We start from the raw sequence: 57671 nt of genomic DNA, 5'->3' as shown, positions 1-57671 counted from the left end.
GCCGTCCGCCACGAGGCTAAAGCCAATCATTAACAGGAAACTCAGGCAGAGGATCACGATGGTCGGGTGGCTGTTCACAAACCGGGTCAGCGCTTTACTCGCCATCACCATCAGCGTGATGGCAATGATCACCGCAGCCATCATCACCGCCAGATGGTCGACCATCCCGACGGCGGTGATCACCGAGTCCAGAGAGAAGACTGCATCCAGCACCACAATTTGCGCGACCACCGGCCAGAATTTAGCCCCGCGCCGCTGGGTGGGGTTTTCACTGTCTTTACCTTCGAGCCTCTCATTCAGTTCTACCGTGGCTTTGAACAGCAGGAACAACCCGCCGAAGAGCATGATCAGGTCACGCGCGCTAAAGCTCAGGCCGTGAACGGAGAACAGGGGCTTTGTCAGGGTCACCAGCCAGGAGATTGAGGCCAGCAGCAGCAGTCGCATCACCATCGCCAGCAGCAGGCCCGTTACGCGCGCACGGTCGCGCTGCGCCGGGGGGAGTTTTTCGGCGAGGATGGCGATAAAGACCAGATTATCAATACCGAGCACTAATTCGATGACGACCAGCGTAACCAGCCCGGCCCAGATTGATGGATCGGCAATCCATTCCATAGTAATCGCAATACCTTCTGTTATTTGAGCAATGTCACACTTCGATCATGGATAAAGCTGGGGGAAATTGCAATGCCGGGCTGAGATTTCTCTTAATACGATCCGCTTAAAAGGACGAGCTTTGCTGAAACTGTAAATAAGCTAAATACGTAGATTTAATTACAAAGAAACCATTTTAGGATATATCGCAATAAATGGTTTTTATTTTAATTTTGTCAATATAAAGAAAATCCTAAAACGTCAAAACTTTGCTCTTAATATTAATCTTAAAAACCGTTATTAGGACAGTTGTCTCCTTGCCTGCTATTAGGTTAGCTGCAATAATTCTCCCAGCATCAAATGTTAAAACTCCTTGTTGCTATTATTGTTCTGGTCTTCAGTGATGGTTATTCATTATCCGCCTTGTGTCGCAAGCGGCTGATATATTTCCAGAAGACCTTATTCAAGAGGGTGTCTATCCATAACGCATTGTTTAGTCAGTGGATTGGTAACTGAAAGCCAAGGGCGGTAGCGTGCCTGAAAGCGTGTGAATCAGCCTCGATTATTCTGTCAATAGCCAATGGATGAATAAGCTTTTTTTAGGACTGATGCCAGTTATATTTCTATTTGAACAACTGCATGCTGAAAGCCAAATCGACCCGGCTTATTTAATTGCACAGGATAATTACTCTGCCAAAGTGATAAATAATCAATGATGAAATCCAAAATGAAATTGATGCCATTATTGGTGTCTGTGACCTTGATGAGTGGTTGTACAGTCTTTCCCGGCAGCAATATGTCAACAATGGGTAAGGATGTGATCAAACAACAGGATGCTGATTTTGATCTCGACAAGATGGTGAATGTTTATCCACTGACACCACGTCTGGTCGAACAATTACGTCCACGTCCCAATGTTGCGCAGCCGAATATGTCGCTGGACCAGGAAATTGCCTCCTACCAGTATCGCGTGGGGCCTGGTGATGTCATCAACGTCACCGTCTGGGATCACCCGGAACTGACCACTCCTGCGGGCCAGTATCGCAGCTCAAGCGACACCGGTAACTGGGTCCAGTCTGATGGCACCATGTTCTATCCCTATATTGGCAAAGTTCATGTCGCGGGGAAAACCCTTGCCGAAATCCGTAGTGATATTACCGGCCGCTTAGCGCAGTACATTGCCGATCCGCAGGTGGACGTTAATATCGCCGCATTCCGCTCGCAAAAAGCCTATATCTCCGGTCAGGTGAACAAATCTGGCCAGCAGGCTATCACCAACGTGCCGCTGACCGTGCTGGATGCCATTAACGCCGCGGGCGGTTTAACCGACGGTGCCGACTGGCGCAACGTCGTTCTGACCCACAACGGTAAAGAACAACGCATTTCTCTGCAGGCGCTGATGCAAAACGGTGACCTGACCCAGAACCGTCTGCTCTATCCGGGCGACATTCTGTACGTGCCACGTAATGACGATCTGAAAGTCTTCGTGATGGGTGAAGTGAAGAAACAGAGCACCCTCAAAATGGACTTCAGCGGCATGACACTGACCGAAGCACTGGGTAATGCAGAGGGCATCGATCTCACTACCTCTAATGCCACCGGTATCTTCGTGATCCGTCCGCTGAAAGGCGAGGGCAGTGCGAAAGGCAAGATTGCCAATATTTACCAGCTGGATATGTCCGATGCGACCTCTCTGGTAATGGCAACGGAGTTCCGCCTCCAGCCATATGATGTGGTGTATGTCACCACCGCGCCGGTTGCCCGCTGGAACCGTCTGATCAATCAGTTGCTGCCAACCATCAGTGGCGTTCGCTACATGACGGATACGGCGCGCGACATTCATACCTGGTAACCCGCGATGTTTAATAAAATTCTGGTGGTATGCGTGGGGAACATTTGCCGTTCCCCAACGGCTGAGCGGTTGCTGAAACACTACCAGCCCGAACTCACCGTCGATTCTGCAGGGCTGGGTGCGCTGGTCGGTAAAGGTGCCGATGAAAGCGCCGCGAGCGTGGCCCGCGATCATAACCTTTCTCTCGACGGGCACTGCGCCCGTCAGGTCACCGGCCGCATGTGCCGGGAGTATGACCTGATCCTGACGATGGAAAAACGCCATATTCACTCGCTATGCGACATCGCACCGGAGATGCGCGGCAAAGTGATGCTGTTTGGTCACTGGGATAATGAACGCGAAATCCCCGATCCGTATCGCAAAAGCCGTGAGGCCTTTGAGGCGGTGTATACCTTACTTGACCAGTCTGCCCGTCAGTGGGCGCAGGCACTGAAAGCTCAGCAGGGATAACAATGACAGAAAAAACAAAACCTTCTGCCGCCCCGATTTCGGGCAGTGATGAAATCGATATTGGTCGCCTGGTCGGCACCGTAATAGAGGCGAAGTGGTGGGTACTTGGGATCACCGCCGTGTTTGCCGCCGCGGCGATCGTCTATACGCTGTTTGCGACACCTATCTACAGTGCCGATGCGCTGGTACAGATTGAGCAGAACACCGGCAACTCGCTGGTGCAGGATATTGGTTCTGCCCTGGCGAACAAACCGCCTGCCTCCGAGGCTGAAATTCAGCTGATCCAGTCGCGTCTGGTGCTGGGCAAAACGGTTCACGATCTGGGGCTTGATATCTCCGTCACCAAAAATACCTTCCCGATATTTGGTGCCGGCTGGGATCGCCTGACAGGGCGCAGTAACGACACGGTAAAAGTCACTGACTTTGTGCTGCCGAAAGGCAGTGCGGATCAAACCTTTACCCTGACCGTTCTGGGGCCGAAGCAGTATCAGTTGACCAGTGACGCCGGCTTCAGCGCGCGCGGTGAAGTGGGGCAGATGTTGACGAAAGATGGCGTCAGCATGATGGTGAGCGCTATTCATGCGCAGGAAGGCGGCGAGTTTACCGTCACCAAATTCTCTACCCTGGGGATGATCAACAATCTGCAAAACAACCTGACGGTCACCGAAAATGGCAAGGACACCGGTGTCCTGAGCATGACCTTTACCGGTGAAGATAAGGATCAAATCCGCGATATCCTCAACAGCATCACCCGCAACTACCTTGAGCAGAACGTCGAGCGTAAGTCGGCTGAAGCGGCGAAGAGCCTGGCCTTCCTCGCGAAACAGCTCCCGGAAGTGCGCGCACGTCTGGATGATGCAGAGAACAAACTGAACGCGTTTCGTCAGGACAAAGACTCCGTCGATCTGCCACTGGAAGCGAAATCGGTGCTGGACTCGATGGTTAACATTGATGCGCAGCTCAACGAGTTGACCTTCAAAGAGGCGGAAATTTCTAAGCTCTACACCAAACGTCATCCGGCCTATCGCACGCTGCTGGAAAAACGCCGTACCCTCGAAGAGGAGAAGGCGAAGCTCAATGACCGCGTCACCGCGATGCCAAAAACGCAGCAGGAAATTGTCCGTCTGACCCGCGACGTGGAATCCGGCCAGCAGGTCTATATGCAGCTGCTGAACAAACAGCAGGAGCTGAAAATCACCGAAGCCAGCACCGTCGGCGACGTGCGTATTGTTGACCCGGCCATTACCCAGCCTGGCGTGCTGAAGCCGAAGAAAGCGCTGATTATCCTCGGCAGCATTATCCTTGGCCTGATGCTCTCCATTGTTGGTGTGCTGCTGCGTTCGCTGTTCAACCGCGGTATCGAAAGCCCGCAGGTGCTGGAAGAGAACGGTATCAACGTCTACGCCAGTATTCCGCTGTCCGAATGGCAGAAATCGCATGACCGCGACAAAAGCGTCAAAGGCGTCAAGCGTTACAAACAGAGCCAGCTGCTGGCAGTGGGTAACCCGACTGACCTGGCAATTGAAGCGGTGCGCAGTCTGCGTACCAGTCTCCACTTCGCCATGATGCAGGCCAAAAACAACGTTCTGATGTTAACCGGTGTCAGCCCGTCGATAGGTAAGACCTTTGTCTGCGCCAACCTGGCGGCGGTGGTCAGTCAGACCAATAAACGGGTGCTGCTGATCGACTGCGATATGCGTAAGGGCTACACCCACGAGCTGCTGGGGACCAATAACGTCAACGGTCTGTCAGAAATCCTGCTCGGCAAGGGTGAGATTAGCCAGAGCGCAAAACCGACCAGCATCCCGAAATTTGACCTCATCCCACGTGGTCAGGTGCCGCCAAACCCATCCGAACTGTTGATGAGCGACCGCTTTGCTGAGCTGGTGGAGTGGGCGAGCAAAAACTACGACCTGGTGCTGATCGATACACCACCAATTCTGGCTGTGACCGATGCGGCCGTGGTCGGTCGCCTGGCGGGAACCACCCTGATGGTGGCGCGCTATGCGGTGAACACCCTGAAGGAAGTGGAAACCAGCCTGAGCCGCTTCGAGCTGAACGGCATTGAGGTGAAAGGGGTGATCCTGAACTCCATCTTCCGTCGCGCAACCGGTTATCAGGATTACGGGTATTACGAGTACGAATATAAGTCTGACAGCAAATAACAATCCCCCTCACCCTAACCCTCTCCCGAGGGGAGAGGGAACTGCCCGGTGCAGCTATTCTCCCTCTCCCTTTGGGAGATGGGCGGGGTGAGGGATCAGGGGAAGACCATGACCACACAACGCCCTTTAGTTTCTATTTATATGCCGACATGGAATCGTCAGCAGCTGGCGATCCGTGCAATCAAATCTGTGCTGCGCCAGGATTACGATAACTGGGAGCTGATCATTGTTGATGACTGTTCCTCTTCGTATGAGCAGCTGCAAAAGTTTGTCACAGACCTTAATGACCCGCGCGTCAGCTACACCCATAACGCGATCAACTCCGGGGCGTGTGCGGTGCGTAATCAGGCGATTATGCAGGCCAAAGGGCAGTATCTGACCGGCATCGATGACGATGACGAATGGACGCCAAACCGCTTGTCGATTTTCCTGTCGCACAAGGAACAACTGGTCACGCACGCTTTCCTGTATGCCAACGACTATGTCTGTCAGGGCGAGGTTTACTCTCAGCCTGCCAGCCTGCCGCTGTACCCGAAATCACCGTACTCTCGCCGCCTGTTCTACAAGCGCAACATCATTGGCAATCAGGTGTTCACCTGGGCGTGGCGCTTTAAAGAGTGCCTGTTCGATACCGAACTGAAGGCCGCGCAGGATTACGACATCTTCCTGCGGATGGTGGTGGAGTATGGCGAGCCGTGGAAAGTGGAAGAGGCCACGCAGATCCTGCACATCAACCACGGGCAGATGCAAATCACCTCCTCACCAAAAAAATTCTCGGGTTACTTCCATTTTTACCGCAAGCACAAGGATAAGTTTGACCGTGGCAGCCGGAAGTACCAGCTCTTTACCCTCTATCAGATCCGCAATAAGCGGATGACCTGGCGTACCTTGCTGACGCTGTTTTCCGTGCGCAACGGCAAGCGACTGGCTGATGGACTGCGGGGGAAATAATGTTTCTGGAAGATTGCCGCGCTAACAGCTGGAGCCTGCGCCCGTGCTGCATGGTTCTGGCGTACCGCATCGCGCATTTCTGCTCGGTGTGGCGTAAGAAAAATGTTCTGAACAACCTCTGGGCGGCACCGGTTCTGGTGCTGTACCGGATTATCACCGAATGCATTTTTGGCTATGAAATTCAGGCTGCGGCCACCATCGGCCGCCGCTTTACCATTCACCATGGCTATGCGGTGGTCATCAATAAGTTCGTGGTCGCCGGGGATGATTTCACTATTCGTCATGCGGTCACCATCGGCAACCGGGGGCCGGAGAGCCTGGCCTGTCCGGTTATCGGCAACAACGTCGAGCTGGGGGCGAACGTGGTGATCATTGGCGACATTACCATTGGTAACAACGTCACGATTGGTGCAGGCAGCGTGGTGCTGGACAGCATCCCGGATAACGCGCTGGTAGTGGGCGAAAAGCTCGCGTGAAGGTAATCAAATGAACATTCTGCAATTTAACGTCCGTCTCGCCGAAGGCGGAGCAGCCGGTGTGGCGCTGGATCTGCACCAGCGTGCGCTGCAAAAAGGACTTCAGTCTCGTTTTATCTACGGCTACGGCAAAGGCGGTAAGAAAAGCGTCAGCCACGATATCTATCCGCAGGTGCACAAGCAGACGCCACGTCTGACCTCTGTCGCCAATATCGCGCTGTTCCGTCTGTTTAACCGCGATCTGTTTGGCAACCTGAATAACCTCTATCGCACGGTCACGCGCACCACCGGCCCGGTTGTGCTCCATTTTCACGTGCTGCACAGCTACTGGCTGAATCTGCAAGAGGTGGTGACGTTTTGCCAGAAGGTACAGGCTCACAAGCCGGATACCCGTTTCATCTGGACGTTGCACGACCACTGGAGCGTGACCGGGCGCTGCGCGTTCACCGACGGCTGCGAAGGCTGGAAAAACGCCTGCCAGAAGTGTCCGACATTAACCAATTACCCGCCGGTGAAAGTGGATCGCGCTCACCAGCTGGTGGACGGAAAACGTCAGCTGTTCCGCGATATGCTGTCGCTCGGCTGCACGTTTATCTCCCCAAGCCAGCATGTGGCCGATGCTTTTAACAGTCTGTATGGGGCAGGGCGGTGTCAGATCATCAACAACGGGATCGACGTGGCGACGGAAGCGATTCTGGCCGAGTTGACCCCGGTTGCGGAAACCGCGGGTAAACCGAAAATCGCAATCGTCGCGCATGACCTGCGTTACGACGGCAAAACCAACCAGCAGCTGGTGCGCGACATGATGGCGCTGGGTGACAAAATCGAACTGCATACCTTCGGCAAATTCTCGCCGTTCGACGGCGCTAACGTGGTGAATCACGGGTTTGAAACGGACAAGCGCAAACTGATGAGCGCCCTCAACGGGATGGATGCGCTGGTGTTCAGCTCGCGCGTGGATAACTACCCGCTGATCCTCTGTGAAGCGCTCTCGATTGGCGTGCCGGTGATCGCCACCCACAGCGACGCGGCGCGTGAAGTGCTGGAAAAATCGGGCGGGAAAACGTTCGCGGAACAGGAGGTGCTGCCGCTGGTGCAACTGCCGAAGCCGCAGATTGCGCAGGCCGTATTTGGCACTGACCTGGAATCGTTCCGCAACCGCAGCCGCAAGGCCTACAGTGGACAACAGATGCTGGAGGAGTATGTCTCGTTCTATCAGAGTCTGTAGTTATCTGCTGCTGCCGCTGATCTATCTGCTGGTCAACGTCAAGATTGCCCAGCTCGGCGAAAGCTTCCCGATAACCATTGTGACCTTCTTGCCCGCTCTGCTTCTGTTGTACGTCGATAAAATCAACCTCAAGAAGCTGATGATTGCCTTAGGGATGGGTTTTGGCCTGACGCTGTTTAACTACATCTTTGGCCAGTCGCTGGATCCCAGCAAGTACGTCACCTCTACCATGCTGTTTGTTTATATTGTCATTATTATTGGCATGGTCTGGAGTATTCGTTTTAAAACTATTTCTCCGCACAATTATCGGAAAATCCTCAGGCTCTTTTATATTGCCGTTGCGTTAATTGTTATGCTTGCTGCACTGGAAATGGCGCAAATTATTCTCACCGGTGGTAGCAGCCTGATGGAGATGATTTCGAAATATCTCATTTACAGTAACAGCTATGTACTGAACTTCATTAAGTTTGGCGGTAAGCGTACAACAGCCCTCTATTTTGAACCGGCGTTTTTCGCTCTGGCGTTAATCTCAATTTGGCTCAGCATCAAACAGTTTGGTATCAAAACCCCTAAGACCGATGCTATGATTCTTGCAGGAATCGTTCTGTCTGGTTCGTTCTCAGGGGTCATGACATTTATCCTGTTTTACCTCCTGGAGTGGGCATTCCAGTACCTGAACAAAGATGCGATTAAGAAAAAACTGCCGCTGGCGATCATCTCCCTGACGGTATTTTTAGTAGGCGTGATATTTGCATTCCCGTATATCTCAGAGCGTCTTGGCGATTTGGGAACGGAAGGTTCATCGTCCTATTATCGCATTATCGGGCCGCTGGTGATGGTGGGTTATTCCTTAACCCATATCGACGGTGTAGTAAGATTCGGCTCACTTTACGAATATGTTGCATCATTCGGAATCTTTAACGGTGCGGATGTCGGTAAAACCATAGACAATGGCCTGTATCTGTTAATTATTTATTTTTCGTGGTTCGCCGTACTGTTGACGCTCTGGTATCTGTTTAAAGTTTTCAAAATGATGATTAACGCGTTTGGGGATAACCAGAACTTTCGCGTGCAGCTTTATCTGTTTACGCCCGTGTCGCTGTTTTTTACGGGGTCAATATTTAGCCCGGAATATGCGTTCTTAATTGTTTGTCCGTTTATTTTGCGTAAAGCGCTTAATATTACGAATTCATGACGAGGTGGTCTTATGTTTCTTAGCGTCATTACTGTCGCTTTTCGTAATTACGAAGGGGTGGTAAAAACCTGGCGCTCGCTGCGCAACCTGGCGCGCGATCCGAGCCTCAGTTTTGAGTGGATCGTGGTCGATGGCGGCTCGAACGATGGCACGGCGGAGTTTCTGGAAAAACTCAACGGTGAGTTCAACTTACGCTTCGTTAGCGAGAAAGATAAAGGCATCTACGATGCGATGAACAAAGGCATTAACATGGCGCAAGGCCGTTATGCCATCTTCCTTAACTCGGGCGATGTGTTCCATGACGATGTGGCGCAGTTTGCCCGTCAGCTGGCGCGCCAGAAAGATGACGCGATGTATATTGGCGATGCGCTGCTCGATTTTGGCGACGGGCATAAAATTTGCCGCAGCGCGAAACCCGGCTGGTATATCTATCACAGTTTACCGGCCAGCCATCAGGCCATTTTCTTCCCGGTAAAAGGTCTGAAAAAACAGCCTTACGATCTGCAGTATAAAGTGTCATCAGATTATGCCCTGGCCGCCAGTCTGTATAAATCAGGCTACCCGTTCCGTCGAATTAAAGGGCTGGTGTCTGAATTTTCAATGGGCGGGGTATCCACCTCGAATAATCTGGAATTGTGCCAGGATGCAAAAAACGTACAGCGTAAGATATTACGCGTGCCCGCATTCTGGGCGGAATTGTCTTATTTATTCCGCCTGCGCACCACGGGTAAAACGAAAACCTTATATAACAAAGCCTGAATATAAGGAAATGTAATGCAGGATCTTAACGGGTTCACCGTGCCGAAAGGTTTTCGGGGCGGGAACGGTATTAAAGTGCAGTTATGGTGGGCCGTTCAGGCCACCTTATTTGCCTGGTCACCGCAAATACTGTATCGCTGGCGTGCCTTTTTATTGCGTTTGTTTGGCGCAAAAATCGGAAAAAACGTAGTCATTCGTCCATCGGTAAAAATTACTTACCCCTGGAAATTAACGCTTGGCGATTACGCCTGGGTAGGGGATGACGCCGTGTTATATACCCTTGGCGATATCACGATCGGTGCAAACGCGGTGGTATCACAGAAGTGTTATTTGTGTACCGGCAGCCACGATTTTATGAGTCAGCATTTTGATATTACCGCTTCGCCAATTGTGATTGGCGAAAAATGCTGGCTGGCAACAGATGTATTTGTTGCACCTGGTGTTTCTGTTGGCGATGGCACGGTAGTCGGTGCCCGCAGCAGCGTTTTTAAATCGCTACCGGCAAATAAAATTTGCCGTGGCAACCCCGCAGTGGTGATACGCGAACGCGTTGAAACTGATTAAATTCATAAGTAGAGGAATATAAACATGTCTAAAGTCGCTCTCATCACCGGCGTTACCGGGCAGGATGGTTCTTACCTGGCAGAGTTACTGCTGGAAAAAGGTTATGAAGTTCACGGTATTAAGCGTCGTGCTTCTTCTTTCAACACGGAACGTGTGGATCATATTTACCAGGATCCGCATGCGGCCAACCCGAAATTCCATCTGCACTACGGCGACCTGACCGATACCTCCAACCTGACCCGCATCCTGCAGGAAGTACAGCCGGATGAAGTTTACAATCTGGGCGCGATGAGCCACGTTGCGGTTTCTTTCGAATCCCCGGAATACACCGCTGACGTTGACGCCATGGGTACGCTGCGTCTGCTGGAAGCGATTCGTTTCCTCGGTCTTGAGAAGAAAACCCGTTTCTACCAGGCATCGACCTCTGAACTGTATGGTCTGGTGCAGGAAATCCCGCAGAAAGAGACCACCCCGTTCTACCCACGTTCTCCTTACGCGGTAGCCAAACTGTATGCCTACTGGATCACCGTAAACTACCGTGAATCTTACGGCATGTACGCCTGTAACGGCATTCTGTTCAACCACGAATCCCCACGTCGTGGCGAAACCTTCGTGACCCGTAAAATTACCCGCGCTATCGCCAACATCGCTCAGGGTCTGGAATCCTGCCTGCACCTCGGCAACATGGACTCCCTGCGTGACTGGGGCCATGCCAAAGACTACGTGAAGATGCAGTGGATGATGCTGCAGCAGGAGCAGCCAGAAGACTTCGTGATTGCGACCGGCGTGCAGTACTCCGTCCGTCAGTTCGTGGAAATGGCTGCCGCACAGCTGGGTATCAAACTGCGCTTCGAAGGCACCGGCGTGGAAGAGAAGGGTATCGTTGTCTCTGTGACCGGCCATGACGCACCGGGCGTGAAACCGGGTGATGTGATTGTGCAGGTTGACCCGCGTTACTTCCGTCCTGCGGAAGTGGAAACCCTGCTGGGCGACCCAACCAAAGCGCACGAGAAACTGGGCTGGAAACCAGAAACCACTCTGCAGGAGATGGTCTCTGAGATGGTAGCCAAAGATCTTGAAGCAGCGAAAAAACACTCCCTGCTCAAGTCTCATGGCTACGAGGTTGCCATCGCGCTGGAGTCCTGAGAATGACAAAACAACGTATTTTTGTCGCCGGTCATCGCGGAATGGTGGGTTCCGCGATTGTTCGCCAGCTGGAGCAGCGCGGTGACGTGGAAGTGGTTGTCCGTACCCGCGACGAGCTGAATCTGCTCGATAGCCGTGCGGTACAGGACTTCTTTGCCAATGAACGTATCGATCAGGTGTATCTGGCGGCGGCAAAAGTGGGCGGCATTGTCGCCAACAACACTTATCCGGCAGATTTCATCTACGAGAACATGATGATTGAGAGCAACATCATTCACGCGGCGCATCTGCACAACGTGAACAAGCTGTTGTTCCTTGGCTCATCCTGTATCTACCCGAAAATGGCGAAACAGCCGATCGCCGAGAGCGAACTGCTGCAGGGGACGCTGGAAGCCACCAACGAGCCGTACGCCATTGCCAAAATTGCCGGGATCAAGCTGTGCGAGTCCTACAACCGTCAGTACAACCGTGACTATCGCTCGGTGATGCCGACCAACCTGTACGGGCCGCACGATAACTTCCACCCGAGCAACTCGCACGTGATCCCGGCGCTGCTGCGTCGTTTCCACGAGGCGACCGCCGAGAACGCACCGGATGTGGTGGTGTGGGGCAGCGGTACGCCGATGCGCGAATTCCTGCACGTGGATGACATGGCCGCGGCCAGCATTCACGTGATGGAGCTGGATCGCGAGGTGTGGCAGGAGAACACCGAGCCGATGCTGTCGCACATCAACGTTGGCACCGGCGTGGATTGCACCATTCGCGAGCTGGCGCAGACCATCGCTCAGGTGGTGGGCTACAAGGGCCGCGTGGTGTTTGACGCCACCAAACCGGACGGCACGCCGCGCAAACTGCTGGACGTCACCCGTCTGCATCAGCTGGGCTGGTATCACGAGGTGTCGCTGGAACAAGGGCTGGCAAGTACCTACCAGTGGTTCCTGGAAAACCAGCACCGCTTCCGGGGGTAACAATGTTTTTAAGTCAGGAAGATTTTGCCACGGTAGTGCGCTCCACTCCGCTCATCTCAATTGATTTGATCGTGGAGAACGAACGCGGCGAGTTCTTGCTGGGGAAACGAACCAATCGTCCTGCTCAGGGCTTCTGGTTCGTGCCCGGCGGGCGCGTGCAGAAGGATGAGACGCTGGCCAACGCGTTTGAGCGTCTCACTCTGGCGGAACTGGGTCTGCAACTGCCGATGGCAGCAGGCCAGTTTTACGGGGTCTGGCAGCACTTCTATGACGATAACTTTTCAGGCACCGGCTTCACCACGCACTACATCGTGCTGGGGTTCCACCTGAAGGTGAGTGAGGCAGACCTGCGTCTGCCTGAATCTCAGCACGACGACTACCGCTGGCAGACGCCAGAGGCGCTGCTGGCCAGCGACAATGTGCATGACAACAGTCGTGCCTATTTCCTGGCCGATCGTCAGTCTGAGGTGCCGGGACTATGAAGATCCTCGTATATGGAATCAACTACTCGCCGGAATTGACCGGTATCGGGAAATACACCGGCGAGATGGTCGAGTGGATGGCGAGCCAGGGACATGACGTGCGGGTCATTACCGCGCCGCCGTACTACCCGGAATGGAAAGTGGGCGAGCGCTACTCCAGCTGGCGCTATCGCCGCGAAGAGGGTGCGGCGACCGTCTGGCGTTGCCCGCTGTACGTGCCGAAGCAGCCCTCGACGCTGAAACGTTTAATTCATCTGGGCAGCTTTGCCCTGAGCAGTTTCTTTCCATTGATGGCGCAGCGTCGCTGGAAGCCGGATCGCATCATCGGCGTGGTGCCGACGCTGTTCTGCACGCCGGGCATGCGCCTGCTGGGTAAGCTCTCCGGTGCGCGCACGTTGTTGCACATTCAGGATTATGAAGTTGACGCCATGCTGGGCCTGGGGATGGCAGGTAAAGGCAAGGGCGGCAAAGTGGCGAAACTCGCCAGCGCTTTTGAGCGCAGCGGTCTGCATAACGTGGATTATGTCTCCACCATCTCGCGCTCGATGATGAACAAAGCGCAGGAGAAGGGCGTCGCGCCGGAAAAGGTAATCTTTTTCCCGAACTGGTCCGAAGTGGCCCGTTTCCGCGACGTGACAGACAGCGACGCGCAGGCGCTTCGCGCAGAGCTCGGTTTGCCTGATGACCAAAAAATCATTCTTTATTCAGGCAACATCGGCGAAAAGCAGGGGCTGGAGAACGTTATCGAGGCGGCTCAACAGCTTAGCGAACATCCGTGGATGTTTGTGATTGTTGGTCAGGGCGGCGGAAAAGCGCGGCTGGAGAAGATGGCAAGCGAACGCGGCCTGACTAACGTGAAATTCTTCCCGCTTCAGTCTTACGAGGCGCTGCCTGCGCTGCTGAAGATGGGTGACTGCCATCTGGTGGTGCAAAAACGCGGCGCGGCGGATGCGGTGCTGCCGTCCAAGCTGACCAACATTCTGGCCGTGGGCGGGAACGCCGTGATCACGGCAGAAGCCGAAACCGAATTAGGCCAGCTGTGTGACAGCTACCCGGGGATCGCCGTTTGCGTGGAGCCGGAATCGGTTCCGGCGCTGGTGACCGGAATTGAACAGGCACTCGCCATGCCAAAAGTGAACACGGTGGCACGTGAATATGCCGAACGCACGCTCGAGAAAGAGAACGTGCTGAGCCAATTTATTGCAGATATACGGGGATAAATCATGAGTCAAACCACGTTGTATCCGGTTGTGATGGCAGGTGGCTCTGGTAGCCGGTTGTGGCCGCTGTCCCGCGTGCTCTATCCAAAACAGTTCCTCTGCCTGAAAGGGGATCTCACCATGCTGCAAACGACGGTTAATCGTCTGCAGGGTGTGGAGTGTGAAAGCCCGGTGGTGATTTGTAACGAACAGCACCGCTTTATCGTTGCCGAGCAGCTGCGCCAGCTGAACAAACTCACAGAAAACATCATTCTGGAGCCTGCCGGACGAAATACCGCCCCAGCCATTGCCCTGGCGGCGCTGGCGGCAAAACGCAGCAGCCCGGATTGCGATCCGCTGATGCTGGTGCTGGCGGCAGACCACGTCATCCAGCAGGAAGAGGCGTTCCGCGACGCAGTGCGGGCGGCCATTCCTTACGCAGAAAGCGGCAAGCTGGTGACCTTCGGCATCGTGCCGGATCTGCCAGAAACCGGCTATGGCTATATCCGCCGCGGCAGCGTGACGCCGGGCGAAGGCGACAGCGTGGCGTTTGACGTGGCGCAGTTCGTTGAGAAACCGAATCTGGAAACCGCGCAGGCCTACGTTGCCAGCGGTGAATACTACTGGAACAGCGGTATGTTCCTGTTCCGCGCCGGTCGCTATCTGGAAGAACTGCAAAAGTATCGTCCGGATATCCTGAGCGCCTGCGAGAAAGCCATGAACGTGGTGGATCCGGATCTCGACTTTATTCGCGTCGACGAAGCCGCGTTCCTCGCCTGCCCGGAAGAGTCCATTGACTATGCGGTGATGGAGCGCACGGCGGATGCCGTCGTGGTGCCGATGGATGCAGGCTGGAGCGATGTTGGCTCCTGGTCATCCCTGTGGGAGATCAGCGCCCATACCCCGGAGGGTAACGTCCATCACGGTGATGTGATTAGCCACAAAACCGAGAACAGCTACGTCTACGCCGAATCCGGCCTCGTGACCACGGTGGGGGTGAAGGATCTGGTGGTCGTCCAGACCAAAGACGCCGTGCTGATTGCCGACCGTAACGCCGTGCAGGACGTTAAAAAAGTGGTGGAGAAGATCAAAGCCGATGGTCGCCACGAGCACCATATTCACCGCGAAGTGTACCGCCCGTGGGGCAAATACGACTCCATCGATGCAGGCGAACGTTACCAGGTGAAGCGCATTACCGTGAAGCCGGGCGAAGGCCTGTCGGTACAGATGCATCACCATCGCGCTGAGCACTGGGTGGTGGTGGCGGGTACCGCCAAAGTGACCATCGACGGTGAAGTCAAACTGCTGGGCGAAAACGAGTCAATTTATATTCCGCTGGGGGCGACACACTGTCTGGAAAACCCAGGGAAGATACCTCTCGATTTAATTGAAGTGCGCTCCGGCTCATATCTGGAAGAGGACGATATTGTCCGTTTCCAGGACCGCTACGGTCGGGTGTAACCGCTTCGCATCATGCCCGGTGGCGCTGTGCTTACCGGGCCTACGAATGAATAAAAAATATTTTGCCTGTTAATTGGGCGGGCCAACTGTTGCCTGAAAAAGGGGTCATGATGGAAAAGTTAACCTGTTTTAAAGCCTACGATATTCGCGGCAAGCTGGGCGAAGAGCTGAATGAAGACATTGCGTGGCGCATCGGCCGCGCGTACGGCGAATACCTGAAACCGAAAACTATCGTGCTGGGCGGTGACGTGCGTCTGACCAGCGAATCCCTGAAGCTGGCGCTGGCCAAAGGGCTGCAGGACGCGGGCGTGGACGTGCTGGATATCGGCCTTTCCGGAACCGAAGAGATCTATTTTGCCACCTTCCACCTGGGCGTGGACGGCGGGATTGAAGTCACGGCCAGCCATAACCCGATGGATTACAACGGCATGAAGCTGGTGCGCAAGGGCGCGCGCCCTATCAGCGGCGACACCGGCCTGCGTGACGTGCAGCGTCTGGCGGAAGCCAACGACTTCCCGCCGGTGAACGAGTCTGCACGCGGCAGCTACAAGCAGATCGATCTGCGTAAAGAGTACATCGACCACCTGCTGGGCTACATCAACGTGGCGAACCTTAAGCCGTTGAAGCTGGTCATCAACTCCGGTAACGGCGCGGCGGGCCCAGTGGTAGATGCCCTGGAAGCCCGTTTCAAGGCGCTGAACGTGCCGGTTACCTTCGTCAAGGTACACAACACCCCGGACGGCAACTTCCCGAACGGTATCCCGAACCCGCTGCTGCCAGAGTGCCGCGACGACACCCGCAATGCGGTGATTGAACACGGTGCGGATATGGGTATCGCCTTTGACGGCGATTTCGACCGTTGCTTCCTGTTCGATGAGAAGGGGCAGTTCATCGAAGGCTATTACATTGTCGGCCTGCTGGCGGAAGCGTTCCTCGAGAAAAATCCGGGGGCGAAGATCATTCATGACCCACGCCTTTCCTGGAACACCGTTGACGTGGTATCTGCCGCAGGCGGTACGCCGGTGATGTCCAAAACCGGTCATGCGTTTATTAAAGAGCGTATGCGCGAAGAAGACGCCATCTATGGCGGCGAGATGAGCGCCCACCACTACTTCCGTGATTTTGCCTACTGCGATAGCGGGATGATCCCGTGGCTGCTGGTGACTGAGCTGCTGTGCCTGAAAGGTCAGACGCTGGGCGAGCTGGTGCGTGACCGTATGGCAGCCTTCCCGGCAAGTGGAGAGATCAACAGCAAACTGGCGCAGCCTGCTGAGGCCATTGCCCGCGTGGAGCAGCACTTTGCTATCCACGCGCTGGAAATTGACCGTACCGACGGTATCAGCATGTCGTTCCCGCAGTGGCGCTTTAACCTGCGCTCGTCCAATACCGAGCCGGTAGTGCGCCTGAACGTGGAATCACGCGCCGACACCGCGCTGATGGAAGCCCGAACGAAGGACATTCTGGCGCTGTTGAATCAGTAATATTTGCCCCTCCCGGTGGGAGGGGAAACCGAATACAGGAACAACGATGACGAATCTAAAAAAGCGCGAACGAGCGAGAACGAATGCATCGTTAATCTCTATGGTGCAGCGTTTTTCTGATATCACCATCATGGTCGGCGGATTGTGGGCGGTGTGTTGGATCAGCGGGCAATCGTTCTTATACATGCATCTGCTGATGGCACTGATTGCGCTGGTCGTGTTTCAGATGATCGGCGGGATGACGGATTTCTATCGTTCGTGGCGTGGCGTCAAGATGACCACCGAACTGATGCTGTTGCTGCAGAACTGGACCTTAAGCCTGATCTTCAGCGCGGGCCTGGTGGCGTTCAGCCATGATTTTGATAATCGTCTGGTGACGTATCTGTGCTGGTATCTGTTGACCAGTGTCGGCATGGTGGTTTGCCGCTCGCTGATCCGCTTTGGCGCGGGCTGGCTGCGTAACCGTGGTTATAACCGCCGCTACGTCGCCGTGGCGGGCGATCTGCCGGTGGGGCAGGTGCTGCTTGATAGCTTCCGCAAAGAGCCGTGGTTAGGTTTTGAAGTGGTGGGCATCTACCACGACGCGAAACCGGGTGGCGTGCCGTCGGACTGGGCGGGCAACTACGACCAGCTGATTGACGATGCGAAAGCGGGCAAAATTCACAATGTCTACATTGCGATGCAGATGAAAGAGGAGTCCCGCATTAAGAAACTGATGCGCGACCTGGCGGACACCACCTGTTCCGTGATCCTCATTCCGGACGTCTTTACCTTCAACATCCTTCATTCCCGTATTGAAGAGGTGAACGGTGTGCCGGTGGTGCCGCTGTACGACACGCCGCTGTCGGGGATCAACCGTGTTCTCAAACGCCTGGAAGATATTGTGCTCTCTTCGCTGATCCTTCTGCTGATCTCCCCGGTGCTGTGCTGCATTGCCCTGGCGGTGAAGTTGAGCTCTCCCGGGCCGGTTATCTTCCGTCAGACGCGCTACGGCATGGACGGTAAGCCGATCATGGTGTGGAAATTCCGCTCCATGAAGGTGATGGAGAACGACAAAGTGGTGACGCAGGCAACGCAGAACGATCCGCGCGTGACCCGCGTGGGGAATTTCCTGCGCCGCACCTCGCTGGACGAGCTGCCGCAGTTTATCAACGTCTTTACTGGCGGTATGTCGATTGTCGGGCCACGTCCGCATGCGGTCGCCCATAACGAGCAGTACCGTTCGCTGATTGAAGGCTACATGCTGCGCCATAAAGTGAAGCCAGGCATTACCGGCTGGGCGCAAATTAACGGCTGGCGCGGTGAAACCGACACGCTGGAAAAAATGGAAAAACGCATTGAGTTCGACCTTGAGTACATCCGTGAGTGGAGCCTCTGGTTCGATATCAAAATCGTCTTTCTGACCATCTTCAAAGGTTTCGTGAACAAAGCGGCGTACTAAGATGAGCTTACGTGAAAAAACCATCAGCGGCGCCAAGTGGTCAGCGATGGCGACTATCGTCATCATTGGCCTGGGTCTGGTGCAGATGACCGTGCTGGCGCGCATTATCGATAACCACCAGTTCGGTCTGCTGACCGTCTCGCTGGTGATTATCGCGCTGGCCGACACGCTGTCTGACTTCGGTATCGCCAACTCGATTATCCAGCGCAAAGAGATTAGCCAGCTGGAGCTGACCACGCTCTACTGGCTGAACGTCGGGCTGGGGATTTTTGTTTTTGTGCTGGTGTTCCTGCTGAGCGATGTGATCGCCAGCGTGCTGCACAACCCGGATCTGGCCCCGCTGATGCGCACGCTGTCGTTTGCCTTTGTGGTGATCCCACACGGGCAGCAGTTCCGCGCGCTGATGCAAAAAGAGCTGGAATTCAACAAGATCGGCATGATTGAAACCAGCGCCGTGCTGGCGGGCTTTACCTTCACGGTGGTGAGCGCCCATTTCTGGCCGCTGGCCATGACCGCCATTCTGGGGTATCTGGTGAACTCTGCCGTGCGTACGCTGCTGTTCGGCTACTTTGGCCGCAAGATTTACCGCCCGGGCCTGCATTTCTCGCTGGCGTCTGTCTCCTCAAACCTGCGCTTTGGCGCCTGGCTGACGGCCGACAGCATCATCAACTACGTCAACACCAACCTTTCCACGCTGGTGCTGGCGCGCATTCTGGGGGCGAGCGTCGCGGGGGGCTATAACCTGGCCTACAACGTTGCGGTCGTCCCGCCGATGAAGCTCAACCCGATTATCACCCGCGTGCTGTTTCCGGCGTTCACCAAGATTCAGGACGACACTGAAAAGCTGCGCTTCAACTTCTACAAGCTGCTATCCGTGGTCGGCATTATTAACTTCCCGGTACTGCTGGGTCTGATGGTAGTGTCGAGTAACTTTGTGCCGCTGGTGTTTGGCGAGAAATGGAACAGCATCATCCCGATCCTGCAGTTGCTCTGCGTGGTTGGGCTGCTGCGCTCCGTGGGGAACCCGATTGGCTCCCTGCTGATGGCGAAAGCGCGCGTGGATATCAGCTTTAAGTTCAATGTGTTTAAAACCTTCCTGTTTATTCCGGCAATTATCGTCGGCGGACACATGGCGGGCGCCATTGGCGTCACGCTGGGCTTTCTGCTGGTGCAAATCATCAACACCGTGCTGAGCTACTTCATCATGATCAAGCCGGTGCTGGGCTCCAGCTACCGTCAGTACATCCTGAGCCTGTGGCTGCCGTTTTATCTCTCCTTGCCGACCCTGGTGGTGAGCTACGGTCTGGGCATGCTCCTGAAGGGCCATTTGCCCCTGGCCGCGCTGCTGGCAGTGCAGGTTGCCGCGGGCGCGCTGGCGTTTGGGGTGATGATTGTGCTGTCACGTAATGCGCTGGTGGTGGAGATGAAGCGCCAGTTTTGCCGTAACGAAAAAATGAAAACGCTGCTTCGCGCAGGCTAGTTATTTAAGAGGCCATTATGAAATTATTAATTCTTGGCAACCATACCTGCGGCAACCGTGGCGACAGCGCCATCCTGCGCGGTTTACTGGATGCAATTAACACCCTTAAGCCTGAGACAGAAGTGGACGTGATGAGCCGTTACCCGGTCAGCTCATCCTGGTTACTGAACCGCCCGGTGATGGGCGACCCGCTCTACAGCCAGATGAAACAGCATAATAACGCTGCGGGCGTGATGGGGCGCGTGAAGAAAGTGTTGCGTCGCCGCTACCAGCATCAGGTGCTGCTTTCTCGCGTAACCGACACCGGCAAACTGCGCAACATCGCCATCGCGCAGGGCTTTACCGATTTTGTGCGTTTGCTTTCCGGCTATGACGCCATCATTCAGGTGGGCGGTTCGTTCTTTGTCGATCTCTACGGCGTGCCGCAGTTTGAGCACGCCCTCTGTACCTTTATGGCGAAGAAGCCGCTGTTTATGATTGGTCACAGCGTCGGGCCATTCCAGGAACCTCAGTTCAACCAGCTGGCAAACTATGTGTTTGGCCACTGCGATGCCCTGATTTTGCGTGAGTCAGTCAGCCTCGACATGATGAAGCGCAGCGAGATCGACACCTCGAAAGTCGAGCACGGGGTGGATACTGCGTGGCTGGTGGATCACCAGGACGACAGCTTCCAGCCGAGCTACGCGGTGCAACACTGGCTGGACGTGGCGGCGAAACAGAAAACTGTCGCCATTACCCTGCGCGAGCTGGCGCCTTTTGATAAACGTTTAGGTACGACTCAGGCCGCCTACGAGAAGGCCTTTGCCGAGGTCGTTAACCGCGTGCTGGACAGCGGTTATCAGGTGCTGGCGCTCTCCACCTGTACTGGTATCGATAGCTACAATAAGGATGATCGCATGGTGGCGCTGAACCTGCGTCATCTGGTGAACGATCCGACACGGTATCACGTGGTAATGGACGAACTGAACGATCTGGAGATGGGCAAACTGCTCTCCGCCTGTGACCTGACCGTGGGCACCCGTCTGCACTCTGCCATCATCTCGATGAACTTCGGCACGCCGGCCATTGCCATTAACTATGAGCACAAATCTGCCGGGATTATGCAGCAACTGGGGATGCCGGAAATGGCCGTGGATATCCGTCATCTGCTGGATGGCTCGCTCGGCGCAATGGTGGGCGACACCCTTGGGCAACTGCCCGCCGTCAATGAGCGCCTGGCCGTGGCGGTAAAAGCCGAGCGCGAAAAGGGCATGGGGATGGTGAAATCGGTGCTTGACCGCGTGCGGGAGGGGAAATGAAGGTTGGTTTCTTCTTACTGAAATTTCCACTGTCGTCTGAAACCTTTGTACTCAATCAAGTCACCGCGTTTATCGATATGGGATATGACGTGGAAATTATCGCCCTGCAAAAGGGCGATACACAAAACACCCATGCGGCGTATACCCAGTATGGGCTGGAGGCGAAAACCCGCTGGCTGCAGGATGAGCCCTCCGGAAAAGTGAACAAACTGCGCTACCGCGCCAACCAGACCTTACGCGGGCTCCATCGCGCATCAACCTGGCGTGCGCTGAACATATCCCGCTATGGCGCGGAGTCGCGCAATCTGATCCTGTCGGCCATCTGCGGGCAAACGGCGCAGCCGTACCGTGCTGATGTGTTTATCGCCCACTTTGGCCCTGCGGGAGTGACCGCAGCCAAACTGCGCGAGCTGGGGGTCATTGACGGGAAGATCGCCACGATCTTCCACGGTATCGATATCTCCAGCCGTGAGGTGCTGAACCATTACACCCCGGAGTATCAGCAGCTGTTCCAGCGCGGCGACATGATGCTGCCCATCAGCGATCTGTGGGCCGGACGCCTCAAAAACATGGGCTGCCCGGGCGAGAAAATCACCGTCTCGCGGATGGGCGTGGATTTGGCGCGCTTTACCCGCCGTCCGGTCAAGGTGCCGGGTAAACCGCTGCAGATTATCTCCGTTGCCCGACTGACCGAGAAGAAAGGGCTGCATGTGGCGATTGAAGCCTGCCGTCAGTTAAAGGCGCGCGGCGTGGATTTCCACTATCGCATTCTGGGTATCGGCCCGTGGGAGCGACGTCTGCGTACGCTTATTGAACAATATCAGCTGGAAGCGCACGTGGAGATGCCGGGCTTTAAGCCGAGCCACGAGGTGAAGGCCATGCTCGATGAAGCCGACGTGTTTCTGCTGCCGTCCGTTACCGGTGCCGATGGCGACATGGAAGGCATTCCGGTGGCGCTGATGGAAGCGATGGCGGTGGGGATCCCGGTGGTATCGACCCTGCACAGCGGGATCCCGGAGCTGATCAAGTCTGACCATTCCGGCTGGCTGGTCCCCGAAAATAACGCCATGGCCCTGGCCGATCGGCTGGCCGCGTTTAGCGATATCGACCAGCAGACGCTGGAGCCCGTGCTGCACAATGCCCGACAAAAAGTTGAGGCAGATTTTAACCAGCAGGTGATCAATCGCCAGTTAGCGAGCCTGCTGCAAACGTTGTAACGCCGAGGTTATATGCTGAAAAAGATTACCCGACGCAGCTTTGTCTCTTCTCTGTCCGTCCTTGCGGCAATGCCGCTGCTGTCGTCCCGCGTTGCGCGGGCGGCAACCGGCAAGACGGTCTCTGTTAATCAGTACAACAACAACGACTGGATCGCCGCCTTTAAGCAAGCGTTTAGCGAAGGCGACACCGTCGTTGTCCCTGCAGGGCTCACCTGCAAAAACATCAACACGGGCATTTTCATTCCTGACGGCAAAACGCTGCTGATTCGTGGGGCGTTAACCGGCAATGGCCGGGGGCGCTTTGTCCTGCAGGAGGGCAGCAAAGTCATCGGTGAGGGCGAAGGTCGTACCGAAAATATCACCCTTGACGTTCGCGGCTCAGACTGTGTGATCAAAGGGCTGGCGATGAGCGGATTTGGCCCGGTAACGCAAATTTACATTGGCGGCAAAAAGCCCAGCGTGATGCGTAATCTGGTTATTGATAACATCCGCGTGAGCCAGGCCAATTACGCCATTCTGCGCCAGGGGTTTCATAACCAGGTGGACGGCGCCCGCATCACCAACAGCACATTCAGCCATCTGCAGGGCGATGCGATCGAGTGGAACGTGGCCATCAATGATCGAAATATCCTGATCTCCGACCATGTGATCGACAACATCAACTGTACCAACGGGAAGATTAACTGGGGGATTGGTATTGGCCTCGCGGGCAGTACCTACGACAACGACTACCCGGAAAAGCAGACCGTGAAGAACTTTGTGGTGGCCAATATCACCGGCAGCAACTGCCGTCAGTTGGTCCACGTCGAGAACGGTAAGCACTTTATTATTCGCAATATTAAGGCCAAAAATATTACGCCTGATTTCAGTAAAAAGGCGGGAATAGACAATGCCACCGTAGCAATTTATGGCTGTGATAATTTCGTTATTGATAATGTCGATATGGTCAATAGTGCCGGAATGTTAATCGGTTACGGTGTGATTAAAGGCGACTACCTCTCGATTCCGCAGAATTTCAAGCTTAACGATATTCGTCTGAATAATAGCCAGCTTGCCTATAAGTTGCGCGGCATACAAATTTCATCCGGTAATGCGACCTCGTTTGTGGCCATCACCAACGTCGAGATGCAGCGTGCGACGTTAGAGCTGCATAACAAACCTCAGCATCTTTTCTTACGCAATATCAATGTGATGCAGGAAGCGGCAATCGGGCCGGCCCTGAAGCTGAACTTCGACCTGCGTAAGGATGTACGGGGTAAATTCATGGCGAAAGACGAGACGTTGCTGTCGCTGGCAAACATCAAAGCAGTGAATGAGAAGGGGCAGAGCTCGGTGGATATTGACCGGGTGGATCAGCATGTGGTGAATACGGAACGGCTGAACTTCGCACTTCCGCACAGATAATCGTCAGCGGGCTTTTTTGCGACTATTCCTGGCATGGAATCGCATTCTATTCAGATTACAACTACTGTAATTTGTGATGCTAAGGCGTAATATCCCTTCAGGATTACGGCAAATCATGCTGGCGAAAACAGGTTTAAGAGCTATAATTCGTCAACCATTTTAAGGTGGAAGAAATAATGATTAATTTGAAAGCAGTCATTCCGGTAGCCGGACTGGGCATGCATATGCTGCCAGCCACAAAAGCCATTCCAAAAGAGATGCTACCGATCGTCGACAAGCCGATGATTCAATACATCGTCGACGAGATTGTTGCTGCAGGGATCAAAGAAATCGTTCTGGTTACGCACTCGTCCAAGAATGCGGTAGAAAACCACTTCGACACCTCTTACGAACTCGAAGCGCTGCTGGAGCAGCGTGTTAAACGTCAACTGCTGGCCGAAGTGCAGTCTATTTGTCCTCCTGGCGTGACCATCATGAACGTGCGTCAGGCGCAACCGCTGGGCCTGGGTCACTCCATCCTGTGTGCTCGTCCGGTCGTGGGCGACAACCCGTTCATCGTTGTCCTGCCGGATATCATCATCGATACCGCTTCTGCGGATCCGCTGCGCTACAACCTGGCGGCGATGGTGGCGCGTTTCAACGAAACAGGCCGCAGTCAGGTGCTGGCGAAACGCATGAAAGGCGATCTGTCCGAGTACTCTGTAATCCAGACTAAAGAAGCGCTGGAGACAGAAGGGCAGGTGAGCCGCATCGTTGAGTTCATCGAAAAACCGGATCAGCCGCAGACGCTGGATTCTGACCTGATGGCGGTTGGCCGTTATGTCCTGAACGCGGATATCTGGGCCGAGCTGGAAAAAACCGAACCAGGTGCCTGGGACCGTATCCAGTTGACCGATGCGATTGCCGAGCTGGCGAAAAAGCAGTCTGTTGACGCGATGCTGATGACCGGTGAGAGCTACGACTGTGGTAAAAAGCTGGGCTATATGCAGGCATTTGTGAACTATGGACTGCGTAACCTGAAGGAAGGGGCGAAGTTCAGAAGCCGGATTGAGAAGTTGTTAGCTAACGACTGATTTTATCTTACTTGATTTACGCAAGCGGCAGTCATCATTGGGTATGTTGCAACATAACCAAAATGATGACTGCCGTTTTTCGTTATTAATTCTAATGATAACATGGATTTATCTGATTTAAATCTGGTCAGATTTGTGACGATTTGTGCTTGTTTCTGAGGTCATTTAGGACGACAATTAACGCCAGTTTTTGTCTGAATCCAGACCAGAAAAATCATTTATTCAAACTTCGCTCAGTGCACTGGTAGCTGTTAAGCCAGGGGCGGTAGCGTGCAAAATTTCTGAAGCCGATATTAATTATCCAGCTTCAGAACGCCAATATCTCGACATATCCATTAGACGGAATAGATAACGTGAAAATTCTTGTGACGGGCGGAGCCGGCTTTATCGGCTCAGCAGTGGTGCGACATATTATTAAAAATACCCAGGATGAAGTCGTCAATGTTGATAAACTGACGTATGCTGGCAACCTTGAGTCGCTTACCGAAGTGAGTGATAGCGCCAGATATGTCTTTGAGCATGCGGACATTTGCGACAAGAGTGCCATGGATCGTATCTTTGCTGAGCATAAGCCGGATGCCGTTATGCACCTGGCGGCTGAGAGTCATGTCGATCGTTCCATTACCGGCCCGGCCGCGTTTATTGAAACCAATATTGTCGGTACCTATGTATTGCTGGAAGCGGCTCGTGCTTACTGGTCCACTTTAGATGATGCGGCGAAGAAGGCGTTTCGTTTCCATCATATCTCTACCGATGAAGTGTATGGCGATTTGCCGCACCCGGACGAGCATCCGGCTTCTACCGCTCTGCCGCTCTTTACCGAAACCACAGCTTATGCGCCAAGCAGCCCATATTCTGCGTCTAAAGCCTCCAGCGATCACCTGGTTCGCGCATGGCTGCGTACCTATGGATTCCCGACCATCGTCACTAACTGCTCCAATAACTACGGCCCGTATCATTTCCCTGAGAAACTGATCCCGCTGGTGATTTTGAATGCCCTGGACGGTAAACCGCTGCCAATTTATGGCAAAGGCGACCAGATCCGTGACTGGCTGTACGTTGAAGACCATGCGCGTGCACTTTACACCGTCGTAACTCAGGGTAAACCGGGAGAAACTTATAACATCGGTGGTCATAACGAAAAGCAGAATCTGGATGTTGTGCATACTATTTGCGATCTGCTTGATGAGATTGTGCCGAAAGAGGGTTCGTATCGCGACCAGATTACCTATGTTGCTGACCGCCCAGGGCATGACCGCCGCTACGCGATTGATGCGCATAAAATTGGCGTCGAGTTGGGATGGAAGCCGGAAGAGACGTTTGAAAGCGGTATCCGCAAGACCGTGGAATGGTATTTGAGCAACCAGGACTGGGTTAACAACGTTAAAAGCGGTGCCTATAAGACCTGGATCGAACAGAATTACGGAGAACGTCAATAATGAACATTCTTCTGTTCGGCAAGACGGGGCAGGTGGGTTGGGAACTCCAGCGCGCACTCGCACCGTTAGGGAACGTGATTGCACTTGATGTGCATTCCAAAGAGTACTGTGGGGATTTTAGCAATCCGGAAGGGATTGCTGAGACGGTTCGTGCCATCAAACCTGATGTGATCGTTAACGCAGCTGCTCACACCGCTGTTGATAAAGCAGAATCTGAGCCAGAGTTTGCGCAGTTACTGAACGCAACCAGCGTTGAAGCTATTGCGAAGGAAGCTGCAAAAATTGGGGCCTGGGTTGTTCATTATTCGACAGATTACGTTTTTCCGGGCGATGGGGATAAACCATGGCGTGAAACGGATACAACAGCGCCTTTGAATGTTTATGGGCAGACTAAACTTGATGGCGAAAAAGCGCTGCAAGAGCATTGCCCTAACCATCTCATTTTCCGTACCAGCTGGGTCTACGCGGGTAAAGGTAACAATTTCGCGAAAACCATGCTGCGTCTGGCGAAAGAACGTAAAGAACTTTCTGTTATTAACGATCAGGTTGGTGCACCTACAGGTGCAGAATTACTGGCAGATTGTACCGCGCATGCTATTCGGGTGGCGATGGTAAAACCAGAAGTGGCTGGTCTTTATCACCTGGTGGCATCCGATACGACAACCTGGTATGACTATGCAGCGCTGGTATTTGATGAAGCCAGAAAGGCAGGCATTGAACTAGCGATTGAAAAGCTCAACGCAGTGCCGACAAATGCTTACCCGACACCTGCTCGTCGGCCGCAGAATTCGCGGTTAAGCACAGAGAAATTCCAGCATAACTTTGGTCTGGTATTGCCCACATGGGATGTTGGTGTTAAGCGCATGCTGGCTGAGCTTTTTACAACTCAATCACTTTAATCGTTAAATAAATGCCCGTTTTCGGGCATTTTGTGTTTATAGAGAAATTATAATGGCTACGCGTAAAGGTATTATTCTTGCTGGTGGATCCGGCACTCGTCTCTACCCAGTGACCATGGCGGTGAGTAAACAACTGCTGCCCATTTATGATAAACCGATGATCTACTACCCGTTGTCAACGCTGATGCTGGCAGGGATTAAAGACATTCTGATCATCAGTACGCCACAGGATACTCCGCGCTTTGAACAGCTTCTGGGCGACGGCAGTCAGTGGGGGTTAAACCTTCAGTATAAAGTACAGCCAAGCCCTGATGGACTGGCTCAGGCCTTTATCATTGGCGAAGAGTTCATTGGTAACGACAGCTGTGCGCTGGTGCTGGGCGATAATATTTTCTACGGCCATGACCTGCCTAAACAGCTGGAAGCCGCAGTGAGTAAAGGCAATGGTGCAACGGTATTCGCTTATCACGTCAATGATCCTGAACGTTATGGCGTGGTGGAGTTCGACAAAAATGGTACGGCCATCAGCCTGGAAGAGAAGCCGCTGGAACCTAAAAGCAACTATGCTGTAACTGGGCTCTATTTCTACGATAATGATGTAGTGGAAATGGCGAAGAACCTTAAACCTTCTGCGCGCGGTGAGTTGGAGATTACTGATATTAATCGTATTTATCTGGAACAAGGTCGTCTTTCAGTGGCAATGATGGGACGTGGATACGCATGGCTCGATACTGGTACTCATCAGAGTCTTATAGAAGCAAGTAACTTTATTGCGACAATTGAAGAGCGTCAGGGACTCAAAGTATCTTGTCCTGAAGAAATCGCTTATCGCAAAGGTTTTATTAATGCAGAGCAGGTAAAGAAACTGGCTGAACCATTGAAAAAAAATGCCTATGGACAATATCTGCTTAAGATGATTAAAGGTTACTAAGACATGAATGTTATTAAAACGGATATCCCAGATATACTCATCTTTGAGCCAAAAGTTTTTGGTGACGATCGTGGTTTTTTCTTTGAGAGTTTCAGTCAAAAAGTATTTGAAGAGGCTGTAGGTCGTAAAGTAGAGTTTGTGCAGGATAATCACTCCAAATCCTGCAAAGGCGTGCTTCGCGGGTTGCATTATCAACTGGAACCGTATGCACAGGGAAAACTGGTACGCTGTGTTGCTGGTGAAGTATTTGATGTTGCAGTTGATATTCGCAAATCCTCACCGACTTTTGGGAAATGGGTTGGGGTGAACCTTTCAGCTGAGAATAAACGGCAGTTGTGGATCCCAGAAGGTTTTGCTCATGGATTTTTGGTGTTAAGCGAAACCGCAGAATTTGTATATAAAACGACAAATTACTACCATCCTGAAAGCGACAGAGGACTGATCTGGAACGATGCTGATCTTCAGATTGAATGGCCGTTAGATAAAGAACCGATGCTTTCTGCAAAAGACGAAAAGCAACCTGCGTTAAAAACCCTCTGAGTGGATATTCCCCCTGAAGATATAACTTTTCAGGGGAGATAACCAATGCAACAAGCTTATGCGCAAATTAATTAGAGACGTACCCCTTAAGTCTATTTTTCATCTTTTTTTAGTTAGAGGTAGTATTTATCTTTTCCCTTTTATCACACTACCAGTGATTACTCGAGGGCTTGGTGTTACTCAGTTCGGTATATTATCTATTTTTCTTGCTGCGCAACAATATCTTATTATGTTGGTTGAGTACGGATTTACATTGACTGGTGCAAGAGATATTTCTAGATCGTCGGATAAAAAACAAGATAATAATATATTAAGTGAAATATTAGCTTGCAGATTCGTAATATTCATTTCTTGTTCCATAATTGTTTTGATAACATACTTTTTTTTACCAGAGTATGGTTATGCCGGTTGTTACTTAATACTTATTTTTACTGTCTTAAGTTCAGTATGCAATCAAACACATTTCTTTATTGGAAAAGAAAGAACAGGCTTTATTGTTATCTCAACATCAATAACGAGAGTAGTCTCTATTCTGCTAGTCGTCTTTTTCGTAAAAGATAAAGAAGATATATATATAGCCATGTTAGCATATTCAATGAATGTCGCTTTGCCGAATATACTTTCAACAATCTACCTAAAATATGCATTAAAGTATAAAACATTCAGAAGAGTGTCATGGGATGGTTTACTATTAAGATTCAGAAGCGGTTTCGATATTTTCATCTCTAACGTTTTTACTAACGTATACAGCACATTAACCTTAATATATTTAGGATCAGTGCGTGGACCAACTGAAACTGGTTATTACTCTAGTGCCGATAAATTGAAGGCCGCTGCTCAGGGGATATTGGCTCCCGTCGCCCAGGCATTTTTCCCAAGAGTATCAAAAAAACAAGGGCGTGACTTTTATTTATTATGGCGCAAATCAACATTTATTCTCGTTGGTTTTTCATTGTTCATAGTTGCTGGATTATTGCTTTTTAGTCAATTAATTTACCAAATATTCCTTGGTGAGCAATATATTGCCGGATTGCCAATATATTATATTTTATCGTTTAGTATAATCTCTATATCATTCGGTATCGCCTATGCTCAGAATTTGTATTTAACTCAGGGCAAAACAAAGCTGTTAAGGCTAATTTATTTCACTGTGTCGATTCTTCATATGGTACATATGCCGATACTAGTTCATTATTATGGCGCTATCGGCGCAGCGCTCTCTGTATTAATAACTGAGTCTCTCGCCTCCTTACTTATGTTTAGTTTCAGGAAGAAATGTTTTTTATGGAGTCAAAATTGAAGATTTTTGCATTAATAGTAACGTTTAATCCCGATTTAGACTCTTTTGGGAAGAATTTAATAGCGATCACCAAACAAGTTGATAAAGTGATCATTGTCGATAACAGCAACGATTTGTTGAGTCAGAATGGCTTGAAGGATTATCTCGAAAATAATGATGATGTCATTCTCATTCAGCCTAAAGAAAATTTAGGTATTGCCTATGCCCAGAATATAGGCTTTATGCATGCGATTAAATATAATGCTGATTATATAGTAACATTTGATCAAGATTCATCAGTGGAAGATGGTTTAATCGAAAATCTTTATGAAGAGTACAAGCAAGTAAAAGATCAAAGTAATATTAAAATAGCATGTATTGGTCCTTCAGTTATTAATGAAAGAAATAATACTCGTTATGAAAAATATTTTCATAATAGTGTAAAAATAAATGACTCTGTATTTAGCGTCAAGTCGATTATTTCCTCAGGAACGTTATATAATGTCGATGTTTTTGCAGCTATTGGCTTTAATAAAGCTGAGTGGTTTATAGATTCGATAGATATCGAATGGTGCTATAGAGCACGATATCTGGGATATCACGTATTAATGACGACCAAAGTAGCCATGCGGCATAATCTTGGTGCAAAAGACATGAAACTCCCGGCTGGCAAATCTATCAATATTGGTTCTCCGTTTAGATTGTATTTTGTATACCGCAACTGGATTTTTTCCCTTCGTGAGCCTCAATTCGAATGGGGTTATAAACTTAAATTATTATTCATGATGCCTATAAAGTTTGTCATTTTCTCAAACGTATCACCACGAAAATCAAGAATGCTCTTTATGCTGAGAGGTATTAAAGATGGCTTGATGAAAAAACATTCTTTCCTAAAATAAGCTATTCAAATGAAAATTTCTATCACGGCAAATACAAGTTGGTATATTTATAATTTTCGTAAAAACACGATACGTGCGCTTCGAGAAAAAGGATATGAAGTTTTTGCAATATGTCCCGATGATGAATATCAAGATAAGTTAGAAAAATTGGGATGTACTCTCATAGTTATCCCAATGCAGCGGTGGGGTAAGAATCCTTTATCTGATCTTAAAACATTATTCGCCTTTTATAAGGTTTTTAAGCAATACAAAATCAATCTGACTTTAAACTTCACTCCTAAAAATAATATCTATGCAACTTTAGCGGCCAGTGTGCTAAATATTAAGGTGATTAATAATATAGCCGGATTGGGAGTGGTTTTTATTGAAAATGGTTTTTTTTCAAAATTAGTTTCCTTTTTATATAAAACTAGCCAAAAAAAAGCAGACTATATATTTTTCCAAAATGAAGAAGATAGAGATTTGTTTGTGAAAATGGGAGTTATTACTGATAATTGTTCTGACCGATTGCCTGGGTCTGGTGTTGATTTAACTCGCTTTAATTATTCTCCAATTAGAAATGAAAAAACTATCAAGTTCTTATTAGTCGCTAGGCTTATTGCTTCAAAGGGTGTGTATCATTTCGTTGAAGCAGCTAGAGTATTAAAAAGCGTTTATCCAAATTTGGAATTTTTCTTATTAGGACCCATTGATAAAAGCAGTGCTTCTGCAGTTTCAATTGATGAGATAAATGAATGGGAGCGTTTGGGATTAATAACTTATCTTGGGTTTACTGATTCGGTTGAGGATCATTTACTGAATGCTGATTGTATTGTGCTTCCATCATATTACAGAGAGGGAGTTCCTAAGTCTCTTCTTGAAGCAGCAGCTATCGGACGACCAATAATCACTACTGATAATATTGGTTGCAGGGAAGTTGTAGATAATGGCTTCAACGGTTTTTTGTGTAAGCCAAATTCTACGTCAAGCTTAGTAGAAAGTATAAATAAATTCTTAAGTTTAGATTTTGAGCATAAAGTTGAGATGGGGCTTAAGAGTAGGAGGAAAATAGAAAAGGAATTCGATGAACAAATCGTTATCAACAAATATCAATCTGTTATTGAACGTGTATTAAAGTAATGTGGTTAGGGTAAAATTACTAATGTCGTAAAGGGCAACTAAAGAATGCTGTATTCTATTCAATTTTTAAGGGGTATTGCTGCCCTGTTAGTCGTTTTCCACCATACTGCGTATAAAGGGCAAGTTTATAATACAGGAACGTTTGGTTGGCTAACTATAGGTTCTTCTGGAGTTGACCTTTTTTTTGTTATTTCGGGTTTTATCATGTGTTATACAACGCATGACAAAGATATAACATTTACAAAGTTTATAATGCATAGGATTAAAAGAATCATTCCTTTATATTGGTTTTTTTCTTTTGCGGCATTATTTGTTTATATATTTGCCCCTTCTTTGGTAAATTCTTCCGGTGGAAATACAAGTATTGTAGATTCTTTCTTCTTGCTTCCTACAGAATCGAAATATCTTGTTCAAAATGGCTGGACCTTAACTTACGAATTTTACTATTATATTATCTTTTCTTTAATCATTTTGTTTTTGCCGGTTGAGAAAGGAAAGTATATCATTCTGGCGGTCGTGCTTTTTGCTTTTCCCTGTATTGGGGTTTTTCTAAAAACTGACAATCTTTATATTAATTTTCTGTTGAGTAATTGGTTGGTCGAATTTGGTTTTGGGGTTTTGTTATTTTTGATTTATCAAAAGGGTCTAGTGAATTTTAAACTGGGATTGGTTGTGTTTAGTACTGCTTTCCTGATGTTAATTTTTGTTAATCAACATCCATCACTAACTATAAAAATAGACCGTGCATTTCTTATTGGCATTCCAATGGCAATGCTTTTCTATTCCTTACTGTCTTTTGAATTTATTCTCAAAAATCGAAAAAATGTCATTTCCAATATTTTTGAAAAAATAGGTGATAGCTCATACTCACTTTATCTTTCTCATCCTTTTGTTTTGAGTCCTGTAGCTATTATTTCGAATAAAATAGGGGTTAAAAATTCTTCTTTATTTGGTTTGTTACTAGTTGGAACTGCATTAATTGTTGGTTTCTTGGTATATTCTTGCATTGAAAAGAGAATGATTTATTTCATCCGAAGTAAAAAAATAAAAGTGCAATTATATAGCTAGATAGCTCTGCGAAAATACTACTGACATCATCAAATATGCTCAGTCATCCCAGATGGGAGTGTTTATGATTTATATCTGTATAAGTTTTTTGCTTATTCTGACATTACTTGAGTTTTGTTTAAATGGCAAAAGGTTGTCTCCGACGATAGTAATGCATTCACTATGGGGGGGAGTGCTTGTTTTATGTGCTTTTTACGAGTCGTCTATAACGTATATTTCATTTGTAGCGCTTTTTTGGATTTTAGTAGGCAATTTAATGTTTTTTTTAGGAGGGCTTTTTTCAAAGCTTCCTTTTAATTGTTTGACTGCTAATTATGAAGTAAAAAATGTTAATCTGCTATTAGTTGCGCCTTTTTATATAATAATGATACTCATCATTTTTCATATGTATAATGAAGGTAAAAGTATTTCCGAAAATTGGTATATGGGTATTCGGCTGATAATAAATTACGGTGAGCCAGATGAATATTTCAAGGTTTTTGGTTACTTGTATTACTTTATTTATCCTGTGTTATATATAAGTGCAGTGGTGAAATTTAAGAACCCTAACAAAGAAAATGCTCGGGTATTCTATTTTCATCTTTTTCTTTCACTCATATATGCGTTTTTTTCCACTGCCAAAATAAAACTTTTGCTTATGGTTCTTCCTGTGTTTTTTATTCGTTCATACTATAAACCATCAAGCACAAAACTAATTTTAGCAATAGTTGGTTTGATATTGGCAGGAATGTACTGCTCACTTTACTTGCTAAATAAAATTCGTGGCAATGATAGTTTCACTGATATGCTACTTAGTAATATTGGTAGTTACACATTTGCAAACTTATTTGCTTTTGATAGTTTGGATTTCAAAAGTTTTCCATCTATGGATTGCAATGATACTAATGGTTGCCAGTTGTTACCGTTTTATGAAGATTCTTATTTCAGAACAAATGTATATACAGTCATGTATAAATTTATTGATGTTGGATTGCTAGGTTATGCATTTTTCATGTTATTTATCGGAACCTTGCATAACTTTTTTCATCAATTGGCTAGAAAAACCAAAAGTATATATTTTGTTATTTTTAGTTCAATTCTTTATTTTCCGTTGTTTTTCCAGATCATGGATGATCAATACATTTCTTCGAAATATTTGCTCTGGTTGTTTTTCTTCACAGCAATTTGGATTTTATGCACTCGCATAAAAATTGTCATGTTTGTTACTTCGCGAAAGCATGTTGATCTCTAAAAAGCACATTTCTCTATCCTTCTGTGAAGCACTTAAGTTAATATTTAACTAATTTCAAGCCGCGCATAAGTCGCGGCGACCACACCTGACAGGAGTATGTAATGTCCAAGCAACAGATCGGCGTTGTCGGTATGGCAGTGATGGGGCGCAACCTGGCGCTCAACATCGAAAGCCGTGGTTATACCGTCTCCGTTTTCAACCGCTCCCGTGATAAGACCGAAGAAGTCATCGCTGAGAATCCGGGTAAGAAGCTGGTTCCTTTCTATACGGTTAAAGAGTTTGTTGAATCTCTGGAAACGCCTCGTCGTATCCTGTTAATGGTGAAAGCGGGCGCAGGTACCGATGCAGCCATCGATTCCCTGAAACCTTATCTGGATAAAGGCGACATCATCATTGATGGTGGTAACACCTTCTTCCAGGACACCATTCGTCGTAACCGTGAACTCTCTGCCGAAGGTTTCAACTTCATCGGTACCGGTGTCTCCGGTGGTGAAGAGGGCGCGCTGAAAGGCCCATCTATCATGCCTGGCGGCCAGAAAGAAGCCTATGAACTGGTTGCGCCAATCCTGACCAAAATCGCTGCGGTTGCGGAAGATGGTGAGCCGTGTGTGACCTATATCGGTCCGGACGGTGCAGGCCATTATGTTAAGATGGTTCACAACGGCATCGAATACGGCGACATGCAACTGATTGCTGAAGCCTACTCTCTGCTGAAGGGTGGCCTGAACCTCTCCAACGAAGAACTCGCAGAGACCTTCACCGAGTGGAACAAAGGCGAGCTGAACAGCTATCTGATCGACATCACCAAAGATATCTTCACGAAGAAAGATGAAGAGGGTAAATACCTGGTCGATGTGATTCTTGACGAAGCGGCGAACAAAGGTACCGGCAAATGGACCAGCCAGAGCTCTCTGGACCTGGGCGAACCGCTGTCTCTGATCACCGAATCCGTATTCGCTCGCTACATCTCTTCTCTGAAAGAGCAGCGCGTTGCGGCTTCCAAAGTGCTGTCTGGTCCGCAGGCTAAACCAGCTGGTGACAAAGCGGAATTCGTTGAGAAGGTTCGTCGTGCTCTGTACCTGGGTAAAATTGTCTCTTACGCGCAAGGTTTCTCTCAGTTGCGCGCGGCTTCTGACGAAAACAACTGGGATCTGAACTACGGTGAAATCGCGAAGATCTTCCGTGCAGGTTGCATCATCCGCGCCCAGTTCCTGCAGAAAATCACCGATGCCTATGCGGAAAATGCAGGTATCGCGAACCTGCTTCTGGCGCCTTACTTCAAGAAGATTGCTGACGAATACCAGCAGGCACTGCGTGATGTGGTTGCTTACGCTGTACAGAACGGTATTCCGGTGCCGACCTTCTCTGCTGCAGTAGCGTACTACGATAGCTATCGCGCTGCCGTACTGCCTGCCAACCTGATCCAGGCGCAGCGTGATTACTTCGGTGCGCATACATATAAACGTACCGATAAAGAAGGTGTGTTCCACACCGAATGGCTGGATTAATCTGATTTAATGCAGTTGGATAGCAAAGCCCGATGAACCTCATCGGGCTTTTTTTATCGCGCTTACGCCCATGTGGACTTGCTTTGCGCAACGAGCGTCTTTCAACGCCACATAAACCACTGCATTTACTGAATTCTATAGCCAGGCATTCGCCTTGACAGCCGCTCAACATAAGAGGTAAAAACCTCAACAGTTGTTTATTGCGGTGGGGTGTTTACGCCTCCTGAAACTCAAAACTTGAAGAAGTTGATCGAATGAAAATAACTATCTCCGGAACGGGCTATGTCGGGCTTTCAAACGGCATCCTGATTGCACAAAACCATGAAGTGGTTGCACTGGATATCGTGCAGGCCAAAGTGGACATGCTTAACCAGAAGAAGTCTCCAATTGTCGACAAAGAAATCCAGGAGTATCTGGCAAATAAGCCGCTGAATTTCCGTGCAACGACTGATAAAGAAGATGCCTATCGTAATGCGGATTTTGTCATCATTGCGACCCCTACTGATTACGACCCCAAGACTAACTACTTCAATACCTCAACGGTTGAAGCAGTAATCAAGGACGTTATCGCAATAAACCCAAATGCGGTGATGATTATCAAGTCAACCATTCCGGTAGGTTTCACTAAATCCATCAAAGAAGAGTTAGGCATCGATAATATCTTCTTCTCGCCAGAGTTCCTGCGCGAGGGCAGGGCGTTATACGATAACCTGCATCCTTCCCGTATCGTGATTGGTGAGCGTTCTGAGCGCGCGGAACGTTTTGCCGCGCTGCTGCAGGAAGGCGCCATCAAGAAAGATATTCCGGTACTGTTTACCGACTCCACAGAAGCGGAGGCGATTAAGCTTTTCGCCAATACCTACCTGGCAATGCGTGTCGCTTACTTCAACGAACTGGACAGCTATGCAGAGAGCCTGGGGTTGAACACCCGCCAGATCATCGAAGGTGTTTGTCTCGATCCGCGCATCGGTAACCACTATAACAACCCCTCATTTGGCTACGGTGGTTACTGCCTGCCAAAAGATACCAAGCAGCTGCTGGCCAACTATCAGGCTGTGCCAAACAACCTGATTTCAGCCATTGTGGATGCCAACCGTACGCGTAAGGATTTCATTTCTGATTCCATCCTGGCGCGTCAGCCGAAAGTGGTGGGCGTGTATCGTTTGATCATGAAGAGCGGTTCCGATAACTTCCGCGCCTCGTCCATTCAGGGGATCATGAAGCGCATTAAAGCCAAGGGTGTTCAGGTCATTATTTATGAACCTGCAATGCAGGAAGATGAATTCTTCCATTCACGCGTGATTCGCGATCTGGATTCGTTCAAGCAGGAAGCGGACGTTATTATCTCTAACCGCATGGCGGAAGAGCTGGCGGATGTGGCGGATAAAGTGTATACCCGCGATCTGTTCGGTAGCGATTGATTATTTTAACGCGCGTAAAAAACCCGGCCATGTTGCCGGGTTTTTTTATTTTCAGACCTTGTAGAAAGCGCGATACCAGTCGACAAAGTTTTTCACCCCGTCTTTGACTGAAGTCTGCGGTTTAAAGCCAATAACGTCATACAACGCTTTCGTGTCCGCGCTGGTTTCCAGCACGTCACCCGGTTGAATCGGCATCATGTTTTTCTCTGCTTCTTTGCCGAGTGCTTCTTCCAGCGCCGTAATGTAATCCATAAGCTCGACCGGAGAGCTGTTACCTATGTTGTAAACGCGATAAGGCGCGGAGCTGGTCGCCGGGGAACCGGTCTCGACGGTCCAGTCTGCATCGGCCTGAGGAATGACATCCTGCAAACGAATAATGGCTTCAGCGATGTCATCAATGTAAGTGAAGTCACGCTTCATCTTGCCGTAGTTGTAAACATCGATGCTTTTGCCTTCTATCATTGCCTTTGTAAACTTGAACAGCGCCATGTCCGGACGTCCCCACGGGCCATACACGGTAAAGAAACGCAGGCCGGTGGTCGGCAGGTTATACAGATGGGAATAAGTATGCGACATCAGCTCGTTGGCTTTTTTGGTCGCCGCGTACAGTGACACCGGGTGGTCTACGGAGTCGTCAGTGGAGAACGGCATCTTGCGGTTCAGACCATAAACGGAGCTTGATGACGCATACAGCAGATGCTGAACGTTGTTATGGCGACACCCTTCCAGCACGTTAAGGTGACCGACCAGGTTAGCATCCGCATACGCGTGCGGATTTTCCAGCGAGTAACGCACACCTGCTTGTGCGGCCAGATGTATCACGCGATCAAACTTTTCGGTGGCAAACAGCGCTGCCATAGCTTCACGATCGGCTAACTCCATTTTGTGGAAGGTGAAATTCCCGGATTTCAGTAAATCCAGACGTGCCAGCTTGAGATTGACGTCATAATAGTCATTCAAATTATCAATTCCGACGACGTGATGCCCGGCATCCAGCAAGCGTTGGCTGACATGCGACCCGATAAAACCTGCCGCGCCCGTGACCAAAAATTTCATATCTTCCCTCATTATATTTCTATCTTGTCGATGCCTGAGGCATCAGAATTGCTATATGATAACGCGTTGACCGCGAGTTACATAACCCATCTTTCCGATATAACTCATCGGATTCTGATAGAAAAATCGCTGGCAACAGATACACTATGTAAACATCACTGTTTTTGCCCTTTTTCATCTGTTAGGGATTGTATGACGCAGAACAACAATACTCCGGTTAATAGCAGTAATGGTCCGGAGCAAATTGATTTAATTGATTTAGTGCTACAGCTGTGGCGTGGAAAGTGGGTAATTGGCGCTTTTGTTGCTGTTTCTATCATCATTGCGGGTATTTACATCACCGTTGCAAAAGAAAAATGGACCTCGTCGGCGATTATTTCCCAACCGGATGCGGCACAGATTGCCACATACGCGAATGCACTGAATATCCTTTACGGTAGTGCGGCACCTTCAATGCTGGATATCCAAAATCGGGTCATTGGCCGTTTCAATTCCTCATTTTCTGCTTTAGCCCAGGCGCTCGAAAACCAGGAAATGCCCGAAAAGCTGACCATTGATGCTACCGTCAAAGGGCAATCGCTGCCGTTAAGCGTAACCTATCAAGGAGAGTCAGCAGAAGCGGCACAGAAACAGCTTGCGCAGTACATCCAACAGGTGGATGAGCAAACGGCGAAGGAACTTGCTCTCGACCTCAAAGACAATATTAAGCAGCAGATCACCAGCCTGAACGACTCCCTTGAAAACCAGGAGAAAGTCGCTCAGGAGCAAAAAGATCTGCGTATTAAACAGATTTCTGAGGCGCTTAAGAACGCGGAAGCGGCGAAAATTACCACTCCGCAGATCCAGCAAACCCAGGATGTGACTCAGGAAACCATGTTCCTGCTGGGGAGCGAAGCGCTGAAATCAATGATTGATAACGAAGCGTCTCGTCCGCTGGTCTTCTCTGGCGCTTACTACCAGACTAAGCAAAACTTACTGGATATCGAGAAGTTGAACGTGAACCCGGATACCATCCATGTCTATCGTTACGTCATGAAGCCGGATCTTCCCGTCTATCGTGATAGCCCGAAAAAGGCCATCACGTTAATACTGGCAGTCTTGCTCGGTGGGATTATCGGTTCTGGTGTGGTTCTCGGCCGCAACGCGCTGCGTAACTACAAGCCAAAAGCCTGATTCGCAGACAAAAAAAGACCGGGTTTCCCCGGTCTTTTTTTATTTATGGCGCTTACGTAAGTTCTCAATCACCGCCGTTAAATCCAGCTCCTGATCCTGCAGCAGCACCAGCAGGTGATACATCAAATCAGACGCTTCGTTGGTCAGCTCTTCGCGGTCATGTACCGTCGCGGCCAGCGCGGTCTCAACGCCTTCTTCACCCACCTTCTGCGCAATACGCTTGGTGCCGCTTGCATACAGCTTCGCCGTATACGAGCTGGAAGGATCTGCCGTTTTACGCTCAGCCAGTAACTGCTCCAGTTGATACAGGAATAGCCATTGGTGGCTAGCCTCTCCGAAGCAGCTGCTGGTACCTTTATGGCAGGTCGGACCGATGGGATTAGCCAGAACCAGCAGAGTATCGTTATCGCAATCCGGCGTAATGCTAACCACATTCAGGAAGTGGCCTGAGGTTTCCCCTTTGGTCCACAGGCGCTGTTTCGTGCGCGAGTAAAAGGTCACTTTGCCGCTGTCGACCGTTTTTGCCAGCGCCTCCTGGTTCATGTATCCCAGCATCAGCACTTCACCGGAAACGGCATGCTGGACAACCACGGGCAGTAATCCGTCAGTTTTATCCCAGTCCAGCTGCGCCTGTTGTTGCTCTGTTAACATACCCTGATCTCCACGCCCTGGTCGGCCAGGTACGTTTTTAACTCACCAATATTGATAATCTGTTTGTGGAACACGGACGCCGCCAGCGCACCGTCAACGTTCGTATCGCGGAAGGCTTCCAGGAAGTGTTCCATAGTGCCCGCGCCGCCGGAGGCGATCAGCGGTACGTGACAAACCTCACGCACTTTTTTCAGCTGTTCCAGATCGTATCCGTTACGTACGCCGTCCTGGTTCATCATGTTCAGTACGATTTCGCCCGCGCCACGTTTCTGGACTTCCTGAACCCAGTCCAGCGTCTCCCATTGGGTCACGCGGGTACGGCTTTCGTCGCCAGTATACTGGTTGACGTGATACTTGCCGGTGGCTGCGTCATACCAGGTGTCGATACCGACAACAATACACTGCACGCCAAAGCGATCGGCCAGACGGGTTATCAGTTCCGGGTCAGCCAGCGCAGGGGAGTTAATAGAAATTTTGTCGGCACCGAAGGAGAGGATTTTCGCCGCATCTTCTGCAGACTTAATCCCGCCCGCCACACAGAACGGAATATCAATCACTTCTGCGACGCGCGCGACCCAGCTTTTGTCTACCACGCGGCCATCGCTGGAGGCGGTGATATCGTAAAATACCAGTTCGTCTGCGCCTTCATCGGCATACCGTTTCGCCAGCGGGACGATGTCGCCGATGATCTCGTGGTTGCGGAACTGCACGCCTTTTACGACCTGGCCGTCACGTACGTCCAGGCAAGGGATTATCCGTTTTGCCAGCATTGAATCGCCTCCGTCACAGTAAATTTTCCTTCCAGCAGGGCCCGGCCCACAATCACACCCTTGACGCCGGTACCGCGCAGCGCCGCCACATCGCCGATATCACCAATTCCGCCCGAAGACTGGAAGGCTACCTGCGGATAACGCGCGCAGACCTCTTCATACAGCGAGACGTTAGAGCCCGCCAGTGTGCCGTCGCGGGAGATATCGGTGCACAGCACGTGCTTCAGGCCAACGGGCAGATACATATCGACCAGTTCTTCCAGCGTCACGCCGGAGTTTTCCTGCCAGCCGCTGACCGCCACCTGCTTATTGCCCTGTTCGTCGATGCGGACATCCAGGGCAAGCACCAGCGCGTCAGAACCAAAGCGGCGGAACCAGCTTTTCACCGTGTCGGGGTCTTTGACCGCCGTCGAGCCGACCACCACGCGCGCCACGCCGGCGTCCAGCAGGGCCGCAACGTCATCTTCCGTGCGCACACCGCCACCAACCTGTACGGGGACATCCACGCCCGCCACCAGTTTTTTTAACAGTGGGATCTGGCGTTTTGCCGGATCTTTCGCGCCCGTTAAATCCACCAGGTGCAACACCTGCGCACCCTGAGCGGCATAATCCTGCAGGCGCGGTAGCGGATCGTTACCGTAGTCGCGCTGCTGGCCGTAATCACCCTGATGAAGACGAACAACCGTGCCGTCAATTAAGTCTAAAGCGGGAATAATCATCACATCTCCAGGAAGTTTTTCAGCAGCTGAGCGCCTGCGGCACCCGAACGTTCCGGGTGAAACTGCACGCCAAAGAAGTTATCTTTCTGCACTGCTGCGGTAAACGCCTCGCCATAATTGCACTGGGCGATGGTGTAGGGATTCACCGGCATGGCGTAGCTGTGCACGAAGTAGAAGTAAGCGCCATCCTCAATGCCGCGAAACAGTCTGTCACCCGCTTTCGCATAAACGCGGTTCCAGCCCATGTGCGGCAGTGGTAAACCGTGATCGGCCATTTTTGGCACGTCTTCCTCAATAATACCCAGCAGATCGACACCGTTGCTCTCTTCACTACGACGGCCGAGCAGCTGCATCCCCAGGCAAATCCCGAGCACTGGCTGGGTACAGGCTTTGATGAGATCGACCAGTTCACGCTCGTGGATCTGATCCATCGCCGCCTGCGCGGTGCCTACACCAGGCAGGAAGAGTTTGTCGGCGCGCAGCACTACGTCCGGGTCACGGCTCACCACCGGCTCGTAGCCGTGGCGCGCAATGGCCGATTTCACGGAGTTCAGGTTGGCGCATCCGGTATCCAGAATCACCACATTCATTACAGCACTCCTTTTGATGAGGGCAGGGCGTCACCTTCCACACGAATTGCCTGGCGCAGGGTACGGCCAAAGGCCTTGAACAGGCTCTCCACTCGGTGGTGGTCGTTCTTGCCTTTGGTCTTCAGATGCAGCGTCAGGCCCATGGTGTAGGACAATGAACGGAAGAAGTGCTCCACCATTTCGGTGCTGAGATCGCCCACGCGCTGATAGGTGAAATCGGCTTTATATTCCAGGTGCGGACGACCAGAGATATCCATCGCACAGCGCGCCAGGCACTCATCCATGGGCAGAACAAACCCAAAACGGTTGATGCCACGTTTGTCGCCCAGGGCCAGCTTCAGTGCTTCGCCCAGCGCCAGACCGGTGTCTTCAACGGTGTGGTGATCGTCAATGTAGAGATCGCCTTTTACCGTAATCTCCATGCGAAAGCCGCCGTGGGTGGCAATCTGATCCAGCATATGGTCGAAGAAACCCACCCCAGTGTGGATCTTGCTGCCGCCTTCGCGATCCAGCCACACCTTCACGTCAATCTGTGTCTCTTTGGTGTTGCGTTCTACGTGCGAGTAGCGGTCACGTTTGGTGAGCTGCTCGCCAATCTTCGCCCAGTTGAGATCGTCGCGGTTGTAGCGCAGCCCGGCGATGCCCATGTTTTCGGCAAGCGTAATGTCGGTGGCGCGATCGCCAATGACATAGCTGTTGGCTTTATCCAGGACATCTTCCTGCATATAGCGTTCTACCAGTTTCACCTTCGGCTTGCGGCAGTCGCACGCATCGGCAGGCAGGTGTGGGCAAATCAGCACCTCATCAAATACCACCCCCTGAGAGGTGAGTACCTGCATCATCAGATTATGTGGGCCGTCAAAGTCGGCCTGCGGGAAGCTGTCGGTACCCAGTCCGTCCTGGTTGGTGATCATCACCAGCTTGTATCCGGCTTTCTGCAGTTTCAGCAGCACCGGGATCACGTCTGGTTCAAAAGCCAGTTTGTCGAAACGATCGACCTGAAAATCGGTTGGTGGCTCCGAAATCAGGGTGCCGTCTCGGTCGATAAAGAGGATCTTCTGGCTCATACTTTCTCCGCTTTCAGTGCGTCAATCACGCGCTGGCTCTCTGCACGGGTACCTACGGTAATACGCAGGCAGCCGCTCAGAGAAGGTTGTTTATTTTGATCACGTAAGATAATGCCCTGATCCCATAAAGATTTAAATACGGCACTGGAGGCAGTAAAGCGAACCAGGAGGTAGTTGGTTTCAGAGTCGAACACCTGCTCTACGCAAGGGATCGCTTTCAGGGCGGTCACCAGGTACTGTCGCTCTTCCAGGATTTGCGCTACACGCTCACGCATTGCATTGATCCCTTGCGGGGTCAGGGCCTGAGCGGCAATGTCAGCCACGGGAGTAGAAAGCGGGTACGGGGCGATAACTTTCAGCAGCAGGTCGATCACCTCTTTATTGGCCAGCGTAAACCCGCAGCGCAGACCTGCGAGCGCAAAGGCTTTCGACAGCGTACGCAGCACCACCAGGTGTGGGTACTCTTCCAGCCAGCCGGCCAGCGTCGCCTGAGGGCAGAATTCAATATAGGCTTCGTCGGCGACCACCAGTGCTTTGCCGCGGGTCATCTCCAGCAGGGTACGGATATCCTGAGGGTTGATAATCTGCCCGGTCGGGTTGTTGGGGCTACAGACAAAGACCACCTTCACGCCGTCCAGATTGTCGGCAATTCCCTGCAGGTCCAGCTGCCAGTTCTCCAGGGAGAGCACGTTACGGCACGCCACGCCAAAGGTTTCCGCGCTGACGCTGTACATGCCGTAGGTAGGCTGGCAGAACATCACCGCATCTTTACCCGGCTCGCAGAACGCACGGATCAACAGCTCAATACCTTCATCCGCGCCGCGGCTGACCAGCACCTGCTCCGGCTTCACGCCTGCATATTGCGCATAGTTTTCAATGACTGCTTTTGGCTGGCACTCCGGATAACGGTTCAGCGTCTGCTGTGACAGCTCAAACTGTACCGCTGTCGGGAATTCGTTGGCGTTCAGCCAGACATCACCGTTGCCGCCCAGGCGACGAGCAGACTGATAAGGCGTCAGTCGACGGACATTTTCCCGCGCTAATTCTTCAATGTTCATGCTTGCTCCTTCAGGGCTGCAACACGCAGCGTAACGGCGTTTTTGTGAGCGGTCAGGCGTTCGGCGGCGGCCAGCGTCTCGATGGTGGACGCCAGCGAGGCAAATCCTTCGCGGGACAACTCCTGCACGGTCATGCGTTTCTGGAAATCGGCCAGGCCCAGGCTGGAACAGGTCGAGGTGTAACCATATGTCGGCAGAACGTGGTTGGTGCCGGAGGCGTAGTCGCCAGCGGACTCCGGGGACCAGTCGCCGAGGAAAACAGACCCTGCGCTGGTGATACTGTCGACCAGGTCGCGCGCGTTGCGGGTCTGAATAATCAGGTGCTCCGGGCCGTACTGGTTGGAGATAGCGATGCACTGGTCCAGATCGCGCGCCACAATCAGGCGGCTGGCGGATAGCGCCTGGCGTGCCGTGTCGGCGCGCGGCAGGTCGGCAAGCTGACGCTCTACGGCTTCACCCACGCGTTTAGCCATATCGGCATCTGGCGTCAATAAAATCACCTGCGAATCCGGGCCGTGTTCCGCCTGGGATAACAGATCAGACGCCACAAAATCCGGCGTGGCGCCGCTGTCGGCAATCACTAGCACTTCAGACGGCCCCGCGGGCATATCAATGGCCGCGCCGTCAATACGCTGGCTGACCTGGCGCTTGGCTTCGGTGACAAAGGCGTTGCCCGGGCCAAAAATTTTGTCGACCTTCGGAACAGATTCAGTGCCAAACGCGAGGGCAGAAATCGCCTGCGCACCACCGACTTTAAACACGTCCTGCACACCGCAGAGTTTTGCAGCATACAGAATTTCATCGGCAATCGGCGGTGGGGAGCAGAGCACCACTTTCTGACAACCGGCGATACGCGCCGGGGTGGCCAACATTAATACGGTTGAGAACAGCGGGGCGGAGCCGCCAGGGATGTAGAGACCCACCGAGGCGACCGGACGGGTCACCTGCTGGCATCGCACACCCGGCAGCGTTTCCACATCGACGGTCTGTAATTTCTGCGCGACGTGGAAGGTCTCGATGTTTTTCACCGCGACGGCCATTGCCTGTTTGATGTCATAACCCAGACGATTGCTGGCATCAATGATTTCCTGTTCGGTAACCTTTAAGGCGTCAACTTCCGTTTTATCAAACTTTGCGCTGTATTCCCGCAGCGCGTCGTCGCCGCGGGTTTTGACGTTATTGAGGATCTCCGTCACGGTACGGGTGATGCTTTCGGAGGCGCTGATGGCCGGGCGCATTAACAACTCGCGCTGCTGTTCGTCAGTACACTCATTCCAGGTGATGATCGTGTTAAAGCTCATGGCCGTTACTCCATCATCTTCTCAATTGGCAGCACCAGAATAGAGCTGGCGCCCAGTGCCTTCAGTTTTTCCATGGTTTCCCAGAACAGCGTTTCGCTACTCACCATGTGCATCGCCACACGCTGCTGATCGCCTGCCAGTGGCAGGATGGTAGGGCGCTCAGCGCCTGGCAGCAGGGCAATCACTTCGTCCAGACGTTCGGTTGGTGCATGCATCATGATGTACTTGGATTCACGCGCCTGAATCACACCCTGAATACGGGTCAGCAGTTTGTCGATCAGCTGCTGTTTGGCATCGGCCATCTCGCCGTCACGCTGGATCAGGCACGCTTTGGAGCGGTAAATGACTTCCACTTCGCGCAGGCCGTTCGCTTCCAGGGTAGCACCGGTGGAGACGAGGTCGCAGATGGCGTCTGCCAGACCCGCGCGCGGCGCGACTTCGACAGAACCGTTCAGCAGACAGGATTTAAACTGCACGCCTTTCTGATCCAGATAGCGTTTTAACAGGTGAGGATAGGAGGTCGCGATACGTTTGCCGTTCAGCGCGGCCGGGCCGTCCCAGGCTTCATCAACCGGTGTCGCCAGCGACAGGCGGCAGCCACCGAAGTCCAGGCGACGCAGGGTAAAATAGCGCGGATCTTCACCCTGAGCGCGACGGGTCAGGAGCTCTTCTTCCAGCACGTTTTCACCGATGATGCCAAGGTCAACGACACCGTCCATCACCAGTCCCGGGATATCGTCATCACGCACGCGCAGAATGTCGATGGGCATGTTTTCAGCCAGAGCAATCAGGCGCTGGGTGTGCAGGTTGATTTTAATCCCGCAGCGGGCCAGCAGTTCGCGTGAATCATCACTCAAACGGCCTGATTTTTGAATAGCTATGCGTAAACGTGAGTTATCTAACATTCTGTGTTCCTCATTAACCTGTCTGAATTTGGTCCAAAAAAAAGCCCCCGGAAGAAGATCTTCCGGGGGCTTTCTCATGCGTTCATGCACCACTGGAAGATCCAAACGTCTTCCAGCACACATCGCCTGAAAGACTAGTCAGGATGATGGTGATGATGGTGGTGTTTAAATTGAACGCGTGTCATATAAATATTCTCGATGAATGCTTATTCATTTGATGTCTTTTAACCTAAACCAGTTGTATGACAGATTGCAAGGGCTTTTTTTGATCATTAATTCATTTCATATTGACGCTATGAATTGTGTGTTCTGCCGGGCTGGCGTAGCCTTAAGACAGACGAGTGAGAGTCAGGAGAATTCGCATGAAAAAGGTCGCGATTGTCGGTTTAGGGTGGCTGGGAATGCCGCTGGCGATGTCATTAGCCGCGAAAGGCTGGCAAGTGACCGGGAGCAAAACCACGGCGGACGGGGTAGAGGCGGCGCGCATGTGCGGTATTGATGGCGTCGAACTGCGTCTTGAACCTGAGCTGGTGTGTGATGCTGACGATCTGGACACGCTGATGAATGTGGATGCGCTGGTCATTACGCTTCCCGCGCGACGCAGCGGTCCGGGCGAATCATTTTATCTGCAGGCGATGCAGGAGATTGTCGACAGCGCGCTGGCGCACCATGTACCGCGTATAATCTTTACCAGCTCAACATCGGTCTATGGCGATGTGGAAGGGGTAGTGAAAGAGGGCACCGAGCGCCATCCTTTCACCGCGAGCGGCAAGGTGTTGAAAGAGCTGGAAGACTGGCTGCACAACCTGCCGGGTACGCAGGTCGATATCGTGCGTCTGGCGGGGCTGGTTGGCCCAGGGCGGCATCCGGGACGCTTTTTTGCCGGCAAGTCAGCCCCTGATGGGCAACATGTTGTCAATCTGGTGCATTTAGAGGACGTTATTGGCGCAATTGAGCTTCTCTTACAGGCTCCAAAGGGTGGGCACATCTATAATATATGTGCGCCCTCTCATCCTGCGCGTAGCACATTTTACCCGCTAATGGCGCGTCAGCTGGGCCTGGCGCCACCCGTTTTTGGTGACGCGAAGGACGGAAGTAAAGGCAAAATTGTTGATGGCAATCGCATTTGTCATGAGCTGGGGTTTGAGTATCAGTATCCCGATCCGCTGGTGATGCCCATGGCATAAGTCCCGCAGCGGAGACGATCGCACACCGGAAGGGGGCGAACATGAAACCGCTGCTGGATGTTCTTATTATTCTGGATGCACTGGAAAAAGAAGGCAGCTTTGCGGCTGCCTCGGCGAAGCTCTACAAAACCCCCTCAGCGCTGAGCTATACCGTTCATAAACTGGAAAGCGATCTGAATATCCAGATCCTCGATCGCTCCGGCCACCGGGCTCGCTTTACCCGCACCGGACAGATGCTGCTGGAAAAAGGGCGTGAAGTTTTGCACACCGTCCGCGAACTGGAAAAGCAGGCCATCAAACTTCATCAGGGCTGGGAAAATGAACTGGTGATTGGTGTTGACGATACCTTTCCGTTTTCTCTCCTGACGCCGCTGATTGAGGCGTTTTATCAGCGCCACAGCGTGACCCGGCTGATTTTCATTAATGGTGTGCTGGGCGGCTCCTGGGAGGCCCTGGTTCAGGGCAGGGCGGATATCATCGTCGGCGCATTACATGAACCTCCTCAGCTGAGCGATTTTGGATTTGCCCGCCTCGGGATACTGGAGCAAGTTTTCGCGGTCGCTCCACATCATCCGCTGGCCCGGGAGCCGGAGCCCATTAATCGGCGCATTATTAAAAGTTACCGCGCCATCGTGGTGGGCGACAGCTCACGCCCGGAATGCGCCGTCTCGTCGCAGTTGCTTGATGAGCAAGAGGCGATCACCGTTTTTGATTTTAAAACCAAGCTGGAATTGCAAATCAGTGGGCTGGGGTGTGGCTATTTGCCCCGCTACCTGGCACAGCGGTTCCTTGATAGCGGGGCGCTGGTTGAAAAACAGGTGCTGGCTCAAAGCAGTAACGAATCGGTGTGGGTTGGCTGGAATGAACAAACAGCGGGGTTAGCCAGCGCCTGGTGGCGGGACGAAATTTTAGCAAATAGTGCTATCGCTGCCGTCTACACGCAGAGTGGTGTCGAGAAATCAGCCAGTTAGCGCAGGAAAATTTACAATGCCTTTGTAAAGTATTGCGTTTTGTATCTGATGTGGGGCAAAATGCGCCGCAGCAACCAAATGAATAATCGACGATATAAAAGGCGTCGGTTATTTTTTTTTGCATGTATGAAACGAAACTAAAAACCAAGAGGCCGGGCTTCGTACCGGATAGATATTTACTAAAATCCGACAGTTGTTGTCGCTGAGGAAGAAAGAAATGGGGCAATTTTTCGCTTACGTGGCGGTTATCACCGTAAAGGAGAATAACTATGTCGCATAACGCAACTCCAAACACCTCTCGCGTGGAATTACGTAAAACACTTACGTTGATTCCGGTTGTTATGATGGGCCTTGCCTATATGCAACCAATGACGCTGTTCGATACATTCGGTATCGTATCAGGCCTCACAGACGGTCATGTGCCGACCGCGTACGCCTTCGCGCTGGTCGCGATCCTCTTTACCGCACTGAGCTACGGTAAACTGGTTCGTCGTTATCCGTCTGCCGGTTCTGCCTACACCTATGCCCAGAAATCCATCAGTCCTACCGTTGGCTTTATGGTGGGCTGGTCGTCGCTGCTCGACTATCTTTTCGCGCCGATGATCAACATTCTGCTGGCGAAAATTTACTTTGAAGCACTGGTGCCGTCGATCCCATCCTGGATGTTCGTCGTGGCGCTGGTGGCCTTTATGACGGCCTTTAACCTGCGCAGCATCAAATCTGTTGCCAACTTTAACTCCGTTATCGTTGTGCTTCAGGTTGTCCTGATTGCCGTGATCCTCGGTATGGTCATTTATGGCGTATTCCATGGTGAAGGCGCAGGCACCCTGGCGAGCAGCAAGCCGTTCTGGTCTGGTGATGCGCATGTGATCCCGATGATTACCGGGGCAACCATTCTGTGCTTCTCCTTTACCGGTTTTGACGGTATCAGCAACCTGTCTGAAGAAACCAAAGATGCAGAGCGTGTGATTCCGCGTGCTATCTTCCTGACGGCGCTGATTGGCGGTCTGATCTTTATCTTCTCGACCTATTTCCTGCAGCTGTACTTCCCGGATATCTCCCGTTTCAAGGATCCGGATGCCTCTCAGCCGGAAATTATGCTCTACGTGGCGGGTAAAGCATTCCAGGTTGGCGCGCTGATTTTCTCCACCATCACCGTACTGGCATCGGGTATGGCCGCGCACGCAGGCGTTGCGCGTCTGATGTACGTAATGGGTCGTGATGGCGTATTCCCGAAAAGCTTCTTCGGCTACGTGCATCCAACCTGGCGTACGCCGGCGATGAACATCATCCTGGTAGGTGCGATTGCGCTGCTGGCAATCAACTTTGACCTGGTGATGGCAACTGCGCTGATTAACTTCGGTGCGCTGGTGGCGTTCACCTTTGTTAACCTGTCGGTTATCTCTCAGTTCTGGATCCGTGAAAAGCGTAACAAAACCCTGAAAGATCACTTCCAGTATCTGTTCCTGCCGATGTGCGGTGCGCTGACCGTGGGTGCATTGTGGGTTAACCTGGAAGAGAGCTCAATGGTGCTTGGCCTGATTTGGGCGGGTATCGGTCTCGTTTATCTGGCCTGCGTCACGAAGAGCTTCCGTAACCCGGTACCTCAGTACGAAGACGTTGCGTAATACCGTGTCGGGTGGCGGCTACGCTTACCCGACCGACATAACCCGTAGGCCCGCGTAAGCGCAGCGCCACCGGGCAAAAAAACCGGAGACCATCGGCTCCGGTTTTTTTATCGCTGAATTTCAGACGATCTCTTGTACGTACTTGAACAGTGCTTTCAGTAGCGCCTGCTTCTCTTCATTCCCTTCGTATTGGCCGTACAGCATCTCCAGCTCCTGTGCATACCCGTGCAGATATTCCGGCGTAAACACATTACGCCGATGCTGCAGCCAGCGTTCCTGCTCAGCTTCATCCAGCGTGCCGGGATAGTTACGCGCGCGGTAGTTAAACATCAGCTTCTCAATGCGTTTATCCGCAAAGGTGATGTCCAGCGCGGGCAGGTTACGCGGTTCGGTCTGCAGCACGATGTTCATGGCAGCCCGGTCGGCATCGCTGAAGAAGCCGTTATACAGCTGCGCATCCACGTTTTCGGACGGCATGAATGGCTCGGCTTCGGCAAATATGGCGACGACTTTCTCACGCACCTGCGGATTTTCGCGCAGTACTTTAAGGTTATCCAGGCAGTGCTGACGGTTGATCCCGAGCCTGTCGGCATCCTCCGGGCGCAGCGTATTGGCCTGCGCCAATACCGGACATTTATTGATATGCACCAGTTTGACCGGCACCGCGGGCAGGTCTCCCAGCGCATCTTTCGGGGTATAGAGGCGCTCACGCAAGGTATCGCTGTCGAGCTCCAGCAGCGGGGAGATATCCCCGGCTAAATCCACCATGATGACCGCGTTACGGTTATCCGGGTGCCAGGCCAGCGGTGCCACCCAGCTTGTGTTGCCGCGCCAGGCACCAAACATGCCGGAGATATGCACCAGCGGTTTCATCTGCGGCACATCAATCAGCGTCATCAGTTTCTGTTTGCTGCGATGACTCAACAGATACTCAAACAGACGTGGTTGTGCGGTTTTGACCAGCTTCGCCATGGCAATGGTGGCATAGACGTCGGCCATCGCGTCGTGGGCATTACTGTGCTCAATGCCGTTGGCGCGCGTCAGGTGCTCCAGCCGGAAGCTTGGCAATCCGTCTTCGTTCTCCGGCCAGTTAATCCCCTCCGGACGCAGCGCATAGCAAGCGCGCATAATGTCGAGTAAATCCCAGCGCGAATTGCGGTTCTGCCAGCTCCAGGCGTAGGGATCGTAGAAGTTGCGGTAGAAGATGTTGCGCGTCACTTCATCATCGAAACGGATATTGTTGTACCCAACCACGCAGGTATGGGGAACGGTGAACAGATCGTGGATACGGCGGGCGAACTCTGCCTCGTTAACGCCTTTTTCCCGCGCTTCCTGGGGGGTTATCCCGGTGACCATGACCGCGCCGGGTTGCGGCAGGTAGTCATCGGCAGGTTTGCAGTAAAAAACCTCTGGCTCGCCAATGATATTGAATTCGTCGTCGGTACGGATGGCGGCAAACTGCGCCGGCCGATCCAGCGCCGGGTGGGTGCCGAAGGTTTCATAGTCGTGGAACAAAAAAGTCGGGCGTGCGGCAGAGTCAGACACCAGTAATACCATCCTGTTAAAAAGTGACACCACTATGGTAAACGATCGTGAGGAGCAGACCGAATAAAAAGCACCGTCATGCTGCAAATTTGCGAGCGTGCTTCAGGGCAAAACATGCTTCCTGTCACATTTTTTTGCAATTAAGCCAGGTAACGACAACAGAACTCCCGTAAAAAGGTCATCGATTTTTAATGACCTGAGGATATACCGTTGAAACGCCGTCTGTTTATTGCTGTTTCTTTACTCGCTTCGAGTGTCTCATCTGCTTTTGCGGCCGATCCGCTGGATTTTTCGCCGCAGCCCCCGGCCATTCAGGCCGGCTCCTGGGTACTGATGGATTACACTACGGGTCAAATCTTAACGGCGGGCAACGAACATCAACAACGCAATCCGGCGAGCCTTACCAAGCTGATGACCGGCTATGTTGTTGACCGTGCTATTGATAGCCACCGCATTTCGCCGGATGACATTGTGACCGTGGGGCGCGACGCGTGGGCAAAAGGTAACCCGGTATTTGACGGTTCGTCACTGATGTTCCTGAAAGAGGGTGACCGCGTTTCTGTGCGCGATCTCAGCCGCGGCCTGATTGTGGATTCCGGCAACGATGCCTGTGTGGCGCTGGCGGATCACGTGGCCGGTGGTCAGCCGCAGTTCGTAAAGATGATGAACGACTATGTGCAAAAGCTGAATCTGCGCGATACGCACTTTGAAACCGTTCATGGTCTGGATGCCCCGGGGCAGCACAGCTCTGCGTATGACCTGGCCGTGCTGTCCAGGGCCATCATCCACGGCGAGCCTGAGTTTTACCATATGTACAGCGAAAAGAGCCTGACCTGGAACGGGATCACGCAGCAAAACCGTAACGGCCTGCTGTGGGATAAGACCATGAACGTGGATGGCCTGAAAACGGGGCATACGTCGGGCGCAGGATTTAACCTGATTGCTTCCGCCGTGGACGGTCAGCGTCGCTTGATCGCTGTAGTGATGGGGGCAGACAGTCCGAAAGGGCGTGAGGATCAGGCCCGTAAACTGCTGCACTGGGGGCAACAGAATTTTGATACCGTGCAGATCCTGCATAACGGTAAAAAAGTGGGCACCGAGCGGATCTGGTACGGCGATAAAGAACAGGTGAACCTGGGCACCGACCAGGATTTCTGGCTGGCATTACCGAAAGCTGAAGTACCGAACATCAAGGCAAAATACGTGCTGGATAAAAAAGAGCTGGAAGCGCCGATTGCCGCGCATCAGCGGGTCGGCGAAATCCAGTTATACGACCGTGACAAGGTGGTCGCTCACTGGCCGCTGGTGACGCTTGAGCGTGTTGATAAAGGTGGCCTTTTCTCCCGTCTGAGTGATTATCTGCACCACAAAATCTAACCTTTTTGAGCAGACTGGCAGGGTTGCGAGTCTGCTCACATAATAAACACTCCCCGTTTGCCGATAATATAAATTCTGCTTTATAGTGTATAAATATACAGTAATAAACGGAGGCAGTATGGATTACAGCATCAGGCAGGAAAAGAAACGTAAGATTGCCGGTTTTCACCTGGTCGGGCCATGGGAACACACGGTAAAACAGGGCTTCGAACAGCTGGTCATGTGGGTCGATGGCCGTCACATTCAGCCACTGGAGTGGGTTGCGGTGTACTACGATAATCCGGACGAAGTCCCGGCAGAAAAACTGCGCTGCGATACGGCCGTTACGGTGCCGGACGATTTCGTGATCCCGGAAAATAGCGAAGGCGTCATGATGACGGAAATTGCTGCCGGAGATTACGCCGTCGCGAAAGCACGTGTTGAAAACTACGACTTCGCCACCCCGTGGTATCAGTTCTTTAATTCCCTCCTGCAGGACAATAAATACCAGATGGCGCTTAAACCGTGCTTCGAGCGCTATCTAAATGATGGCAACGCTGACGGATACTGGGACATCGAAATGTTTATCGCCGTAGAGAATAAAGCGAGATAGTCCTGTTAATCGTAGGGTTTTTCAGCCGGATGTGATCCGTCCGGCTGAAAACGCAGTACAATTGTGATTTGCCGTGTAGCTGGAGAGCGGGTGTGCGTCCCGACAAATCATTAACATCTTTCGAAATTCGGCTGTATAAACACTATCGCGTGGTCCACGGGTGCCGTATTGCGCTGGCATTCGTTCTGACGTTTGTGCTGGTCCGTTTGCTGGATGTTCCTGAAGGCACGTGGCCGCTGATCACGCTGGTGGTCGTCATGGGGCCAATCTCGTTTTGGGGGAACGTTGTCCCCCGCGCCTTCGAGCGCATTGGCGGTACGGTTTTAGGCTCAGCCCTTGGGCTGATTGCCCTGAAGCTGGAGCTGATTTCATTTCCGGTGATGCTGGCCTGGTGCGGTGTCGCAATGTTCCTCTGCGGCTGGCTGGCGCTGGGTAAAAAGCCCTATCAGGCACTGCTGATTGGTATCACCCTCGCCGTGGTGGTCGGCGCGCCAGCGGGTGATATGACCACGGCACTGTGGCGAAGCGGGGATGTTATTCTTGGTTCACTGCTGGCGATGCTTTTCACCGGTATCTGGCCGCAGCGCGCTTTCCTGCACTGGCGCATCCAGATGGCAAACTACGTCACTGCCTTTAACCGCGTCTACCAGGCCGGTTTTTCACCGAATCTGGTAGAACGTCCCCGGCTGGAGAAGCACCTCCAGCAGATCCTTAATGATGTGGTCAGAATGCGCGGTCTGATTACCCCGGCCAGCAAAGAGACCCATATCCAGAAATCGATTTTCGAAGCTATCCAGACCGTAAGCCGCAATCTGGTCTGCATGCTTGAGCTGCAAATCAACGCACACTGGGCCTCACGCCCCAGCCATCTCTTGATGCTGAACGCACAGACGCTGAAGGAGACGCAGCAGATGACGCAACAAACCCTGCTGACCATCGCTCATGCCCTTTATGAAGGTAACCCGCAACCTATCCTCGCGAACAGCGAGCGTCTGAATGAGATCGTTGCCGAACTGAAACAGCTGATCAACGAGCGTCAGAGCGACAACGTGGCGGAAACACCGATTCATGGCTACGTCTGGCTGAGCATGGAACTGGCGCGTCAGCTTGAGTTGCTGTCGCATCTTATTTGCCGGGCATTGCGCAAATAAAGAGCAGCTATCGCCATATGTGACGGCTGCTGCTTCGATTCAGCATCAATTGGGGTTATGATAGTTTTAAACGATATACTCATTGTCATTCGCAACCGCTGTCAGTAAGGTTACTGTTACAACGGTTGCTTTAACGAATCCGAATCTCACATTATCAGGGGTGTAAAAATGGAAACTACCAAGCCTTCGTTCCAGGATGTTCTGGAATTCGTCCGCCTGTTCCGCCGCAAAAACAAACTGCAGCGTGAAATCCAGGACGTTGAGAAGAAGATCCGTGACAACCAGAAACGTGTTCTGCTGCTGGATAACCTGAGCGACTACATCAAGCCAGGTATGAGCGTTGAAGCCATCCAGGGTATCATCGCCAGCATGAAGAGCGACTACGAAGACCGCGTTGATGATTACATCATCAAAAACGCTGAGCTGTCTAAAGAGCGTCGTGACATCTCCAAGAAGCTGAAAGTGATGGGCGAAATCAAAAACGCGGAAGCCAAAAGCGAATAATCGCTGCTGATTGCAAAAAAGGCTCTCTGGTGACAGAGAGCCTTTTTTATTACACAGAGCGCGGCTGTAGCTGGTAGATCCAGGCCTTAACCTGGTCACCTTCGGCGGTGGTCACCATGACCTCGACCCGATCGTAACCGTCTTCAAATTCATCCAGCATCGGCCAGTGTGCCTGGAGGTTGCTGGAGGTAAAGAGATAGCCTTCTACGCACGGACCATCGGCGTGCAGCACGATACCCGGAAAATCCGCCGCAGCACCCCAGCCACGCGCATAAAACGTCCCGGTGACAAAACCGGCCTGCCATTCGCCGCCGATGTTTTCGAGAATATGTGCATTTGAGTGACCCGGGCGTAACGTACCGTAGACAAACAAAGAGTCCATGTTTTCCTCACCAGAAAAGCAAAAAGCCCGCTTTAAAAGCGGGCTTTTTAGAATGTGGCTCCTCTGACTGGACTCGAACCAGTGACATACGGATTAACAGTCCGCCGTTCTACCGACTGAACTACAGAGGAATCGTTGTGGAGGCTTATCTTAGCGGCGAAAAAACTTTTGTCAAACCTGATCTTAGTGATTAGCGATCGATTGCCGATTCTGTCATCAGTTTGTTGCAAATCCAGACATCTTTTTATGGAAAATACTTTGCAGGATGAGCTTTTCTCCCCCATCATTTGAAATGGAGTTTCAACTTTTCTCGCTAAGGTCCATTTTGAACGTTACTGCCACTCTCCGCCAGGCGATTATGCGCACGCCATGGTATGCAAAACGTAAAAGTTATCGTGTTCTGTTCTGGCGTGAAATCACCCCGCTTGCCGTACCTATTTTTCTGGAGAATACCTGCGTTCTGCTGATGGGGGTGTTGAGCACCTTCCTGGTGAGCTGGCTGGGTAAAGAGGCGATGGCCGGGGTAGGGCTGGCGGACAGTTTTAACATGGTGGTGATGTCTTTCTTTGCCGCTATCGATCTTGGCACCACGGTGGTGGTGGCCTTTAGCCTGGGCAAGCTGGATCCGAAGCGTGCGCGCGAAGCCGCCCGGCAGTCGCTGATGATCATGACCATTTTTTCAATCATCCTGGCGGCGGTGATCCACTATTTCGGCAAAGAGATCATCGATTTTGTCGCGGGTGAAGCGACGAATGAAGTTAAGGATCTGGCGCTGACCTATCTGGAAATGACGGTCTTAAGCTATCCGGCCGCAGCCATCGCGCTGATTGGTAGCGGCGCGCTGCGCGGGGCAGGCAACACCAAAATCCCTTTGCTGATCAACGGCGGAATGAACATCCTGAATATCATGATCAGTAGTGTCCTGATCTACGGTGTTTTCTCCTGGGAGGGAATGGGATTTGTTGGCGCAGGCCTGGGGCTCACCATCTCCCGCTACATTGGTGCGGCAGCCATCCTCGGGGTGTTGATGGCGGGGATCACGCCATCGCTGCGCCTCACGTTAAAAAGTTACTTTCGACCCTTTAACTTCGCCATTATCTGGGAAGTGATGGGGATTGGTATTCCTGCCAGTATCGAGTCGGTACTGTTCAACGGCGGTAAACTGCTTACCCAGATGTTTGTTGCCGGTATGGGGACAGATGTGATTGCCGGTAACTTTATAGCCTTTTCCATCGCCTCCCTGATTAACCTGCCGGGCAACGCCCTCGGGTCGGCCTCCACCATTATCACCGGTAAACGACTCGGTAAAGGGCAGATAGGGCAGGCGGAGCGGCAGCTGCGCCATGTCTTCTGGCTGTCGACCATCGGTCTGACGCTCATTGCCTGGGGGAGTGCCCCCTTTGCCGGGCTGATGGCCTCGTTCTATACCCACGAAGACGATGTCAAAGAGGTCGTTAAGATCCTCATTTGGCTTAACGCGGCCTTTATGCCCATCTGGGCGGCCTCCTGGGTACTGCCGGCCGGGTTAAAAGGCGCACGCGATGCCCGCTTTGCGATGTGGGTATCCATGCTCGGTATGTGGGGTTGCCGTGTGGTAGCGGGTTATACGCTGGGGGTCATGCTCGGTATGGGGGTTGTCGGTGTCTGGCTGGGGATGTTCCTTGACTGGGCCGTGCGTGGGGCATTGTTCTACTGGCGGATGGTAAGTGGGCGCTGGCTCTGGAAATATCCGCGACACAATGCCTGACAAATGTGCGAAATGTTGAATAAATCGGCAAACGATCGGAAATCTGCATTCTGCCTTTGACAACACCGGGTAGCATCGATAA

The 57671-nt window shown here is 51.6% G+C and carries 55 protein-coding genes, 1 tRNA gene and 1 other annotated feature (1 of these 57 running past the window's edge); of the genes, 42 read left to right on the top strand and 14 right to left on the bottom strand.

What is annotated here, in order from left to right:
• Positions 1-612, bottom strand: the 5' end (the start) of a protein-coding gene (locus EKN38_RS00280) for a TerC family protein (protein ID WP_014832626.1). 972 nt of this gene lie to the left of the window's left edge; the window shows 612 of its 1584 coding nt (coding positions 1-612); the start codon lies at positions 610-612; its stop codon lies beyond the left edge, outside the window.
• 691 nt (positions 613-1303) lie between these two features.
• Between EKN38_RS00280 and EKN38_RS00275 the strand changes: the two genes are divergently transcribed.
• The 32 genes from EKN38_RS00275 to ugd all read left to right on the top strand — a co-directional run bounded on the left by EKN38_RS00275 (position 1304) and on the right by ugd (position 37215).
• A complete protein-coding gene (locus EKN38_RS00275) occupies positions 1304-2443 on the top strand; it encodes a polysaccharide export protein (protein ID WP_014170829.1) in 1140 nt (379 codons plus the stop codon).
• A gap of 6 nt (positions 2444-2449) precedes the next feature.
• Positions 2450-2893: a low molecular weight protein-tyrosine-phosphatase Wzb gene (gene wzb / locus EKN38_RS00270; protein ID WP_014832625.1), complete on the top strand. Its 444-nt coding sequence runs from the start codon at positions 2450-2452 to the stop codon at positions 2891-2893.
• 2 nt (positions 2894-2895) lie between these two features.
• Positions 2896-5058, top strand: coding sequence for a tyrosine-protein kinase Wzc (gene wzc, locus EKN38_RS00265; RefSeq protein WP_126521535.1), 2163 nt, complete (start codon positions 2896-2898; stop codon positions 5056-5058).
• A 108-nt stretch (positions 5059-5166) separates the two neighbouring features.
• Positions 5167-6009 carry a colanic acid biosynthesis glycosyltransferase WcaA gene (gene wcaA / locus EKN38_RS00260; RefSeq protein ID WP_126521533.1) on the top strand — a complete coding sequence of 281 codons (843 nt, stop codon included), beginning with the start codon at positions 5167-5169 and terminating at the stop codon, positions 6007-6009.
• Entirely contained in the window at positions 6009-6485 is a 477-nt protein-coding gene (gene wcaB / locus EKN38_RS00255) for a colanic acid biosynthesis acetyltransferase WcaB (protein WP_126521531.1), read from the top strand. Before wcaA ends, wcaB begins: the two co-directional genes overlap by 1 nt.
• A 10-nt stretch (positions 6486-6495) precedes the next feature.
• A complete protein-coding gene (wcaC, locus tag EKN38_RS00250; RefSeq protein ID WP_014832622.1) occupies positions 6496-7713 on the top strand; it encodes a colanic acid biosynthesis glycosyltransferase WcaC in 1218 nt (405 codons plus the stop codon).
• On the top strand, positions 7688-8908 hold the full coding sequence (gene wcaD / locus EKN38_RS00245) for a colanic acid polymerase WcaD (protein WP_014832621.1): 1221 nt from the start codon (positions 7688-7690) through the stop codon (positions 8906-8908). The genes wcaC and wcaD overlap by 26 nt, the downstream gene beginning before the upstream one ends.
• A gap of 12 nt (positions 8909-8920) precedes the next feature.
• Entirely contained in the window at positions 8921-9667 is a 747-nt protein-coding gene (gene wcaE, locus EKN38_RS00240; protein WP_013097876.1) for a colanic acid biosynthesis glycosyltransferase WcaE, read from the top strand.
• 15 nt (positions 9668-9682) lie between these two features.
• The gene (gene wcaF, locus EKN38_RS00235; RefSeq protein ID WP_013097875.1) at positions 9683-10231 is read left to right on the top strand and encodes a colanic acid biosynthesis acetyltransferase WcaF; all 549 of its coding nucleotides are present in this window, start codon (positions 9683-9685) and stop codon (positions 10229-10231) included.
• Between the two features lie 24 nt (positions 10232-10255).
• Positions 10256-11377, top strand: a complete 1122-nt coding sequence (gene gmd / locus EKN38_RS00230) for a GDP-mannose 4,6-dehydratase (protein ID WP_003863514.1) — start codon at positions 10256-10258, stop codon at positions 11375-11377.
• A gap of 2 nt (positions 11378-11379) precedes the next feature.
• Positions 11380-12345, top strand: coding sequence for a GDP-L-fucose synthase family protein (locus EKN38_RS00225; RefSeq protein ID WP_013097874.1), 966 nt, complete (start codon positions 11380-11382; stop codon positions 12343-12345).
• 2 nt (positions 12346-12347) lie between these two features.
• The gene (locus tag EKN38_RS00220; protein ID WP_014832620.1) at positions 12348-12827 is read left to right on the top strand and encodes a GDP-mannose mannosyl hydrolase; all 480 of its coding nucleotides are present in this window, start codon (positions 12348-12350) and stop codon (positions 12825-12827) included.
• Positions 12824-14047: a colanic acid biosynthesis fucosyltransferase WcaI gene (wcaI, locus tag EKN38_RS00215; protein WP_014832619.1), complete on the top strand. Its 1224-nt coding sequence runs from the start codon at positions 12824-12826 to the stop codon at positions 14045-14047. The genes EKN38_RS00220 and wcaI overlap by 4 nt, the downstream gene beginning before the upstream one ends.
• A 3-nt stretch (positions 14048-14050) precedes the next feature.
• Entirely contained in the window at positions 14051-15487 is a 1437-nt protein-coding gene (gene cpsB / locus EKN38_RS00210) for a mannose-1-phosphate guanyltransferase (RefSeq protein WP_014832618.1), read from the top strand.
• 110 nt (positions 15488-15597) lie between these two features.
• Positions 15598-16968, top strand: a complete 1371-nt coding sequence (gene cpsG / locus EKN38_RS00205) for a colanic acid biosynthesis phosphomannomutase CpsG (RefSeq protein ID WP_014832617.1) — start codon at positions 15598-15600, stop codon at positions 16966-16968.
• A 46-nt stretch (positions 16969-17014) separates the two neighbouring features.
• Positions 17015-18409, top strand: coding sequence for an undecaprenyl-phosphate glucose phosphotransferase (gene wcaJ / locus EKN38_RS00200; RefSeq protein WP_014832616.1), 1395 nt, complete (start codon positions 17015-17017; stop codon positions 18407-18409).
• A gap of 1 nt (position 18410) precedes the next feature.
• Positions 18411-19889: a colanic acid undecaprenyl disphosphate flippase WzxC gene (gene wzxC / locus EKN38_RS00195; RefSeq protein WP_126521529.1), complete on the top strand. Its 1479-nt coding sequence runs from the start codon at positions 18411-18413 to the stop codon at positions 19887-19889.
• 17 nt (positions 19890-19906) lie between these two features.
• A complete protein-coding gene (gene wcaK / locus EKN38_RS00190) occupies positions 19907-21187 on the top strand; it encodes a colanic acid biosynthesis pyruvyl transferase WcaK (RefSeq protein ID WP_014832614.1) in 1281 nt (426 codons plus the stop codon).
• Positions 21184-22404: a colanic acid biosynthesis glycosyltransferase WcaL gene (gene wcaL / locus EKN38_RS00185; RefSeq protein WP_126521527.1), complete on the top strand. Its 1221-nt coding sequence runs from the start codon at positions 21184-21186 to the stop codon at positions 22402-22404. The genes wcaK and wcaL overlap by 4 nt, the downstream gene beginning before the upstream one ends.
• A gap of 12 nt (positions 22405-22416) precedes the next feature.
• Positions 22417-23808, top strand: coding sequence for a colanic acid biosynthesis protein WcaM (gene wcaM / locus EKN38_RS00180; protein WP_014832612.1), 1392 nt, complete (start codon positions 22417-22419; stop codon positions 23806-23808).
• A gap of 176 nt (positions 23809-23984) precedes the next feature.
• Complete coding sequence (gene galF, locus EKN38_RS00175; protein ID WP_013097865.1) at positions 23985-24881, top strand: GalU regulator GalF; 897 nt, start codon at positions 23985-23987, stop codon at positions 24879-24881.
• Between the two features lie 353 nt (positions 24882-25234).
• Positions 25235-26320 (top strand): dTDP-glucose 4,6-dehydratase, encoded by a 1086-nt coding sequence (rfbB, locus tag EKN38_RS00170; RefSeq protein ID WP_014832611.1) that lies wholly within the window; start codon positions 25235-25237, stop codon positions 26318-26320.
• Entirely contained in the window at positions 26320-27219 is a 900-nt protein-coding gene (gene rfbD / locus EKN38_RS00165) for a dTDP-4-dehydrorhamnose reductase (protein WP_014832610.1), read from the top strand. The genes rfbB and rfbD overlap by 1 nt, the downstream gene beginning before the upstream one ends.
• A 52-nt stretch (positions 27220-27271) precedes the next feature.
• On the top strand, positions 27272-28150 hold the full coding sequence (rfbA, locus tag EKN38_RS00160) for a glucose-1-phosphate thymidylyltransferase RfbA (RefSeq protein ID WP_014832609.1): 879 nt from the start codon (positions 27272-27274) through the stop codon (positions 28148-28150).
• A 3-nt stretch (positions 28151-28153) separates the two neighbouring features.
• Positions 28154-28690 (top strand): dTDP-4-dehydrorhamnose 3,5-epimerase, encoded by a 537-nt coding sequence (gene rfbC, locus EKN38_RS00155; protein ID WP_014832608.1) that lies wholly within the window; start codon positions 28154-28156, stop codon positions 28688-28690.
• A 58-nt stretch (positions 28691-28748) separates the two neighbouring features.
• A complete protein-coding gene (locus tag EKN38_RS00150; RefSeq protein WP_014832607.1) occupies positions 28749-29990 on the top strand; it encodes an oligosaccharide flippase family protein in 1242 nt (413 codons plus the stop codon).
• Entirely contained in the window at positions 29975-30868 is an 894-nt protein-coding gene (locus EKN38_RS00145; RefSeq protein WP_014832606.1) for a glycosyltransferase family 2 protein, read from the top strand. The genes EKN38_RS00150 and EKN38_RS00145 overlap by 16 nt, the downstream gene beginning before the upstream one ends.
• 9 nt (positions 30869-30877) lie before the next feature.
• The gene (locus EKN38_RS00140; protein WP_126521525.1) at positions 30878-31987 is read left to right on the top strand and encodes a glycosyltransferase family 4 protein; all 1110 of its coding nucleotides are present in this window, start codon (positions 30878-30880) and stop codon (positions 31985-31987) included.
• 45 nt (positions 31988-32032) lie between these two features.
• Positions 32033-33055: an acyltransferase family protein gene (locus EKN38_RS00135; protein ID WP_014832604.1), complete on the top strand. Its 1023-nt coding sequence runs from the start codon at positions 32033-32035 to the stop codon at positions 33053-33055.
• Between the two features lie 64 nt (positions 33056-33119).
• Positions 33120-34286, top strand: coding sequence for an O-antigen polymerase (locus tag EKN38_RS00130; RefSeq protein ID WP_014832603.1), 1167 nt, complete (start codon positions 33120-33122; stop codon positions 34284-34286).
• Positions 34287-34387: 101 nt separating this feature from the next.
• Positions 34388-35794, top strand: coding sequence for an NADP-dependent phosphogluconate dehydrogenase (gene gndA, locus EKN38_RS00125; RefSeq protein ID WP_014832602.1), 1407 nt, complete (start codon positions 34388-34390; stop codon positions 35792-35794).
• Between the two features lie 254 nt (positions 35795-36048).
• The gene (gene ugd / locus EKN38_RS00120; protein WP_014832601.1) at positions 36049-37215 is read left to right on the top strand and encodes a UDP-glucose 6-dehydrogenase; all 1167 of its coding nucleotides are present in this window, start codon (positions 36049-36051) and stop codon (positions 37213-37215) included.
• 51 nt (positions 37216-37266) lie between these two features.
• Here ugd and EKN38_RS00115 read toward each other — a convergent pair whose 3' ends face one another.
• Positions 37267-38271 (bottom strand): NAD-dependent epimerase, encoded by a 1005-nt coding sequence (locus EKN38_RS00115; RefSeq protein ID WP_014832600.1) that lies wholly within the window; start codon positions 38269-38271, stop codon positions 37267-37269.
• A 192-nt stretch (positions 38272-38463) separates the two neighbouring features.
• On the opposite strand from EKN38_RS00115, the gene wzzB reads away from it, so the two are divergent.
• Positions 38464-39444, top strand: a complete 981-nt coding sequence (gene wzzB / locus EKN38_RS00110) for an LPS O-antigen chain length determinant protein WzzB (protein WP_014832599.1) — start codon at positions 38464-38466, stop codon at positions 39442-39444.
• Positions 39445-39483: 39 nt separating this feature from the next.
• Here wzzB and hisIE read toward each other — a convergent pair whose 3' ends face one another.
• The 9 genes from hisIE to hisL all read right to left on the bottom strand — a co-directional run bounded on the left by hisIE (position 39484) and on the right by hisL (position 46690).
• Positions 39484-40095: a bifunctional phosphoribosyl-AMP cyclohydrolase/phosphoribosyl-ATP diphosphatase HisIE gene (hisIE, locus tag EKN38_RS00105; protein ID WP_126521523.1), complete on the bottom strand. Its 612-nt coding sequence runs from the start codon at positions 40093-40095 to the stop codon at positions 39484-39486.
• The gene (hisF, locus tag EKN38_RS00100; RefSeq protein ID WP_014832597.1) at positions 40089-40865 is read right to left on the bottom strand and encodes an imidazole glycerol phosphate synthase subunit HisF; all 777 of its coding nucleotides are present in this window, start codon (positions 40863-40865) and stop codon (positions 40089-40091) included. Before hisF ends, hisIE begins: the two co-directional genes overlap by 7 nt.
• A complete protein-coding gene (gene hisA, locus EKN38_RS00095) occupies positions 40847-41584 on the bottom strand; it encodes a 1-(5-phosphoribosyl)-5-[(5-phosphoribosylamino)methylideneamino]imidazole-4-carboxamide isomerase (RefSeq protein WP_014832596.1) in 738 nt (245 codons plus the stop codon). Before hisA ends, hisF begins: the two co-directional genes overlap by 19 nt.
• Complete coding sequence (hisH, locus tag EKN38_RS00090) at positions 41584-42174, bottom strand: imidazole glycerol phosphate synthase subunit HisH (RefSeq protein ID WP_014832595.1); 591 nt, start codon at positions 42172-42174, stop codon at positions 41584-41586. The genes hisA and hisH overlap by 1 nt, the downstream gene beginning before the upstream one ends.
• On the bottom strand, positions 42174-43241 hold the full coding sequence (hisB, locus tag EKN38_RS00085) for a bifunctional histidinol-phosphatase/imidazoleglycerol-phosphate dehydratase HisB (RefSeq protein ID WP_014832594.1): 1068 nt from the start codon (positions 43239-43241) through the stop codon (positions 42174-42176). The genes hisH and hisB overlap by 1 nt, the downstream gene beginning before the upstream one ends.
• Entirely contained in the window at positions 43238-44299 is a 1062-nt protein-coding gene (gene hisC, locus EKN38_RS00080; protein WP_014832593.1) for a histidinol-phosphate transaminase, read from the bottom strand. Before hisC ends, hisB begins: the two co-directional genes overlap by 4 nt.
• Entirely contained in the window at positions 44296-45600 is a 1305-nt protein-coding gene (hisD, locus tag EKN38_RS00075; RefSeq protein WP_014832592.1) for a histidinol dehydrogenase, read from the bottom strand. Before hisD ends, hisC begins: the two co-directional genes overlap by 4 nt.
• A 5-nt stretch (positions 45601-45605) precedes the next feature.
• On the bottom strand, positions 45606-46505 hold the full coding sequence (gene hisG, locus EKN38_RS00070) for an ATP phosphoribosyltransferase (RefSeq protein WP_000886595.1): 900 nt from the start codon (positions 46503-46505) through the stop codon (positions 45606-45608).
• Between the two features lie 35 nt (positions 46506-46540).
• Positions 46541-46664: a sequence feature (His leader region), on the bottom strand.
• Positions 46640-46690, bottom strand: a complete 51-nt coding sequence (gene hisL / locus EKN38_RS00065) for a his operon leader peptide (protein ID WP_001364200.1) — start codon at positions 46688-46690, stop codon at positions 46640-46642. Its footprint overlaps the feature before it by 25 nt.
• Before the next feature lie 177 nt (positions 46691-46867).
• Here hisL and EKN38_RS00060 point away from each other — a divergent pair, with 177 nt between their 5' ends.
• The 4 genes from EKN38_RS00060 to plaP all read left to right on the top strand — a co-directional run bounded on the left by EKN38_RS00060 (position 46868) and on the right by plaP (position 50291).
• Positions 46868-47692 carry an SDR family oxidoreductase gene (locus EKN38_RS00060; RefSeq protein WP_126521521.1) on the top strand — a complete coding sequence of 275 codons (825 nt, stop codon included), beginning with the start codon at positions 46868-46870 and terminating at the stop codon, positions 47690-47692.
• A gap of 41 nt (positions 47693-47733) precedes the next feature.
• The gene (locus EKN38_RS00055; protein ID WP_014832590.1) at positions 47734-48663 is read left to right on the top strand and encodes a LysR substrate-binding domain-containing protein; all 930 of its coding nucleotides are present in this window, start codon (positions 47734-47736) and stop codon (positions 48661-48663) included.
• A gap of 217 nt (positions 48664-48880) precedes the next feature.
• Positions 48881-48943, top strand: coding sequence for a membrane protein YoeI (gene yoeI / locus EKN38_RS00050; protein WP_099458931.1), 63 nt, complete (start codon positions 48881-48883; stop codon positions 48941-48943).
• On the top strand, positions 48933-50291 hold the full coding sequence (plaP, locus tag EKN38_RS00045; protein ID WP_014832589.1) for a putrescine/proton symporter PlaP: 1359 nt from the start codon (positions 48933-48935) through the stop codon (positions 50289-50291). Before yoeI ends, plaP begins: the two co-directional genes overlap by 11 nt.
• A gap of 120 nt (positions 50292-50411) precedes the next feature.
• Here the strand turns inward: plaP and sbcB are convergent, their stop codons facing one another.
• The gene (sbcB, locus tag EKN38_RS00040; protein ID WP_371335831.1) at positions 50412-51848 is read right to left on the bottom strand and encodes an exodeoxyribonuclease I; all 1437 of its coding nucleotides are present in this window, start codon (positions 51846-51848) and stop codon (positions 50412-50414) included.
• 198 nt (positions 51849-52046) lie between these two features.
• Between sbcB and dacD the strand changes: the two genes are divergently transcribed.
• The 4 genes from dacD to EKN38_RS00020 all read left to right on the top strand — a co-directional run bounded on the left by dacD (position 52047) and on the right by EKN38_RS00020 (position 55460).
• Positions 52047-53213: a serine-type D-Ala-D-Ala carboxypeptidase DacD gene (gene dacD / locus EKN38_RS00035; RefSeq protein ID WP_014832587.1), complete on the top strand. Its 1167-nt coding sequence runs from the start codon at positions 52047-52049 to the stop codon at positions 53211-53213.
• A gap of 118 nt (positions 53214-53331) precedes the next feature.
• A complete protein-coding gene (gene sbmC, locus EKN38_RS00030; protein WP_014832586.1) occupies positions 53332-53805 on the top strand; it encodes a DNA gyrase inhibitor SbmC in 474 nt (157 codons plus the stop codon).
• A gap of 92 nt (positions 53806-53897) precedes the next feature.
• Complete coding sequence (locus EKN38_RS00025; protein WP_014832585.1) at positions 53898-54956, top strand: FUSC family protein; 1059 nt, start codon at positions 53898-53900, stop codon at positions 54954-54956.
• Between the two features lie 168 nt (positions 54957-55124).
• The gene (locus EKN38_RS00020) at positions 55125-55460 is read left to right on the top strand and encodes a DUF496 family protein (RefSeq protein ID WP_010432067.1); all 336 of its coding nucleotides are present in this window, start codon (positions 55125-55127) and stop codon (positions 55458-55460) included.
• A gap of 49 nt (positions 55461-55509) precedes the next feature.
• Here EKN38_RS00020 and EKN38_RS00015 read toward each other — a convergent pair whose 3' ends face one another.
• Together EKN38_RS00015 and EKN38_RS00010 are read right to left on the bottom strand one after the other, a co-directional pair.
• Positions 55510-55842 (bottom strand): gamma-glutamylcyclotransferase family protein, encoded by a 333-nt coding sequence (locus EKN38_RS00015; protein WP_014832584.1) that lies wholly within the window; start codon positions 55840-55842, stop codon positions 55510-55512.
• A 55-nt stretch (positions 55843-55897) separates the two neighbouring features.
• Positions 55898-55973 (bottom strand) — tRNA-Asn (locus tag EKN38_RS00010).
• Between the two features lie 161 nt (positions 55974-56134).
• Between EKN38_RS00010 and emmdR the strand changes: the two genes are divergently transcribed.
• Positions 56135-57589: a multidrug efflux MATE transporter EmmdR gene (gene emmdR, locus EKN38_RS00005; RefSeq protein ID WP_014832583.1), complete on the top strand. Its 1455-nt coding sequence runs from the start codon at positions 56135-56137 to the stop codon at positions 57587-57589.
• Positions 57590-57671 lie beyond the last annotated feature (82 nt).

The sequence above is a fragment of the Enterobacter sp. WCHEn045836 genome (assembly GCF_003965585.1).
In the GTDB taxonomy this organism is placed as follows: Bacteria; Pseudomonadota; Gammaproteobacteria; order Enterobacterales; family Enterobacteriaceae; genus Enterobacter; species Enterobacter dissolvens.
This window is presented reverse-complemented; position numbering and strand designations above follow the sequence as displayed.

Coding starts and splice junctions, on each gene's coding strand:
- wzc (WP_126521535.1), top strand. CDS start 2,896: ATGACAGAAAAAACAAAACCTTCTGCCGCCCCGATTTCGGGCAGTGAT.
- EKN38_RS00225 (WP_013097874.1), top strand. CDS start 11,380: ATGACAAAACAACGTATTTTTGTCGCCGGTCATCGCGGAATGGTGGGT.
- hisH (WP_014832595.1), bottom strand. CDS start 42,174: ATGAATGTGGTGATTCTGGATACCGGATGCGCCAACCTGAACTCCGTG.
- cpsG (WP_014832617.1), top strand. CDS start 15,598: ATGGAAAAGTTAACCTGTTTTAAAGCCTACGATATTCGCGGCAAGCTG.
- EKN38_RS00140 (WP_126521525.1), top strand. CDS start 30,878: ATGAAAATTTCTATCACGGCAAATACAAGTTGGTATATTTATAATTTT.
- wcaJ (WP_014832616.1), top strand. CDS start 17,015: ATGACGAATCTAAAAAAGCGCGAACGAGCGAGAACGAATGCATCGTTA.
- wcaD (WP_014832621.1), top strand. CDS start 7,688: ATGTCTCGTTCTATCAGAGTCTGTAGTTATCTGCTGCTGCCGCTGATC.
- hisA (WP_014832596.1), bottom strand. CDS start 41,584: ATGATTATTCCCGCTTTAGACTTAATTGACGGCACGGTTGTTCGTCTT.
- EKN38_RS00015 (WP_014832584.1), bottom strand. CDS start 55,842: ATGGACTCTTTGTTTGTCTACGGTACGTTACGCCCGGGTCACTCAAAT.
- wcaK (WP_014832614.1), top strand. CDS start 19,907: ATGAAATTATTAATTCTTGGCAACCATACCTGCGGCAACCGTGGCGAC.
- wcaB (WP_126521531.1), top strand. CDS start 6,009: ATGTTTCTGGAAGATTGCCGCGCTAACAGCTGGAGCCTGCGCCCGTGC.
- EKN38_RS00130 (WP_014832603.1), top strand. CDS start 33,120: ATGATTTATATCTGTATAAGTTTTTTGCTTATTCTGACATTACTTGAG.
- wcaC (WP_014832622.1), top strand. CDS start 6,496: ATGAACATTCTGCAATTTAACGTCCGTCTCGCCGAAGGCGGAGCAGCC.
- EKN38_RS00220 (WP_014832620.1), top strand. CDS start 12,348: ATGTTTTTAAGTCAGGAAGATTTTGCCACGGTAGTGCGCTCCACTCCG.
- sbcB (WP_371335831.1), bottom strand. CDS start 51,848: ATGGTATTACTGGTGTCTGACTCTGCCGCACGCCCGACTTTTTTGTTC.
- EKN38_RS00275 (WP_014170829.1), top strand. CDS start 1,304: ATGATGAAATCCAAAATGAAATTGATGCCATTATTGGTGTCTGTGACC.
- wzxC (WP_126521529.1), top strand. CDS start 18,411: ATGAGCTTACGTGAAAAAACCATCAGCGGCGCCAAGTGGTCAGCGATG.
- wcaA (WP_126521533.1), top strand. CDS start 5,167: ATGACCACACAACGCCCTTTAGTTTCTATTTATATGCCGACATGGAAT.
- EKN38_RS00060 (WP_126521521.1), top strand. CDS start 46,868: ATGAAAAAGGTCGCGATTGTCGGTTTAGGGTGGCTGGGAATGCCGCTG.
- wcaI (WP_014832619.1), top strand. CDS start 12,824: ATGAAGATCCTCGTATATGGAATCAACTACTCGCCGGAATTGACCGGT.
- rfbA (WP_014832609.1), top strand. CDS start 27,272: ATGGCTACGCGTAAAGGTATTATTCTTGCTGGTGGATCCGGCACTCGT.
- hisB (WP_014832594.1), bottom strand. CDS start 43,241: ATGAGCCAGAAGATCCTCTTTATCGACCGAGACGGCACCCTGATTTCG.
- sbmC (WP_014832586.1), top strand. CDS start 53,332: ATGGATTACAGCATCAGGCAGGAAAAGAAACGTAAGATTGCCGGTTTT.
- EKN38_RS00055 (WP_014832590.1), top strand. CDS start 47,734: ATGAAACCGCTGCTGGATGTTCTTATTATTCTGGATGCACTGGAAAAA.
- hisF (WP_014832597.1), bottom strand. CDS start 40,865: ATGCTGGCAAAACGGATAATCCCTTGCCTGGACGTACGTGACGGCCAG.
- gmd (WP_003863514.1), top strand. CDS start 10,256: ATGTCTAAAGTCGCTCTCATCACCGGCGTTACCGGGCAGGATGGTTCT.
- cpsB (WP_014832618.1), top strand. CDS start 14,051: ATGAGTCAAACCACGTTGTATCCGGTTGTGATGGCAGGTGGCTCTGGT.
- EKN38_RS00020 (WP_010432067.1), top strand. CDS start 55,125: ATGGAAACTACCAAGCCTTCGTTCCAGGATGTTCTGGAATTCGTCCGC.
- wzb (WP_014832625.1), top strand. CDS start 2,450: ATGTTTAATAAAATTCTGGTGGTATGCGTGGGGAACATTTGCCGTTCC.
- hisD (WP_014832592.1), bottom strand. CDS start 45,600: ATGAGCTTTAACACGATCATCACCTGGAATGAGTGTACTGACGAACAG.
- EKN38_RS00150 (WP_014832607.1), top strand. CDS start 28,749: ATGCGCAAATTAATTAGAGACGTACCCCTTAAGTCTATTTTTCATCTT.
- emmdR (WP_014832583.1), top strand. CDS start 56,135: ATGGAGTTTCAACTTTTCTCGCTAAGGTCCATTTTGAACGTTACTGCC.
- wcaF (WP_013097875.1), top strand. CDS start 9,683: ATGCAGGATCTTAACGGGTTCACCGTGCCGAAAGGTTTTCGGGGCGGG.
- galF (WP_013097865.1), top strand. CDS start 23,985: ATGATTAATTTGAAAGCAGTCATTCCGGTAGCCGGACTGGGCATGCAT.
- hisC (WP_014832593.1), bottom strand. CDS start 44,299: ATGAACATTGAAGAATTAGCGCGGGAAAATGTCCGTCGACTGACGCCT.
- wzzB (WP_014832599.1), top strand. CDS start 38,464: ATGACGCAGAACAACAATACTCCGGTTAATAGCAGTAATGGTCCGGAG.
- rfbC (WP_014832608.1), top strand. CDS start 28,154: ATGAATGTTATTAAAACGGATATCCCAGATATACTCATCTTTGAGCCA.
- EKN38_RS00115 (WP_014832600.1), bottom strand. CDS start 38,271: ATGAAATTTTTGGTCACGGGCGCGGCAGGTTTTATCGGGTCGCATGTC.
- wcaL (WP_126521527.1), top strand. CDS start 21,184: ATGAAGGTTGGTTTCTTCTTACTGAAATTTCCACTGTCGTCTGAAACC.
- hisIE (WP_126521523.1), bottom strand. CDS start 40,095: ATGTTAACAGAGCAACAACAGGCGCAGCTGGACTGGGATAAAACTGAC.
- rfbD (WP_014832610.1), top strand. CDS start 26,320: ATGAACATTCTTCTGTTCGGCAAGACGGGGCAGGTGGGTTGGGAACTC.
- plaP (WP_014832589.1), top strand. CDS start 48,933: ATGTCGCATAACGCAACTCCAAACACCTCTCGCGTGGAATTACGTAAA.
- gndA (WP_014832602.1), top strand. CDS start 34,388: ATGTCCAAGCAACAGATCGGCGTTGTCGGTATGGCAGTGATGGGGCGC.
- hisG (WP_000886595.1), bottom strand. CDS start 46,505: ATGTTAGATAACTCACGTTTACGCATAGCTATTCAAAAATCAGGCCGT.
- wcaM (WP_014832612.1), top strand. CDS start 22,417: ATGCTGAAAAAGATTACCCGACGCAGCTTTGTCTCTTCTCTGTCCGTC.
- wcaE (WP_013097876.1), top strand. CDS start 8,921: ATGTTTCTTAGCGTCATTACTGTCGCTTTTCGTAATTACGAAGGGGTG.
- EKN38_RS00135 (WP_014832604.1), top strand. CDS start 32,033: ATGCTGTATTCTATTCAATTTTTAAGGGGTATTGCTGCCCTGTTAGTC.
- EKN38_RS00145 (WP_014832606.1), top strand. CDS start 29,975: ATGGAGTCAAAATTGAAGATTTTTGCATTAATAGTAACGTTTAATCCC.
- ugd (WP_014832601.1), top strand. CDS start 36,049: ATGAAAATAACTATCTCCGGAACGGGCTATGTCGGGCTTTCAAACGGC.